Origin of the sequence: Pseudoalteromonas sp. NFXS39, assembly GCF_040148775.1 — a bacterium.
Lineage (GTDB): Bacteria > Pseudomonadota > Gammaproteobacteria > Enterobacterales > Alteromonadaceae > Pseudoalteromonas > Pseudoalteromonas apostichopi.
In genome coordinates this window covers 1-57671 of sequence record NZ_JAGDEC010000010.1, presented here as the reverse complement: position 1 = coordinate 57671, position 57671 = coordinate 1, and the positions used below count along the sequence as shown (strand labels likewise).

The 57671-nt window shown below is 40.7% G+C and carries 52 protein-coding genes (1 of these 52 running past the window's edge); 25 read left to right on the top strand and 27 right to left on the bottom strand.

Annotated elements, in window-relative coordinates; all coding sequences use genetic code 11:
- Positions 1–2479, bottom strand: partial view of a M16 family metallopeptidase gene (locus J3455_RS17070; RefSeq protein ID WP_349562095.1) — the 5' portion only. 407 nt of this gene lie to the left of the window's left edge; 2479 of the gene's 2886 nt are visible here — the first part of the coding sequence; its start codon is at positions 2477–2479; its stop codon lies beyond the left edge, outside the window.
- A 246-nt stretch (positions 2480–2725) separates the two neighbouring features.
- Here J3455_RS17070 and J3455_RS17065 point away from each other — a divergent pair, with 246 nt between their 5' ends.
- Positions 2726–3682 (top strand): methylenetetrahydrofolate reductase, encoded by a 957-nt coding sequence (locus tag J3455_RS17065; RefSeq protein WP_130050764.1) that lies wholly within the window; start codon positions 2726–2728, stop codon positions 3680–3682.
- On the opposite strand, the gene J3455_RS17060 is transcribed toward J3455_RS17065, so the two are convergent.
- The 3 genes from J3455_RS17060 to J3455_RS17050 all read right to left on the bottom strand — a co-directional run bounded on the left by J3455_RS17060 (position 3679) and on the right by J3455_RS17050 (position 6728).
- Positions 3679–4647 (bottom strand): sensor domain-containing diguanylate cyclase, encoded by a 969-nt coding sequence (locus J3455_RS17060; RefSeq protein WP_167658766.1) that lies wholly within the window; start codon positions 4645–4647, stop codon positions 3679–3681. The two genes, J3455_RS17065 and J3455_RS17060, sit on opposite strands and share 4 nt — an antisense overlap.
- A gap of 48 nt (positions 4648–4695) precedes the next feature.
- A complete protein-coding gene (locus tag J3455_RS17055) occupies positions 4696–5931 on the bottom strand; it encodes a DEAD/DEAH box helicase (RefSeq protein WP_167658765.1) in 1236 nt (411 codons plus the stop codon).
- A gap of 95 nt (positions 5932–6026) precedes the next feature.
- On the bottom strand, positions 6027–6728 hold the full coding sequence (locus J3455_RS17050) for a DUF3581 domain-containing protein (protein ID WP_130050761.1): 702 nt from the start codon (positions 6726–6728) through the stop codon (positions 6027–6029).
- Positions 6729–7267: 539 nt separating this feature from the next.
- On the opposite strand from J3455_RS17050, the gene J3455_RS19845 reads away from it, so the two are divergent.
- From J3455_RS19845 to J3455_RS17040, 3 genes are read left to right on the top strand one after another with little or no spacing between them, the layout of a single operon-like run.
- Positions 7268–7669 (top strand): DUF3019 domain-containing protein, encoded by a 402-nt coding sequence (locus J3455_RS19845; protein WP_130050760.1) that lies wholly within the window; start codon positions 7268–7270, stop codon positions 7667–7669.
- Positions 7669–8358 carry a response regulator transcription factor gene (locus tag J3455_RS17045; protein ID WP_349562094.1) on the top strand — a complete coding sequence of 230 codons (690 nt, stop codon included), beginning with the start codon at positions 7669–7671 and terminating at the stop codon, positions 8356–8358. The genes J3455_RS19845 and J3455_RS17045 overlap by 1 nt, the downstream gene beginning before the upstream one ends.
- Positions 8355–9545, top strand: a complete 1191-nt coding sequence (locus J3455_RS17040; protein ID WP_130050758.1) for an ATP-binding protein — start codon at positions 8355–8357, stop codon at positions 9543–9545. Before J3455_RS17045 ends, J3455_RS17040 begins: the two co-directional genes overlap by 4 nt.
- Here J3455_RS17040 and J3455_RS17035 read toward each other — a convergent pair.
- From J3455_RS17035 to proB, 6 genes are all read right to left on the bottom strand, one after another.
- Positions 9529–10371: a MipA/OmpV family protein gene (locus J3455_RS17035; protein WP_349562093.1), complete on the bottom strand. Its 843-nt coding sequence runs from the start codon at positions 10369–10371 to the stop codon at positions 9529–9531. The two genes, J3455_RS17040 and J3455_RS17035, sit on opposite strands and share 17 nt — an antisense overlap.
- Before the next feature lie 332 nt (positions 10372–10703).
- Positions 10704–16025 (bottom strand): S8 family serine peptidase, encoded by a 5322-nt coding sequence (locus J3455_RS17030; RefSeq protein ID WP_349562092.1) that lies wholly within the window; start codon positions 16023–16025, stop codon positions 10704–10706.
- A gap of 394 nt (positions 16026–16419) precedes the next feature.
- The gene (gltX, locus tag J3455_RS17025; RefSeq protein ID WP_349562091.1) at positions 16420–17904 is read right to left on the bottom strand and encodes a glutamate--tRNA ligase; all 1485 of its coding nucleotides are present in this window, start codon (positions 17902–17904) and stop codon (positions 16420–16422) included.
- 80 nt (positions 17905–17984) lie between these two features.
- Positions 17985–18344: a glutathione S-transferase N-terminal domain-containing protein gene (locus tag J3455_RS17020; protein ID WP_054560852.1), complete on the bottom strand. Its 360-nt coding sequence runs from the start codon at positions 18342–18344 to the stop codon at positions 17985–17987.
- A gap of 66 nt (positions 18345–18410) precedes the next feature.
- Complete coding sequence (locus J3455_RS17015) at positions 18411–19385, bottom strand: GGDEF domain-containing protein (RefSeq protein ID WP_178927344.1); 975 nt, start codon at positions 19383–19385, stop codon at positions 18411–18413.
- Between the two features lie 65 nt (positions 19386–19450).
- Complete coding sequence (proB, locus tag J3455_RS17010; RefSeq protein ID WP_349562090.1) at positions 19451–20554, bottom strand: glutamate 5-kinase; 1104 nt, start codon at positions 20552–20554, stop codon at positions 19451–19453.
- Positions 20555–20679: 125 nt separating this feature from the next.
- Here proB and J3455_RS17005 point away from each other — a divergent pair, with 125 nt between their 5' ends.
- The gene (locus J3455_RS17005) at positions 20680–21624 is read left to right on the top strand and encodes a DMT family transporter (RefSeq protein ID WP_130050752.1); all 945 of its coding nucleotides are present in this window, start codon (positions 20680–20682) and stop codon (positions 21622–21624) included.
- Here the strand turns inward: J3455_RS17005 and J3455_RS17000 are convergent.
- The 3 genes from J3455_RS17000 to pdsO are packed head-to-tail and all read right to left on the bottom strand — an operon-like array spanning position 21534 to position 24855.
- Complete coding sequence (locus J3455_RS17000) at positions 21534–22118, bottom strand: class GN sortase (protein WP_130050751.1); 585 nt, start codon at positions 22116–22118, stop codon at positions 21534–21536. The two genes, J3455_RS17005 and J3455_RS17000, sit on opposite strands and share 91 nt — an antisense overlap.
- A complete protein-coding gene (locus J3455_RS16995) occupies positions 22106–24091 on the bottom strand; it encodes a marine proteobacterial sortase target protein (protein ID WP_349562089.1) in 1986 nt (661 codons plus the stop codon). Before J3455_RS16995 ends, J3455_RS17000 begins: the two co-directional genes overlap by 13 nt.
- A 26-nt stretch (positions 24092–24117) precedes the next feature.
- Positions 24118–24855: a sortase-associated OmpA-like protein PdsO gene (pdsO, locus tag J3455_RS16990; protein WP_167658758.1), complete on the bottom strand. Its 738-nt coding sequence runs from the start codon at positions 24853–24855 to the stop codon at positions 24118–24120.
- Positions 24856–25074: 219 nt separating this feature from the next.
- On the opposite strand from pdsO, the gene pdsR reads away from it, so the two are divergent.
- The 4 genes from pdsR (at position 25075) to J3455_RS16970 (ending at position 28432) form a co-directional block, all read left to right on the top strand.
- Positions 25075–25764 carry a proteobacterial dedicated sortase system response regulator gene (gene pdsR, locus J3455_RS16985; protein WP_063527939.1) on the top strand — a complete coding sequence of 230 codons (690 nt, stop codon included), beginning with the start codon at positions 25075–25077 and terminating at the stop codon, positions 25762–25764.
- Entirely contained in the window at positions 25764–27890 is a 2127-nt protein-coding gene (gene pdsS, locus J3455_RS16980; RefSeq protein ID WP_178927347.1) for a proteobacterial dedicated sortase system histidine kinase, read from the top strand. Before pdsR ends, pdsS begins: the two co-directional genes overlap by 1 nt.
- A gap of 111 nt (positions 27891–28001) precedes the next feature.
- Entirely contained in the window at positions 28002–28172 is a 171-nt protein-coding gene (locus tag J3455_RS16975) for a hypothetical protein (RefSeq protein WP_167658756.1), read from the top strand.
- Between the two features lie 50 nt (positions 28173–28222).
- Positions 28223–28432: a hypothetical protein gene (locus J3455_RS16970; RefSeq protein WP_054551195.1), complete on the top strand. Its 210-nt coding sequence runs from the start codon at positions 28223–28225 to the stop codon at positions 28430–28432.
- A 42-nt stretch (positions 28433–28474) separates the two neighbouring features.
- On the opposite strand, the gene J3455_RS16965 is transcribed toward J3455_RS16970, so the two are convergent.
- Genes J3455_RS16965 through J3455_RS16950 form a run of 4 tightly spaced genes read right to left on the bottom strand, consistent with a single transcriptional unit; the run spans position 28475 to position 32307 of the window.
- A complete protein-coding gene (locus J3455_RS16965; RefSeq protein WP_130050746.1) occupies positions 28475–28975 on the bottom strand; it encodes a DUF1543 domain-containing protein in 501 nt (166 codons plus the stop codon).
- Positions 28976–28983: 8 nt separating this feature from the next.
- Complete coding sequence (locus J3455_RS16960) at positions 28984–30318, bottom strand: sigma 54-interacting transcriptional regulator (RefSeq protein ID WP_349562088.1); 1335 nt, start codon at positions 30316–30318, stop codon at positions 28984–28986.
- A 2-nt stretch (positions 30319–30320) separates the two neighbouring features.
- Entirely contained in the window at positions 30321–30848 is a 528-nt protein-coding gene (locus tag J3455_RS16955; RefSeq protein ID WP_349562087.1) for a hypothetical protein, read from the bottom strand.
- Between the two features lies 1 nt (position 30849).
- Positions 30850–32307: a HAMP domain-containing sensor histidine kinase gene (locus J3455_RS16950; RefSeq protein WP_349562086.1), complete on the bottom strand. Its 1458-nt coding sequence runs from the start codon at positions 32305–32307 to the stop codon at positions 30850–30852.
- A gap of 312 nt (positions 32308–32619) precedes the next feature.
- Here J3455_RS16950 and J3455_RS16945 point away from each other — a divergent pair, with 312 nt between their 5' ends.
- The 5 genes from J3455_RS16945 to J3455_RS16925 all read left to right on the top strand — a co-directional run bounded on the left by J3455_RS16945 (position 32620) and on the right by J3455_RS16925 (position 35393).
- A complete protein-coding gene (locus J3455_RS16945; RefSeq protein ID WP_130050742.1) occupies positions 32620–32847 on the top strand; it encodes an EF-hand domain-containing protein in 228 nt (75 codons plus the stop codon).
- A gap of 9 nt (positions 32848–32856) precedes the next feature.
- Positions 32857–33084, top strand: coding sequence for a PLC family EF-hand domain-containing protein (locus J3455_RS16940; protein ID WP_130050741.1), 228 nt, complete (start codon positions 32857–32859; stop codon positions 33082–33084).
- 103 nt (positions 33085–33187) lie between these two features.
- Complete coding sequence (locus tag J3455_RS16935) at positions 33188–33421, top strand: EF-hand domain-containing protein (RefSeq protein WP_130050740.1); 234 nt, start codon at positions 33188–33190, stop codon at positions 33419–33421.
- A gap of 4 nt (positions 33422–33425) precedes the next feature.
- Positions 33426–33659, top strand: coding sequence for an EF-hand domain-containing protein (locus J3455_RS16930; RefSeq protein ID WP_130050739.1), 234 nt, complete (start codon positions 33426–33428; stop codon positions 33657–33659).
- Between the two features lie 93 nt (positions 33660–33752).
- Complete coding sequence (locus J3455_RS16925; protein WP_130050738.1) at positions 33753–35393, top strand: amidohydrolase; 1641 nt, start codon at positions 33753–33755, stop codon at positions 35391–35393.
- A gap of 12 nt (positions 35394–35405) precedes the next feature.
- Here J3455_RS16925 and J3455_RS16920 read toward each other — a convergent pair whose 3' ends face one another.
- Positions 35406–35636, bottom strand: a complete 231-nt coding sequence (locus J3455_RS16920) for a YgjV family protein (protein WP_130050737.1) — start codon at positions 35634–35636, stop codon at positions 35406–35408.
- A gap of 268 nt (positions 35637–35904) precedes the next feature.
- Between J3455_RS16920 and J3455_RS16915 the strand changes: the two genes are divergently transcribed.
- The gene (locus tag J3455_RS16915; protein ID WP_130050736.1) at positions 35905–36561 is read left to right on the top strand and encodes a Crp/Fnr family transcriptional regulator; all 657 of its coding nucleotides are present in this window, start codon (positions 35905–35907) and stop codon (positions 36559–36561) included.
- Between the two features lie 35 nt (positions 36562–36596).
- Here the strand turns inward: J3455_RS16915 and J3455_RS16910 are convergent, their stop codons facing one another.
- On the bottom strand, positions 36597–37163 hold the full coding sequence (locus tag J3455_RS16910) for a phosphoribosyltransferase (protein ID WP_130050735.1): 567 nt from the start codon (positions 37161–37163) through the stop codon (positions 36597–36599).
- Positions 37164–37360: 197 nt separating this feature from the next.
- Complete coding sequence (gene pepB / locus J3455_RS16905) at positions 37361–38656, bottom strand: aminopeptidase PepB (RefSeq protein WP_130050734.1); 1296 nt, start codon at positions 38654–38656, stop codon at positions 37361–37363.
- A gap of 149 nt (positions 38657–38805) precedes the next feature.
- Between pepB and sfsA the strand changes: the two genes are divergently transcribed.
- From sfsA to mdoH, 10 genes are all read left to right on the top strand, one after another.
- Positions 38806–39525 (top strand): DNA/RNA nuclease SfsA, encoded by a 720-nt coding sequence (gene sfsA / locus J3455_RS16900; protein ID WP_349562085.1) that lies wholly within the window; start codon positions 38806–38808, stop codon positions 39523–39525.
- Positions 39526–39779: 254 nt separating this feature from the next.
- On the top strand, positions 39780–40223 hold the full coding sequence (gene dksA, locus J3455_RS16895) for an RNA polymerase-binding protein DksA (RefSeq protein ID WP_130050732.1): 444 nt from the start codon (positions 39780–39782) through the stop codon (positions 40221–40223).
- Positions 40224–40240: 17 nt separating this feature from the next.
- Positions 40241–41185, top strand: a complete 945-nt coding sequence (gene gluQRS / locus J3455_RS16890) for a tRNA glutamyl-Q(34) synthetase GluQRS (protein WP_349562084.1) — start codon at positions 40241–40243, stop codon at positions 41183–41185.
- Positions 41186–41477: 292 nt separating this feature from the next.
- A complete protein-coding gene (gene pcnB / locus J3455_RS16885) occupies positions 41478–42764 on the top strand; it encodes a polynucleotide adenylyltransferase PcnB (protein WP_233786756.1) in 1287 nt (428 codons plus the stop codon).
- Between the two features lie 2 nt (positions 42765–42766).
- A complete protein-coding gene (gene folK, locus J3455_RS16880; protein WP_130050729.1) occupies positions 42767–43255 on the top strand; it encodes a 2-amino-4-hydroxy-6-hydroxymethyldihydropteridine diphosphokinase in 489 nt (162 codons plus the stop codon).
- A 29-nt stretch (positions 43256–43284) separates the two neighbouring features.
- A complete protein-coding gene (gene panB, locus J3455_RS16875; RefSeq protein ID WP_130050728.1) occupies positions 43285–44079 on the top strand; it encodes a 3-methyl-2-oxobutanoate hydroxymethyltransferase in 795 nt (264 codons plus the stop codon).
- Positions 44080–44931, top strand: a complete 852-nt coding sequence (gene panC / locus J3455_RS16870) for a pantoate--beta-alanine ligase (protein WP_167658748.1) — start codon at positions 44080–44082, stop codon at positions 44929–44931.
- A 96-nt stretch (positions 44932–45027) separates the two neighbouring features.
- Positions 45028–45228, top strand: a complete 201-nt coding sequence (locus tag J3455_RS16865) for a hypothetical protein (protein WP_372799652.1) — start codon at positions 45028–45030, stop codon at positions 45226–45228.
- Between the two features lie 359 nt (positions 45229–45587).
- Positions 45588–47306: an OpgD/OpgG family glucan biosynthesis protein gene (locus J3455_RS16860; RefSeq protein ID WP_294091743.1), complete on the top strand. Its 1719-nt coding sequence runs from the start codon at positions 45588–45590 to the stop codon at positions 47304–47306.
- Entirely contained in the window at positions 47278–49260 is a 1983-nt protein-coding gene (gene mdoH / locus J3455_RS16855) for a glucans biosynthesis glucosyltransferase MdoH (protein WP_349562083.1), read from the top strand. The genes J3455_RS16860 and mdoH overlap by 29 nt, the downstream gene beginning before the upstream one ends.
- A 52-nt stretch (positions 49261–49312) precedes the next feature.
- Here mdoH and J3455_RS16850 read toward each other — a convergent pair whose 3' ends face one another.
- From J3455_RS16850 to epd, 7 genes are all read right to left on the bottom strand, one after another.
- Complete coding sequence (locus tag J3455_RS16850; protein WP_349562082.1) at positions 49313–50281, bottom strand: PstS family phosphate ABC transporter substrate-binding protein; 969 nt, start codon at positions 50279–50281, stop codon at positions 49313–49315.
- A gap of 91 nt (positions 50282–50372) precedes the next feature.
- Positions 50373–51713, bottom strand: coding sequence for a phosphate regulon sensor histidine kinase PhoR (phoR, locus tag J3455_RS16845; RefSeq protein ID WP_167658745.1), 1341 nt, complete (start codon positions 51711–51713; stop codon positions 50373–50375).
- 56 nt (positions 51714–51769) lie between these two features.
- Positions 51770–52459: a phosphate regulon transcriptional regulator PhoB gene (gene phoB, locus J3455_RS16840; protein ID WP_036970740.1), complete on the bottom strand. Its 690-nt coding sequence runs from the start codon at positions 52457–52459 to the stop codon at positions 51770–51772.
- 146 nt (positions 52460–52605) lie between these two features.
- Positions 52606–53556 carry a porin gene (locus J3455_RS16835; RefSeq protein ID WP_130050722.1) on the bottom strand — a complete coding sequence of 317 codons (951 nt, stop codon included), beginning with the start codon at positions 53554–53556 and terminating at the stop codon, positions 52606–52608.
- A 401-nt stretch (positions 53557–53957) separates the two neighbouring features.
- Positions 53958–55022 carry a class II fructose-bisphosphate aldolase gene (gene fba, locus J3455_RS16830; protein WP_063703260.1) on the bottom strand — a complete coding sequence of 355 codons (1065 nt, stop codon included), beginning with the start codon at positions 55020–55022 and terminating at the stop codon, positions 53958–53960.
- Between the two features lie 196 nt (positions 55023–55218).
- Positions 55219–56394 carry a phosphoglycerate kinase gene (locus tag J3455_RS16825; RefSeq protein WP_130050721.1) on the bottom strand — a complete coding sequence of 392 codons (1176 nt, stop codon included), beginning with the start codon at positions 56392–56394 and terminating at the stop codon, positions 55219–55221.
- Positions 56395–56436: 42 nt separating this feature from the next.
- Positions 56437–57453, bottom strand: a complete 1017-nt coding sequence (gene epd / locus J3455_RS16820) for an erythrose-4-phosphate dehydrogenase (protein ID WP_130050720.1) — start codon at positions 57451–57453, stop codon at positions 56437–56439.
- Positions 57454–57671: the final 218 nt, after the last annotated feature.

Below are 57671 nucleotides of genomic sequence, written 5' to 3'. Positions count from 1 at the left end.
CATTTTTAATTAGCTTATCAAGCTCAAATAATGCCGTACGTGTTGCAAAGTGAGCATCGTTATTAGAACGCAGCGGGCGTAACCATACTTGGAAAATTTGCTCTGAACGACCTAAGTTAGCATCTGGTTTTGTTTGGAACATACCACGTGGGAAGTATTCGATGTATGCATAGTCGCCGTAGTTCATACCACGGGTTTGACGAATGCGTTGATATAAGAAGCTGTTTGAACTGCGGTGTTCACCAAAATAAGAGCGAACTAACCAAAGGGCTGTCCAATCATCGCTGCTACGAATTGTATCAATTGGGAAACCAAAGGACACTGCGGTAGATTGCGCTGATTTCTCAACAATAGTCGCATGATGACCTTTAAGTACTGGCGCATCAGGGATCATTAAACGGCTTTCTTTACCTTGTGGAAGTTGGGTTAAATCTTTCATCATTGTCGATTTAACATCACTTGGGATAGCACCAATTAGACCCACTGTTAGTTTAGATTGTGTAAACTGGCTATTATAAAACGCTTTGACGTCATCAAGTGTCAATGCTTCAAGATCTGATATGTCACCGTAGTTATAACTTTCGTAAGGATGACCTTTATAAAGCTGATGATAAAGCACTTCTTTACCTAGTTCCTCATCATTTGACGCTTTAAGGCCCGCTTTAATGCTATCTATAAGCTCTTTTTTCAGACGCTTGAAATCATCTTCTCTAAAGCCAGGGTTTAACAATTGATCGCTAACAAGCGCATACCATTTCGCAGCATTATCTTTGTGTACTCGACCACGAAGTGAAATCATCTCTTTATCAAGTTGATAACCAAAGCTTCCCGCCAAAGGATATAAGGCTTTCTTAATATCTTTATAGCTCATTGATTCTGAACCACCTTGCGCTAGCATCGCGGCTGTTAGCGCCGCTAAACCTTTTTTGCCTTGTGGATCAGCTGCCGCACCGGTATTGAATAACCAGTTTACATCAACCAGTGGTGAACTATTTGTTTTATCAAGTACTTTAAAATGACGTTCTGTTGGTGCTTGCTCGATACTTGCCACCGCTGCATTTAAATCAACTTCCTGCTCAAAACCAGTTACTTTATCAAGCGCCGACATTGTCACTGTGGTACGGCTTGAATCAACAAAATACTTGTTTGCTACTGCTTTGATATCTTCTGGAGTGATGCTATCAGCAGTGGCGTAAAGTTGGTTAATAACTTCAGGGTCGCGCTCAAAGTGCATGTAGCTTGCAAGCGTTGAGGCTATTGATTGCGATGAATCAAGACCATTGATAAAGCTGTATTTTAAGTTAGATTTTAAATCAGCTAACTTTTGCGCATCAACTAACTCAGTACGTGCTTGTGCATAAGTACGGTTAATCGCATCACGGGCTTTAGCAAGATCAGCTTCGTTTTCTACTTTTACAAAAACATGTAATAAACCGGGGTCTTTAGTATCTGGGTTATAGGTAAACATTTGACTGGCAATTTGTTTATCAACAACAAGTTCTTGATAAAGTGCCGAGTTATTTGAGAAATAAAGCTGCGAAATCAAATCAAGCGCAGCACGGTCTTTTTGAGTTGGATCCCATGCTGTGCCTTTGTAAGACACTAGTAACCAATGACCCGGTAAACCATCATATTTTTCATGAACGTACTTAGGTGCTTGTTGTTTCGGTTCAGTTGGAATGTCGGCTTGGTAATCACCTTTTTTCCAGTTACCCCAATGCTTTTTCACCATTGCCATAGTTTCTTGTGGATCAACATCACCAACAATGACTAAAGAGACGTACTCAGGCTTATAAAACTTAGCGAAAAACTCTTTACCATATGCCATTTGATCAGGCATGGCTTCGATGTCTTCAAAAAAGCCCATCGTGGTGTGTTTATATGTGTGCTTCTCGAATGCTTCGTTACGAACGGCAGAAAGTAACTTACGAATTGGGCTAGCATTATTCTTTAAATATTCACCTTTTACAGTCAGTGCTTCAGTACGGAACTGCTCTTCGCTGTAAGTCAGGTTTTGGAAAATATCAGCTTCGATTTCGAGTACTTTATCTAAGTGCTCTTTTGAGAAATTTAAGTGATAGTTAGTGTAATCGTTGGTCGTATACGCGCGATTATCAACACCTGAGTTCTTTAAAATATCTGAATAGACATCTTGCGGGAATTTTTCAGAGCCTTTAAACATCATGTGCTCAAAGAAGTGTGCAAAACCGGTTTTACCTGCTTCAACCTCATTACGCGAACCAACCGATACCGGAATTTGCAGTGATACGACGTCTGGGTAGTCGGTTTTCACTACCATTACGCGAAGGCCGTTCTCAAGCTCTTCTAATAGGTAATCTTGGCTAAATACACGGTTATCATCTTGGCTTACTTGCTGCTCAATTTCGACTTCTTTAACCATATTTGACTGTGAGTTACTTGCGCAGCCACTCAGCGCAAGTGTTACAGCAAAACTGGTTGCTAATAATCTAAATTTCATAATGTTCCCTTGTTAGTTATTTTTCTCATAATGATTGCAGCCTGATTATGCATCAAAGCGCCAGAAAATATGAGGGTCAGGGCAATAATTTATGTAAACAGGTGTGTCAATTTCGTAGAACACCTCACATTCAACTTGAGTAAAATTCATAGTCATTGAAAAACTTTCATCAGAAAAATCTATCTAGACGTCTAAATGGCTGCTATATTGTTTACATAGACATTAGCACAAGCTGGAATGAGGATTATGGCTTTATCATTACAAGAGAAAATTGAAGACACCAATCAAGGCGTCTACCTTATCGGTACCACACCACCAAAATCAGGTACTGATAAAGCCATGCTTGAAACTATTGCCCAAAAGCTACTAGGTCGCTTGCACGAAATTGAATACGATGGTGTGATCATTTACGACATTCAAGATGAAAGCAGCCGAATTGCTAAACCGCGCCCTTTTCCGTTTAAAGAAACGGTTGATCCACGTGAATATAGTCAACTACTTCGCAGCCTCTCACAACTGGATGTAATCACTTATAAAAGTGTTGCCCAACGTGGTGAAGCTGAGTTTACCGAGTGGTTAAATGAAACTCGAAATGATTTTGAATTAAAGAACTTAGTGCTAGTAGGTAGTCCATCATCTCATGGTGACATCAAATTAAGCCTTTCTGATGCTTATAAAACGCTAGTAAAACAGAATAGCGATGTATTTTTAGGTGGCGTTACTATTGCAGAGCGTCACGCTAGCAAACGTAATGAACATGAGCGTTTAGTCGAAAAAACAGCGCAAGGCTGTAAGTTTTTCATCTCACAAGCCGTTTACAATGCCCAAGCGACTATTGATTTGATCACCAGCTATGCCCGCAGCTGTAAAGCACAAGGCACAACCCCAAAGCGTATTATTCTAACGTTTACTCCATGTGGCGGTGAAAAAACCTTAGAATTTATGGAGTGGTTAGGAATTTCGGTACCAGAGGCGACTAAGTACCGTATGTTAGATTCGGCAAATACATTGAGTGAATCGGTGCGTATTTGCCGTGAGAATCTTGACTTAATTTTACAAAGCTGCGCGCATTTAGATGTACCGCTCGGTTTAAATATCGAAAGCTTAACTAATCGTAAAGAAGAAATTGATGCGTCAATTAACCTTTATCGTTTACTTAAAGCGACCATGGAGCTGAACCTAGCTGAGAAACAAATAGCTTAACGTGCTGCCTTCGAGGCTTGCTTTTTCTCATACATATCTTCATCTGCTCGTTTTAATAGCTCAGCAAAGTTTTCTTTTGGCTGAGCTATCACCCCAGAACCAATACTTAAACTCGTAACTGGAATGCCCCGCTTTGCTAAATTAGATTGATAGGTGGTGTTGAGCTTATCGGCTATGCTTTCTATGCAATCACCTGGCTGAACTTGCAATAAAGCAATAAACTCATCGCCCCCTAAGCGGCCAATAATATCGGTTTCACGAAGACACTCTTTCATAGTGTCAGCTAAACAAATAAGCGCGAGATCGCCAACTTCATGGCCGTAAGTATCGTTGAGCGGTTTAAAACTGTTTATATCAATAAACAAACAGCTAATGTCAAAGCCAAGACGTTTCGATATATTCAGTTTATGTTGGCAAAGTAGGTCTATTGCGCGGCGATTATAAATATTGGTAAGTGAATCGAGCATGGCAATTTCACGCATCTGCGTAAAATTATCTAACAAAGCAAGGTCGTCCTCAACCATATCGCGAAGTTGCTCTATTAATTCTAAAAAGCTCTGTTGATAGTGAGTCTGCTTAAAATCCATTACACAAAATGTGCCAAACGGTTCACCATTAGGCCAACTAATAGGTACACCAAGGTAAGATTCAAAACCATCTTTCACTAGTGGGCTATCATCCCACTGAGAGTCTTTACTTGCATGATCAACATAAAGTGGTGCCATATCTCGCACAACTTTTTTACAGAAGATATTATCGTCAGCATTTAATTCAGCCCCTGCTTCATAGGGGTTTTCTTGCTGCTCACTGGATACAATAATACGATAAACATTGTCAGTTTTATGGACGATAAAACCCGCAGGAGCAGAAAACAACTCAGTCATGAGATTAATTGTTTTCTGCCACTTTTCTAAGGAAAATTGTTTATCAGCGCGGCGAAAAACCCACTTATTTTCTTCTAACATACTAAACTCTCAACTTTAGCCTGAGGATAGTATAAATATATGCCAAATTTAGGAACGTCTCCTACTTTTTTGCCCTAAGATGCGTTTTTTATCACGCGAGCGCCGTGCTTTATTTGTATTTTTACGAACCTGTTTTGGCTCTTTGGTTAAATCAGGCTCATATCCTGGTAACCACTGTGGAGTAAGTCTCGTGTCGAGTAAGATATCTATTTCATCCAGTAACCATTGCTCATCAATACTAACCAGCGACATCGCCATCCCTTTCTCGCCAGCACGACCTGTACGACCAATACGGTGTACATAATCTTCGGCCACATAAGGCAGTTCGTAATTGATTACATACTTTAACGAAGCAATATCAAGGCCACGAGCAGCAACATCTGTCGCTACCAGTACTCTTGTTGCACCGGATTTAAAGTTATGTAGCGCTTTATCTCGTGCTCCTTGGCTTTTATCACCATGAATAGATTCAGTTTTTAAACCGTCTTTACACATTTCTTTTGCAAGCACATCAGCGGTTTGTTTAGTACGAGTGAATATTAGTACTTGCTGCCAATTCTTCATACCGATCATATGCGATACCAGTTCACGCTTACGATCTTCATCAACCGCATAAACTAGCTGCTCAACTTCAACCGCTGCTGAGTTGCGTTTATTTACTTCAACTAATTTAGGATCATTCAATAACTGCTTACTTAGCTTAAAGATGCTGTCGTCAAATGTTGCTGAAAACAGTAAGGTTTGACGATCTTTTGGCACGTGACGCAAGATACGATTGATCTCGTCAATAAAGCCCATATCAAGCATGCGATCAGCTTCATCGAATACCAAAGCATTAATACTAGAGAGCTTAATACTGCCCTTGATCACATGATCAAGTAAGCGCCCAGGTGTTGCGATGACAACCTGTGCAGCTTTTATGGCTTTAATTTGTGGGCCAATACTGGCGCCGCCATAAGCAAGCGCCGCTTTTATATCTGTGTGCGCAGCATAGCGCTCTACACTTGCAAATACTTGCTGAGCGAGCTCTCGGGTGGGCGTTAAAATAAGTACCTTAACAGCATCAGGGAGTACTTCAGCAGACATCAAGTTGTGCAGTAGTGGTAAAACAAAGGCGGCTGTTTTGCCCGTTCCGGTTTGTGCACTGCCCATTACATCAGCTCCCGCTAAAATGAGTGGGATGGTTTGCGCTTGAATGGCTGTGGGGGTGTGATAATTCTCTTCTTGCAAAGCACTTAGCAATGCAGGTGCAAGATTTAACTCTGAAAAGGTCGCTACTGACATATTCTGAAGTACATTTGGCTATAAAAGCGCTATTGTACGCTGAACATCAGCAACAAAAAAGGCGCAATGAGCGCCCTTTATAGCAAATGTAGAGATTACTCTGGTTTAAGTGATTCTTTACGGTGATTATAAAAACTAATTAAGTCATCAACCGTTGCTTGGCAATAATCACGAATACCAGATACAAGCATGTGCTTTTCACCTGAGCCTACTTTCTTGCCGTTTTCTAAAAGGTTAAAGCGAAGCGTAATTTTTCCGCGCTTGCCAGTAAATTCAAAATCAGGTTCCGCAAATTGTAATTCAGGTGCGCTAATATCAAGACGATCTAGGTTAATCAGCATTGACTCGTAAATCACCATAGGGCGCGCAGGGTTGATCATCACGTCTTGCTTACCCATTAATGGGATGATGACATGCGGAAACGTAGTGCCAGAAAACTCAACATAATTTTTAATTAAGCTATTCGTTAATTCTGGACACTGGCTAACAGCACCTTCTCGTTTAACTTTTAGCATTACTTTTTCGCCATCGGTAATCGCAAACTCATCAGCACCCTCAGGGAAAGTTAGCTTTGAATTTTCATCAACCATACCAGCGAAAGTAAACTCCATTTTTTCACTTATGCCGTAACGGTTTAAAACCAGCGAAAAAAGTAAATCGCCCGGTACACAAAACTTTTTAGCGTCTTTATCGTGTAACGGATTGAAATCATCAGCCACTAATTTGGCGAAACGACAGCCTTGCTCACGTGAGATAGAAACGTAATCAGCATGCTGCTGATAATAAGGACTTAACATAATTGTTCACTGCTTAAACTACTTATAACCTGACTATACTACCAGAAAAATAGAAAATAGAGGTCGAATCTGTTAATTATAAATCACGAACTTAGGAGATGTTTAATGACATCAGCTAAAATATTGGTTTCGATAGGCTAAATCTAAATTGTATCAATTTGTACGAAAGGATTAACAAATAAAGCAGATTAGTAAACACTTAGACTCAGCTAAACATAATGAAAAACTATTAGCTAAAACTAAATATAAATTCAGTTTTCTTTTTAAAACAACAAACTAACTTTTTAAACATTAAGAAATATGCCAACAAGCTGAAAATACAGGCTTTGCATAGCACCTATTTGTAGCTACAACGATAAGTAAGGTATGATAGAACCGCTTTTTTATCGTGTAATCGCCGCTCATAGGCTGCATAAATAACAATTATAATAAGCGGCAAAAAAATGAGTACTCAAAGTGAGTTGAGCAGGTTACATCAATTTTCGATGGTTATTGTTACTTTGAAGAAAAGACTATTAAAAAAACAGAGACTTGGTTAGATGATATACCGATTAAGTTGGCTATTGCTGTTTTTTTGTCTTTGTTTTTCGTCGCTTTGCTTAAGTGATGACAATCCTGAGCAACCTTTTTTTAAAGTCTCTCCCACAGTGTGTGTGACAGATACGAAACAAAAGGTCTGTGAATTTAATATACAAATTCATTTTCGAATTGCTCCCTTTAAAGAGCTTTGTTTAGAAATAACTCAGCGTCCACAGTATACGCAGTGTTATAAACAAGGAGGTTTAATTAGCGAAAAGTTTAAGATTAAAACTGAGCACCCACTTACTGTGAAATTAATAAATCCATTGAGTAATCAGGTTGTTAAACAACAACTACTCTCAATAGCAAGCTATGAAGCTAAAGATTACCGAATAAAGCGGCGCTTTGGCTGGAGTTTATAATGCAGCATATTTTTATAATTGAAGATGATGTGAAATTAGCAAGCTTAATTCAAACATTTTTGTTAAAGCATGGCTATACAATTGATGTGTTTAATACTATGGAGGCTTACCGTAGCAGTGAAATCACCTTCATGCCTTCACTAATTATTTGTGATGTTATGCTACCGGATGGCAATGGCTTTGAGTTAATTTCCCAGTTGAAAGAAAAATACAGTTGTCCTGTCATTTTTTTAACAGCGCTGGACTCAGTACAATCACAAATTAAAGGTTTGAACTTAGGCGCCTATGACTACCTTGTAAAACCCATTAAGCCTGAACTGTTATTAGCTAAGGTTAAAACAATTATCGCCCATACTGTTGGCCAAGATAACTTTTCACATCAAAGTGATATTTTGCGTATCGACACTAAAAAACGTGATATCTACTTTCATAATACTGCATTGAACCTCAATGAAAGTGAGTTTGAGATCATTGCCTATCTAGCTAAAAGCACACCCCAACCGGTTTCTCGAGAAGTATTATTTAAGCATGTTATTGGTCGTGAGTATGATGGACTTGACCGAGCTATTGATTTAAAAATTAGCCGTTTACGTAAAAAGCTTAAAGAGACCATTAGCAAACATAAGGAGTCGTTGGATATTAAGTCTGTTCGGGGTAAAGGATACAGCCTGGATATTTCAAAAATATGAAACAGCAATTTTTTAAGCTGTATTTAATTATCACTGTCAGCTTAATTGCCTTAGTTTTGGCTTTTGGTCAGCTTTATAATCAATTTTTCTCTGAGCAGATACCGAGTGTGCAAATCAGCGTCGCAGAACTTGCGCAAATCGCAGAGCAAAAAGCATCGAGGATCAGTACCTTTAACCAAAACGAACTTGTGTTACCCGATTCATTGCAAGCTAGTTTCAATAAAGATGGCATTATCAGCGTCACCGAGAATAATCAGCAGTATATATACCTGAAAGGAAGTTTCGGCAGCATTCAAAAAATAGGCCCTATTTCCTTGATTTCACAAGCAAAGACTGACTGGTTTGCATTTTTTGCCTTTTACTTTTTACTTGGTGCCATGATCTTGTTGTTCATTCGCCCTGTATTTCGTGATTTGAGTTTATTACAACGCGCAGCCTACCACTTTAGCAAAAAGCCACAGCGGATAGAGCTAGATATAAAACCTAATTCATCTATCGCGCCATTAGCTAGCACGTTTACCCATATGTCTGAGCGCATTAATAAATTTGTGCAATTACATAACGATTTATCACGCATTATTTCTCATGAAATTCGTACGCCTCTTACCCGTATGCGATTTGCTTTATCGATTGCTGAGCTAGAATCACAAGAAAGTAGGCAAATAGAACGCGATATCGATGAAATTGAATTACGTTTAGAGCAATACTTATCGTTTGCTCGCTTAGAGCACCAGCAAAGCGTGTTTAATCAGGAGAAAGTTAACTTAACTAAACTTATCAATACGGAAGTAGCTAAATTCGATTTATACAAAGAGCTCGAATTCATTTCAGCGCTTGAAGTAGATACTGCCTATTGTGAAGCAAGCTTTATGGCTATTGCAGTGCAAAATTTACTGATCAATGCCACTAAATACGCAAAAAACACTATCCATATAAGCAGTAAAGAACAAGCGGGCTATTACCTTATAAGTATTGCAGATGATGGACCTGGCTTACCAATTAATGCAGATGCGCTGATTGAGCCTTTTAAACAAGGTGAAGGAGATAAGTTGGCTAGTGGTTATGGATTAGGGCTTTATATAGTTCATCGTATTGCCAGTTGGCATGGCGGTAAAATAAGCTTAGCCAATTGCCCACAAACGGGCGGTGCACAAATCACAATACACTGGCCTAAAAGTGGTAGGTAATACCTGTAAAGCCTGAGAAGTATCCGTTTTTATTGATCATGTTTGAATTGGCTAAGTTGCTGTCTAGCCATGTATGTTTGAGTTTGAAATCAAGACTGAAACTATCGCTGATCGGATATTCATAGCTCACTTTCAAATAGTAGTTGGTGGCACTTTCTAAATTGTAGCTTAGTAAGCGGGTTTTACTTTCAGTTGGGTTAACTGTGTAGTAATAGTCAATCAACTCTTCATTTTTGTAATTAATGCCCGCCTCAATACCAGCAGTACCAGAAAACAGCTCAAATATTTGGTAGCCGTTAAACAAGATTTCATAACCATTATGAACATTGGTCACATCGTTCACATAAGCTGCACTTAACCAGATGTCATCATAAACGTTTACAGCAGACGATAGCCCAGCCATATAAGAAAGGTCACGCTCTATGGGCGTTAGCTCAATGGGTGAAGCTGTTGGTAAAGTTGGTCTTCCTGAACTCGACCTTACAACACCTACCGCATAAAGTTTATCTACTCCATCAAGCTCAAAGAAAAAGCCATCGTCATTAAAGCGTCCCAGTAAATCGACATAAAACTTTTCTGTTTCATATAAACTGTAGCCAACAGAAAAGTCATCGAAATACCAATTATCACTGTAATAAGCAAAGCTTGGCAGAATTGGCGAAGTGACGTCATCAGCATCAAGTACTGGGTTTTCAATACCCCCATAGCCAACTGTGATGCTGGCATGTATTGTCGACTTTTTAATTAATTGCGGCTGTATAGCTTCAACCTGCGCAAATGCAGTTGATGCAGATAAACAACACACTAAGCCAAACAATTTCTTCATTAACCCAATTCACCTTTATGTCATAACAAATAATTATTATGACAACTTAATACTACTAAAAACTTTTTAGTCTTTACCCAATCGGGAACGATCATATCGTTTGCACGCATCTTTGTATAATTTTTTTACCATACAAAGTGCACAAGGCATCCCTTTTATACCTTATCTTTAAATTAACACACTGAAAAAAATATAAAACTGCCAGTACATTTTGCTACATAGGTTTTCAATTTTAGATATTCTTTTTGGTTATTAATAAATGCCCATTAGGTTTTACTAGACGCAAAAAAGGGCCCTAGGGCCCTTTGTCACATAACATACTTAGGGATTTATTAGTTTCGTTTTACACGGCGACGAACACCTGCAAAACCTGCTAATAACATAGTTAACCAAGCAAGTGAGCCACTTGATGATTTCGCTTTTTCTTCAGGAACCACAGTTGTTTCTTGTGCGGTTACCGTCACAGTTACACCAAGCTCCATCGCTTCAATACCATCACTTACCGTTACAGTAAACTGATGCTCACCAGCCGTTAAACCTGATACTTCAGTGATTGCTGATGCTGGGCTTGCTATTGCACCTGGGCCTTCCCATGAGAAAGTTAACTCATCGTTGTCTAAATCATGTGATGCAGATGCATCTAAGGTAATAACGCTGCCCTCAGTAACTTGCTGAGCACTTGCTTCAACAACTACAACTGGTGCGTCATTAACAGTTTCAACCGTTAACATGAAGGTTGTACTTGCAGCATCTGATGGATATTCGATATCAGACACCATTACAGTTACTTCTGTTTCACCAGAGAAGTTCTCGTTTGGTGTAATCGTTACTGTATCGCCATCAACTTCATAGGTAACATCATCAGAAATTACTGAGATTTCATTCTTCGAGTTCTTCTCATCAATGTGATGAACTTCAAAGCTAATTGGTGTTTCCTCAGTAGTTACCATGTCATCAAGTGCAACAACAGTGATATTACCCGGAATTGCCAGTGTCGCTGTTGAAATCATGTCATTAAGACCTGAGATAGCAGCTTTCGCACCAACTTCAAGTGTTTGACCTGCTGCCGAAGGCATAACTTCAGCCCATGCAGTCACTTCAAACTGTGATGATTCTGGACCTATGTAATCCATACAAACAACATAATCATCGCTAATTACTTCATCTAGGTTGTTATAAGCAATTTGGATACCACGGTAATTTTCAAGTGGACCATACTCATACTGCGCACCACGGAAACCTTGTAAGCCGATACTACCTGCAGGACGAGTGCTGCCAAAATCTAAATTATCGTATGCGTAGTAAATTTCATGTTCACCTTTACCAAAACGAGTATTAGCATTGAATAACACTTGGAAGTCAAATGAGTTATCACGTTTTGTATAAGTGTATTTACCCGTAGAGCGATCATAAACAGGGTTGTCGTAGTCTGATGCGTTATCCCACTCAACGATACCCCAACCTGTTGTTGTGCTTGCAAGTGAAATACCTTCGTCAGACGATAAGCCAACCGACATTACAGAGCGTAATAAACCGTGGTCACTAAATTCCCAACCACGCCATAATGGACCCATGTTCTCATATGGGAATGAGTTATAAGGGAACGGATTATGCACAGGGTAGAAGTAACGGCTGCCATTGGTGTTTACTGTACCCATACCACGAATTTGAATTATCGAGTTTTGGATATTAGTATTTTCAGCATTATTATAAAGGCTGAATGTGTCGTATGCGCCATTATAAAAACTAGCAATTGGGAGTGAATAACCCATGCGAGAGTTGTACAGGTTATCCTCATCAAAACCAGATAGCATAGGCATAATACCGAACTCTGCCAAGTCAACATAGCCACCTGGGTTTGAGTTACCAAAATCAGGCGTACGGCACATTTCATCAGTGATGTTATCGGTTACGATATAGTCAGGCTCAACATCGCGAGTATCCGCTTGTGTGCCAGTTACAATTACTTTGCCGTCAGCAATTTCAACATTGATTTCAGATGCTGTTGAAACCATTACGTTTTCTGCTTTGATATCAAGACCTGCAGGGATATCAAGTTCCAATGAGAACTCACGGTCTACACCTGAGTTATTCGCTAACACTTCAAACGTGTAAGGTACCATATCGCCTACTTTTGCACCTGTATATGGCGCATCAAGATGAGCAACGTCATTACCACGATTAAGTTTAAATGGAATAGAACCTAGGTTGCCATGGTTTACTGCCGACGTGCCTACATCAAGAAGTGAGTAGTACACACTGTCAGCATCAAGGTCCATATCCCAGTCAACAGTCATTTCAACAGTATTTTGACCATCACTTCCTGGAAGGCTCGCAGTCATACCTGAAGCAACTTGGTCTGAGACAACCGCTGTTGCAAGTTCAAAGGTTTCTTCAACTGCACCCACTGACGCTTTATTCGGACTATAAGCAACAACCCAATACTCGCCTTCTTCTGGGTTATTAATATTACAGAAGTTTTTATAAATCTTGTGGTTAGATGCACACAAAATTTCATCTTGTGGCTGAACAATCCCATCACCATTGTAGTCTTTACCTACATAAATAATAGGGTTTAATACGTTCAAGGTGCCTTCTAGTTCAGATTCAACAGCAACAGTTTCTGCAATAAAACGTTTTGAGTTAGCTGGTACTGTCACAAACTTAGTAAATGTTGCTTCATCTAAAATATCAGCTGTATCCACATCACCTGTGCGGTTCATCGTCCAAGGGAAGGTACGTTCATCATCTTTTGGTAAAGTCACCGTTGTGATATTTGCTTTTACTGGCTGATATGCACGTGCTACTGGCGCTTCTACATTTGGCAATACAATGCCCTTAGCAACATATGTTCCCTCATTAGAGTGAGCTGTCGTCTCTAATGATGATGGTAAGTTACCACGGTCATATTTGAACGCCACAGGCCAATGCGCATCTGGGATATCCGCTTCTTCGGCTTGGAAAACAAGGTTTGTATGAAGCTCAACTTCAGAGTTACTGAACCAATCTTGGGTATCCATGATTGATGCTTTAACAATGATTGTTTGTGTTTCACCTTTTTTCAGCGTGAAGGTTTTCGGGAAGATATCAATGTTCACACCGTTTTGAGCTGATTGTGAATTAACATCAAACGCCCAGTTTTCAACATCTTCATGACTTACAGTCCACGTGCCATCTTCAGTTGCCTTAATGGTACGAACCCACTGACACTCTGGCGCACATGAGAAGTTAACAAGGTTTGGTAAGTTTAATTTATGCGGCGTACCACCATTGTATGGATCTGCTGCTAAAAAGTTATCAGCAGTTTCATCCATAACAAAGCCAGCCTTTGCTGCTAATGCTACATTAATTCGACCAGCACCAGAGCGATAAGTTTTCGCATCTGCAACCACATCATTTTGGTCGTTTAAACGGTGATATTTAACAACATTCTCAGCTGTCATTGATAATGCTGATTGTACTTCAGCAGCAGTCCAATCAGGGTGAACCTGACGAAGTAATGCCATTGAACCGGCAACATGTGGTGATGCCATCGACGTGCCGCTGATTGCCGCATAATCTTGACCATGCGGCGTCACGAACGGATGCTCATCAGAGTAAGCTGCGTAAATATCTACACCTGGTGCAGCTAGAGTCGGCGCTAAAACTTCAACGTTTGAGTATGACGGACCACGTGATGAGAAAGTAGCTAGCCAATCCGCATCTTCAGCATCCACACGACGCTCAATTACGGTTGGTTTAATAGTAACCATGTGGCCTTTCTCTGAATTACTATCTACCCAGTCTTCTAAACCATCTTCTGGGTATACTCCATTCCATTGCTCATATGTAAAGTGAACGCCTGGTAATGAATAGCTTTGAGGAACAGTACCTTGATCACGGTCACGGTTAAACAGGATGAAACCATCTGCACCACCTGCTTTAACATGATCTACTTTTGCGGTTCGCGCGTTAGCTTCTGGGTCATTGGCATCATGGCGCTGACAGATAACAATAACATTCGTGCTACCATCGGCCGCACCTGCGATTTCAGTACCATCTTTGTAGAAGTTAAAAGTATTTTCTGGGTAATCTGCAGTACAGTAACCGTTGTAATCTTTAAAGCCATTTACGTCTTCGTAATCTTTAGCCCAAACAACCACACCAGTAATTTCTTCACTGTTGATTGACCCCCCAACAAGCCCCATTTCTGACCAGCTTGGTACTTCTGAACCCAAAGTTTCGTCCGCAAAGCCTGCAAACTCTACCGCAGTTTCAACAGCGACAGTACGACCATGAGTTGTTGCAGCAACTTGTGCAAGCCAAGGTGATGAGTTATCAAGATAACCAAAACATTCTGATGAACCACAAGCTTGACCACTGTTACCAGCCGCAGCTGCAACGTTGATACCCGCTTCTCGTGCTGCTAAGAATGCTAGTTGCACTGGATCTGCCCAAACATTTGAGTCTGCACCGCCGATTGAGAAGTTGATTACATCAACACCATCCGATATTGCATCTTCAATACCTGCAACAAGTGCCTCGCCGGGACAGCCAACGTATTCATCACTTGATGGGTAACATACTTGATAAGCAATAATATTTGCGTGCGGTGCCACACCTGAGATTTCAGGGAAAAGGTCTTCTTTTAAAATATTACCATCGGTATTTTCACCGTAGCTTGGAAGCATAAATGGTACGTTCTTAACCACGTTACCAGCAGCAGTTGATGCAACATGCGAACCGTGACCTTGATAATCTTCACCAATTGCTGGCCAACCAGGGATCATGGCATCAAACGAATCAGTGATCACATCATAAGAACGCACACCGATTAATTTATTATTACATTGAATTTCTTCAGGTTCTTCAACACAGTCACCTACATAAACGCCCGCACCAAATGGGTTTTCATGTTCGTAACCATCACCGCCAACGGCCGCAAATGATGGGTGATCTGAGTTAATAACTGTATCGATGATACCAACGATTTGACCTTCACCTTTGCCCTTGATGCCACTTGGAACGCTTGAACCATCCCAAACTTGATCTGCGCCAATGTGCTTAGGACCTTCATCTGAAAGCAAGTCATAGTTCTTAGAGCGCATCACAGAAACAACCGCACCAAGCTCAGCAACGCGCATTGCTTCTTGCTCTGTCATTTTTACAGAGAAACCATTTAATGCTTTAGTGAATTGACGATGCATCTCTGTACGACCAGTCACAGCTGTGACGCTTTGCATTACAGTGCGTTGTTTTGAAAGCAATTTATTTTGATAATCAGTTACGGCAGAGACTGCCGCTTGACCTTTTTCGAATACTTTTGAAACGCCTTGTGCTTGAAGTGATTGTGATAATGACGAGGTTAAATCGCTTGCTTCTAGGGCAACAGCATTATCACGTAAACGAATGATGTAAATATGTTCGCCATCAATACCTTCTTCTTTAAATTTATTAGCTTTGCTGTTTAGCTGAACATTAAGACCATCGTTTTGCAACATGCTTGAAGAGTTACCTTGACTAAGCTCTTTGCTAAACGCTTTTACTTCTTCAAATGTAATATTAGGTGCTTTTAATTGGTGTTTGACTAGATTGTTATCAACACCTACTGCGTGAGCAGCGCTGGCACTATAGAGAGCTGCGGCAACAGCAATCGAGAGTGTTTTCACTTGCATAAAGTATCCCCAGGATAGTTAATTTGAATAATTATTGAAGCACCATGAATATCCATCTCCGGCTTACAATTACAATATAACCACAGGGTGTTTTAAAACTGTTGCAAATTCGTGTAGCGCTTTGTACGCATTGTTAACATGGAAATTACTTTGAAAAGGGCAAATCTTTTTAAAATCCCCATTCCTATTGAATGTTATAGGAAAGCTGCACGCGAATAGTTTTATAAAAAACGAAGGAGGGTTGAGTAACCAACAACTATTTCCTTGTTACTGACAAGGGGTTCTTGCATTAAAATAGACCTCTTAATTAAGCATGTTGTTAAAAGTGTGAATTAGCTTAATTTCTAAAACAAAAAACCGAGCATAAGCTCGGTTTTTGCAACTAATATCACAATTAAGCTTGTGGATAATCGCGATATGCACGCTCAATTTTTTTCGCCTGCTTTTTAGACACACCAAGGTGTGCTAATGCAACACGTAAACGAGCACGCGAAAGATCTGAGCCTAAAATTTCCATTGCATCAAGTACTGATGTTGATGAAGTCTTACCTGTGATAGCCACAAAGATTGGCTCAAGAAAGTCTTTGATCTTCAATTCATGGAAAGTCGCCACTTCTTTTGCGATTGCAAAAATCGCTGGTTTTTCCCAACTGCGTAAGCCTTCTAATTGCCAGATGAAGAACTGTAATGCTTGACGGATTACATCTTCATCTGCTTTACCTGCCGTTAATAGCGCAGGATCATAGCTTGGAATCCCCCCCACAAAGTGACCGGCAAGATCAACCATGTCAGAAAGCGTATTAATACGCGTTTTTGCTTCTGGCAATACTTTCGCGAATAGCTCTGAATTAAATTTCCAATCAACAAAACGTTGCATTAATTCTGCATCAGATAAGTTTTCACGGATCCACATACCGTTTAACCAGCTTAACTTATCAATATCAAAGATAGGACCACCAAGCGACACTCGTTTCATATCAAAGTGTTCAATCATCTCTGCTAACGTGAACTTTTCACGCTCGTCTGGCATTGACCAACCCATACGGCCTAAATAGTTTAATAGTGCCTCTGGTAGGTAACCCATTTCTTTGTAGTAATTGATTGAAGTTGGGTTTTTACGCTTAGATAACTTTGATTTATCTGGGTTACGAAGTAACGGTAAGTGACCTAATACAGGCGCTTCCCAACCAAAATCTTCATATAATTTTAATAGCTTAGGCGCTGAGTTGATCCATTCTTCACCACGGAAAATATGGCTAATTTGCATGTGGTGATCATCAACAACGTTTGCAAGGAAGTAAGTTGGGAAACCATCAGCTTTAAGTAGCACTTGCATGTCTACATTTTCCCATGGGATCTCAATCTCGCCACGCAGATAATCGTTAAACTTAAACGCACCCTCGCTTGGGATCTTCATACGTATTACGTAAGGTTTACCAGCTTCAAGATTCGCTTTAATTTCATCTTCAGAAAGATTTAAACCACGACCGTCGTATTTTGGGCGTAGGCCTTCTGCCATTTGCTCTTCACGCATTTGGTCAAGTTCTTCGCTCGTTGCAAAACAGTAAAATGCTTTACCTTGCTCAACTAGCTGATGCGCAAATTTCTTATATAAATCGCTACGCTCAGATTGACGGTATGGACCAAACTCACCGCCTACATCTGGACCGTGATCCCAGTTCAAGCCTAACCATTTTAAGCTATCCATAATAGCTTGCTCTGATTCTGGTGTACTACGAACTTGGTCTGTATCTTCAATACGTAGCACAAACTCACCGCCTTGCTGCTTAGCAAAACAGTAATTAAATAATGCGATGTATGCAGTACCTAGGTGCGGGTCGCCAGTTGGTGACGGAGCAACACGGGTGCGAATTGTCATGGTAATATCTCTCAAAAGACAATTAAAAATTTGCCCAAATGCTAGCACAGCACGGACTATAATCGAAGTGAAAAGCCGCCTTATGCAGCGACTTTATCTAAATAAGCAATGATATCGTTTGATTCATACAACCAAGTTACTTGGCCGTTTTCTTCAATACGTAAACATGGTACTTTAACTTTTCCGCCCTGCTCTAAAAGCTCTTGGCGAAACTGCTCGTTACCTTTTGCATCACGGGTTTCAACTGATAGACCTTGGCGTTTAATAGCACGACGTACTTTCACGCAAAATGGGCAGGCCTTAAATTGATATAGCTTAAATTGTGATGTTACTGAATCAAGCGCCGCTTGCTCAGCTGCCGGACGCTTTTTACTACGTGGTGTGAATACAAAATCAAAAAACAAAATGATGCGGCCTAATAACCAACGAACGAACTTCATCTCACCTTCTCATAGGGTTCTAAAAATAGTGGGCAATTTTAACACAGCAAGGCGCTCTGCAACACCTTAAAACAACTCTATTGAATCATCATCTAGAGGTTGGCTTTGTTGGATATCTAATTCGGAATAAGCAGTAACGCAATTTCGTCCACTATTTTTAGAATGGTATAGGGCTTGATCGGCTTTTTGTACAAGGCTTGCAACCATTTCAAACTCGTAAACCGGCATAAAACCACTACTCACAGTTAAATTACCAACCTGAGGAAATGGGTATTCTGCAACACAACCTCGAAAACGGTTAAGAGCATTTCGTGCATCTAACTCGTCACTTGCTTGAAATAACACGGCAAATTCTTCACCGCCATAACGAAAAACGTAATCTTCAATGCGAAAGTTATTTTTTAATAGTTGTGCCACTAACAAGATAACTTCATCACCAATAACGTGGCCATAATTATCATTCACACGTTTAAAGTGATCAATATCGACTATAGCCAGATACCAATGACGATACTTAGAGTCAAGCTCCTTGGTATGCAATGAGGCTTCTGAAGCTATTTCAATTACTTTTTTATCAAAGGTCTGTCTGTTAAGCAGTTCAGTTAAAGGATCTAATTGAGATTTATAAAGCAAAGATACCTGATTGGCATATATATTAAGCATGTAAATAGCTAACATACTTACACGCTCTGAAAGCTCTTTCTCTGACTCAATTACTAACACACCAATAACGTTACCCATGAAATAAATAGGCACATAGGTAGAAACATACCCATAGTTACGGCTAATACGAATTTTATTACGGCTGACTTTTTCGATGAGCTCATTGACTTCATGTTCGCTGAGCTCTTCGATAACAGAATCTCTATTTAAAAGTCGTGCTGGAAGGCCTGGTTTAAAGAACTTATTAATATAGATAGCAAAGCGAGAGAATCCTTCTAACTCAGTCACGGCATTAATTAGTGCCCGATCCAACCCTAATTCATCTTCTTGCTGCGTAATATCTACAACCCAGTCATGTCCGCAAGGGTTAGCTGCCATCTATTAAAGCCTCAAAAGCTGTTTCTCACTTTAGTTTAGTTAACTTTATCAGATTTACTAAAAAACTATAACAAAATCATATCATCTCGGTGAATTACTTCACTGCTTGATGCAAATGTAAGCAGCTCAGTAATTTGCGATGAATGACAACCTTTAATTTGATCAATTTCTTGATGGTCAAAGTTTACAAGTCCTTTAGCAATGTATTGCCCCTGACTCGACACGACGTCAATAAAATCACCGCGCTCAAAACAGCCACGTACAGTTTTGACTCCTTTCGCTAACAAACTTGCGCCACGCTCTTTAAGCGCAACGATCGCTCCATCGTCTATTACCAACTGGCCCGTACTTTTTGGCCCTGCAAGTAGCCATTTTTTACGGCCATCTTTTGGTGCCTTTAGTTTTAAAAAGCGTGTGCCTGGGAGCTCATCGGCCATGCAATTTAGAATCACATTTTTACCCGCGCCTTTGGCGATAATTACTTCTACACCAGCGCGACGTGCAATATCGGCAGCTTGAAGTTTAGTTGCCATACCACCGGTACCTAGGGTGGTGCCACTTCCACCAGCAAGCTCTCTTAGCTCATCATTAATATGCTCAACTTCGTTGATAAGTGTTGCATTAGCATCAGAGCGAGGATCGCCTGTAAATAAGCCTTCTTGGTCAGTTAACAGTAACAGCTTTTCTGCATTCGCTAATATCGCGACTAAAGCAGATAAGTTATCGTTATCGCCCACTTTAATTTCAGCGGTTGCAACGGCATCATTTTCATTAATGATTGGCACCACATTATGTGCAAGTAGCGCATTTAAGGTATCGCGGGCATTTAAGTAACGTTCACGGTCTTCGACATCTGCACGTGTAAGTAACATTTGCCCAACATTCACCCCATACAAAGCAAACAGACTTTGCCATATATGAATAAGCTGGCCTTGGCCAATAGCGGCAAGCATTTGTTTCTCAATCAAAGAACGACCACAGGGGGTAATTAGTTGCTCACGACCTGCAGCGACCGCGCCGCTTGATACTAGAACAACCTGATAACCCTGTTTTTTTAATTCACAACATTGGCGAACAAGTTCAACCATATGTGCTTTTTCTAATTTGTCGGTACCGCCTGTCAGCACACTTGTGCCTAGCTTTACAACAACGACGTGTGGTCTTTGCATTTGATTCTTATATTCTGCATATTGAGGTAGTTTGGGTATATATATACCAGCTAACAGTTTTTGAACAAGTTAAATAAATTCATGCTAGGATCGCGTTCTCGTTTTTTTACTCAATAGCGACACCTATGCCAGCCAGTTTATGCTTAATTATCGCGACCTTTTTATGGGGCAGCTCCTACATTGCTTTAAAGCACGCAATCAATATTTATGATCCTGTGTTAGTCATTTTTTTAAGAATGCTGACCACGTTATTGATTAGCTTATGTTTATGGCGCTACATAATCCGTTTTGAGTTTAAAAAAGGTGACTGGAAGTACTTAATTGGTATGTCACTAGCTGAGCCTTGCTTTTATTATTTATTTGAGGGCCATGCACTAGAATACACTTCTGCATCGCAAGCAGGGGTAATTGTCTCTTGCTTGCCAATTATTGTCGCTATTTTGGCGTTCTTAATATTAAAAGAGTACATCAGTAAAGCCATCGTCGTTGGTTTTACCTTGTGTATTGGTGGCAGTATTTTATTAACGCTATTATCACCAAGTACTGAACAAGCCCCTAATCCACTGCTTGGTAACTTTTTAGAGCTGATGGCGATGGTATGCGCCGCATTTTATACCGTGAGTGTAAAACACTTAGTAGCGCGTTACTCACCGCTGACCTTAATAGCAATTCAAGGGTTTAGTGGTAGCTTGTTCTTTGCGCCTTTTTTATTTTTTATCGAATTACCAAGCGAAAATCAGCACGATTTAAGTGCCCTACTGAGCATTTTATATTTAGGTTCTTGTGTCACTTTAGGTGGCTATGGCATGTACAATTACGCCATCAGTAAGGTGTCGGTGTTAACCGCTGCCGCTTACTCAAACCTGATTCCAATTTTTGCGTTAATTTTGTCAGCCATTCTACTAGGCGAAGTACTAACCGTATGGCAATGGGTGAGTATTGCGGTGGTATTCGCCGGTGTTATTGTTAGTCAGCGCCATCAAGAACTCAAAGTTGACGTAGACGATAATTTATCAGCCGACACCAGTAGCCTAAACTCAGTTCCAGAAGCTAACGAGTCAAAAGGGTAACAGGTTAATAAATAAAGGCCTGATTGAGCTAAAAAGTCCTGTTCGCTTTGATGAATAATATCTATGCTGCGAACTTGATAGTGTTCAATCTGGCCATTTTGCAATTGCACACTGAACTGCTCACCCACTACAACATGTTTTAGAAATGCAAAGTGGGTGTCGTTATGGCCAGCTATTAACACCCCTTTTGAGCTGCCAAGTTCACCGCTTGGCAAAAAGTGGCCGGGGGCAAACGCGAGGTTTCGCCCCGATGCACCAGCAAGTACTGTCAATTCTTGCTGCTGACTTGGCCAATTTATGTGTGCGGTGACATAACCATCGGCGTAAAACCATGGCCTTACTTGCTCATAAGGACTCAGCAAAGCTTGCTGCCAAGCCGACTCAATTAACACCTGAGCAAGCCAAGCCTTCGCCTGCATATATCCCCCATTAGCAAACAATGCGATACCTAGTAATGCGCAGCAAACTGGCAGCGCTTTTTTTAGCGTCGCCATTGCCATAACCACGAGGATGCAATCAACATCAACCCCAGTAGCATAAACATCCGGCTTTGTCCGTCGGTTTGCGGAAGTGTCATGCCGTTCGGTAGTTTGTTTCGTACTTGCATTGAACGCTCTGCAATCTCATTACCCGCATAGTTATCAACCGCAATAAAGGCTGTAAAAGGGCTGAGTAAATGATGCTGAAGTGCCAATGTTTCGACTTCTGCGCGTACCGCCTGTTTTTCGTTATATAGCAGCAGAGACTTAATTTTTTGTCTTGCCCAAAGCCTTGCTATACCTTCACCGCTTGCGGCATTATTCGTTGCTAAATTAATAGTCATTGGCCCTGAATTTGTTTGCCCCTTTAACGTTAAGTGCTGACTGCCATCAAGCTTTACTGCAACCAAAACAGGCTCAGAAAAATACAGGTCCGGTAACGGCGATGGCCAATATTCAAGTGCACCTTTATCGCCTTCAAGAGCAAGCTTTGTAACAGCGGGGTGTGCCAGCTTATTAAAAAGCAGTTGCATTTTTGGCTTTACTTGACTGGTACTACTAATAAAAGTGAAAGTACCACGGCCAATATCGGCAGCCCTAGTCATAAAAAAGCTATTAGGTGCGCTGCCGATACCGACAGTAAAGAGCCTACTGTCACCTAAACCCGTTTGAATTTGCTTAAATAGCTGCGTTTCATTACCAACACTGCCATCTGTTAAAAACACCACTTGGCGTACAAAACCATCATGCTGTTTACCATCAAGTACCTGAGTCAGTGCTTTTGCTATTTCGGTGCCACCATCTGCTTGTAAACCATAAATAAAGCGCTCTGCGCGGCGGATGTTAAAATCATTGGCAATCATAGGTGTATCACTTAATACCGACACTTCGTCATCAAAACCTATAATGTTAAAACTGTCATTTTCATCTAATAACGATAAGGCATAGAACAGGGCTTGTTTGGCCTGTTCCATAGATTGACCATGCATTGAGCCTGAGGTATCAATAACAAACACCATTTCACGCGAAAGGCGTACCTGCGAGGTAAAGTGATCGCTTGGCGGTACTAACATCAGTAAGCCATATTCTTGCCCTGCTACTGTTTCGGTAAAAAATGCAGCTTGTGAATGGGCTTTATCAAGGGGTTTAAATTCGAGCTCAAAGTCTCTATCCATTGGAACATCACGATTAAGTGATAATTGGTACTGACCAAAGCTTGGATTATCGATTTGCATGCCCGCTAAATTAGCACTGATATCACTCAGTTCAAGGCCAATATCCATCGCAATAACAAGGTTTAAGCTCGCATCAGACTCTTGGCTTTTCGCACGGTAAAAAACAGGTTTTAACCAAGCTGATGCCACTTGCTCTGTGTCAGTTGTTGGCTCAAACTTTTTCTCTGTATTAACTGTTTGCTGAAGCGCTGCCGTCAAAGGTTCGTAACGCGGTGTAATCGTTGTAGGAAAACGCAATGAAAATACACCATCACGAAACCCGATGATCTCTTGATATTGCAAGGTGATTTCAATTTCTTCACCAGCTCCAAGGTTTACCACATCGGTAGAGAAAATATTCGCACGTTGCTGACGCACTAACGCGGCATGTTTACCCTGCTTTTGAGCTTGCTCAAATTGCTGTTCAGCCTGCAGCTTAAGAGCAATATTGCCTGTGATAATACGCTCACCAATTTGCATTTGCATAGCATGAACAGCACTTTCATCAGGCAACGGAAACACATACCGGGCATTTACCGCAAATGGGTGCGGGTTTTGATAACGCTGTTTAACAACAACATGATTAATAAGCCCGGTGAGCTTCATAGTGACATCGTTTTTCACTAATAAACCCGACGACACTTGGCTATTTGAGTCATCATAAAAACGCAGTTCGGCACTGGCATTTTCAGCAAATGCTGGATTAACGGCATAGCCTAATAAGAGGATAAAAAGGCTCCCAAAAAGAAGCCTTTTGGTACGGTTACTCAACATATTATGTCACTCCATCGACAGATGAATTAGTGGTTACTTTGCGCTGTGCGTAAGCGACTTTGTGCCACAGGGCGTGTCGTTAAGGTTACGCGGCGATCAAACACGTTGTCTTCGTAGTTATTTGAATCAGCGACACTTTGCTGCTCACCAAAGGCGGTTGCGGTTAAACGGGTATGAGGCACGCCTTGCTTAATCAAATAACTTTGCACTGCATTTACACGCTGTTTCGAGAGCATTAAATTAGCTAGCTCATCACCGCGCTGATCAGCAAAACCACTTAAATCGATAGCAAGATTTGGCTGGGCTATGAGTAACTGCGCGACTTTGTCGAGTTGATTAGCAAAGTGCGGAGCTATTTCGCTAGAGCCGGTTTTAAACTGTACCGTCATAGCCAGTAAGGTGTTTAATTGGGCTTGTAGTAACTGCTCTTTTTCATCAGCTAATAATTCAAGTTGCTCACTAAGGGCTTCATTATCAGCAATCACTTGTTGGTAATCTGCGGTTTGCTCTTTCATTAAAACTAATGCGTGGGCTTGCTCATCAATGGTGTTTTCTGCCGCTTCTTTTTCGCCAATTAAGCCACCAGCAAACGCGCCAATAAATGCGCCAACTGGGCCTCCTACTATGCCACCTACAACTGCACCAGCACCTAGGCCAATGGCCGTTTCTTTCGGTGTCTCTTGTTTTGTTTTACTCGCAGCTTCTGCAAAAGGGGTTGCAGTTAGAGCTGATGTGATGACAGCGGCAATAATTAATTTTTTCATGGTTTAATCCTTTTTCTACTTAATTGCTTGGCAACATTGGTTGGTGTTGCGAACTTGGTATGGAGCTATTGAAACAAGTCGAAATGGCAATAAAAGGGATCAAAAAAGGCAAACTGCTGAGCAATTGTGGCAGAAAAATGGCAATCGCGTTTTTGCCAGTACGCAAGGCAAAAAATTAGGTATAGTTCGCTATAGAAAGAATTTAAGTAAGTATTAACAATGAAGAAAATAGCAATCGTTGAAGATGAAACAGCAATCCGCGAAAACTACACAGAAATGCTCAGTGCTCAGGGCTATCAAGTTGTAGGCTTTGCTGACAGAGCCAGTGCTGAACTGGCATTTAGTCAATCTTTACCAGATTTAGCCATTGTTGATATTGGCCTTGGCCATGAAGTGGATGGTGGTTTTTTACTTTGCCAAACATTACGCAGTCTATCTAAAACCTTACCGATTATATTTTTAACCGCCCGTGATAGCGAAATTGATACCGTATGCGGCCTGCGTATGGGAGCTGACGATTACTTAACCAAAGACATCAGTATGGCACATCTTGCTGCTCGCATTGGCGCATTGTTTAGGCGCCTTGATGCCTTCGACCAACCAGCTGATCAAACCGCTCTTTTGCATCGCGGTCCATTAAAGTTAGATACCCAGCGCATGCAGGTTTTTTGGCAAGAGCAACTGGTTGATTTAACTGTGACAGAATTTTGGATGGTGCATTCACTTGCACAGCGCCCAGGCCATGTAAAAAGCCGTAACGAATTAATGAGTGATGCGAAAATTTATGTTGATGACAGCACCATTACCTCGCACGTAAAACGCATTCGTAAAAAGTTTATTGCCTTAGATGATGCGTTTGACTGCATTGATACAGTGTACGGTATGGGTTACCGCTGGGAGCAAGCTTAATGCTGCGTTTTGGGCTTAGAACAAAGTTTATTTTCTTATCCTGCTTTTTGTTTTTATTGCCTTGGCTTGGCTATGAATATGTTTGGGAAATGGAAAAGTTCTTAAGACAAGGCCAAGAAAAAACCTTAGTTGGTACAACCCGCGCGCTAGCAACAGCATTACATGAGCGGCCCGCTTTATTTGACTCGCAAACCAATTTTTTAGATCAAGTTGTAAAAGGTCGAGATTTATATGCCTATAACCTAAATAACCCGATTCAACTTGATGGTAAATTGTCGGAGTGGCAACCTTATCAAAGTTTATTTTGGCATTATGACAAGCGCTACTTACAGGGGTTAAGTAACGATCATCAAGATAGTGATCTAAGTTTTGATCACATGGTAGGCAAATACGAAAACTTCCTTTATGCGGCTTTTAAAGTCACAGATAGTTCACTGGTGTATCGTGCTAAAAATGTGCTTAGTTTTACCCGTAATGATCACTTACAGATCATGTTAAAAACACCTGAAGGTAAATTTAATAGTTATGTGGTGGCCGCCCGCCAAGATGGTTGGGTTAATGCCTTTGATGCTACAACACAAGAGCCTGTCACGAAAATCCAAGGCTATTTCAAAAGCACCGACACGGGTTACAATATAGAGCTGCGTTTTCCGCTTGCGATGCTAGGTAATAAGCTTGGTTTTGCGATTGAAGATTGGGATGAAGACAAGGTTGAGCCTCAGCTTATGTCGACCTCAAACCTACAAAACCCCAATGATATCGGCTCTGTTTTAGTGCCTTCGCCAGAAATTAACCGTATTTTGAAAGGCATGGGCCACAGTGGCAGTCGAATTTGGGTGGTCGATAACCATCATCGTGTACTTGCACAATCAGGCTCAATTCACCATGCCGATGGTGTTTGGGCAGACGGCCTAAAAGAGGAGCCCGCAACAACCTGGTGGCAACGATTTGAGCAAGATTACTTACACCCTCTGTACTATAAGATTCTGACGCGCCCAGAGAATGAATTCATTGATACCTTACATGACGTAGCAGCGATGCAAGGCACACATATTGCGAGTGCCTTAAAAGGAAAACCAGCATCATCATGGCGCTTAACTCCAGATAACAAAGCCGTTATTTTATCGGCGGCCTACCCTATTTGGATCCAAGATAAAGTCATTGGTGCAGTAATCGCAGAAGAGACTACCAATGGCGTGCGTACATTACGTAACAAGTCACTAGAAAAGCTATTTAATGTCATTTTAGCGGTGATGCTTGTTGGCACTGTGACCCTGTTCTTTTTTGCTTCAAGAATTTCCAGCCGTATCCGCCGCTTACGTGATAATGCTGAACAAGCCATTGATGCCCAAGGGCGGATCACTGGCAACATAACCTATGCCGACTCTAATGATGAAATTGGCGACCTTTCTCGCAGCTTTGCCAATATTGTTAGTCGCTTAAGTGGTTATACTGATTATTTAGAAAATATGTCATCACGGCTATCCCATGAGCTGCGTACACCTGTGGCTGTTGTTCGTTCATCACTTGAAAATTTACAAATGCAGCCACAATCTGAGCTCAGCCAAAAATACTTAGACCGTGCCAGTGAAGGGGTTGAGCGATTAGGTAAAATTATTACCACCATGAGTGAAGCGACGCGTCTAGAACAAAGCATTCAAAACGCCGAAACAGAAGAGTTTGATCTCACCAAGGTGATCACTGGATGTATGCAAGGCTATCAAATAACCTATGGTGAAAGCCTATTTACTCTATCGCTTGATAAAGAACCATTGAATGTCAGTGGAGCACCAGAGTTTATTGCCCAATTACTCGATAAACTTATCAACAATGCACTTGAATTTAAAACCCCACAAAGCACAATTTCAGTTAGCTTAACCAAGCAAGATCAACATGCGCTATTAACGATTAGCAACCAAGGGCCTTTGTTACCCGATGGTTTAGTTGAACACATTTTTGACTCAATGGTATCTGTGAGGAGCCAACAACATCAGCAGCAGCCTCATTTAGGCTTAGGTCTTTACATTGTAAGGCTTATTTGCGATTACCATCACGGTAAGGTATTGGCAGAAAATTTAGATGATGGCACAGGTGTTGTGTTTACTGTGAAGCTGCCTATTAAATAAGCACATTTGCGTTACATATGATTACAGTTTAGAGACGTTATATTCACCAATAATTCAGATTACAGAACGTAATATTTGTATTACAAAAGGAAAATATTTTTGGAGAGCATCATGCGATCTGGATTACAACGTGAAGAGATTGAATTCATTATGGGGCTATTTAACCATAATGAAGTAACAGATAAACAAGCGGCTCCAAAAAAGCAGCCAGTAAAAACTGACACAAAAAAAGTTGATACAGCGCAATATAAAGCGAACTACAAAGCAACTTATTTGACCTGAGTAAGCCGAGATCATTACAATGGCGCACTTTCTAAAGATGGCATTCTGTAATGAAAAAACACTCACCTAAAAAAGAACTGATTTTACTGCCTGTTTTATTCGTGGCTATTCTGCTTTGTGTTGCAGGGCACTTCCTACTTCAGCCTAACTATCAAGACAGTCATACCGTTGAGTATTTACTTGCTGCACTTCCATTTGCCTTGTTTGGATTAGTAATTATCGCCTTTAAAGTTGCCAGCAAAAACGATAACCAAGAATAGTTAATACCAACTCACTTAATTAAGTATTATTGAGCATAGATATCACAATACATGATAACCAAACCAGTCGGGCTTCATGGCTTGTGCCTGCCCACTTGGCGTTAATTTGATTGATAAGTTGCTATCAAGCAAATCAATCGCAAAACAATCGTCCACATCGTGTAAATCATCTTTATGAAGATGAGTCATTCCAGCCAATAAAGACTCTTTAGCGCGTTGCTTTGCTTCTTCACTGCTACGCGCAACGTACAAGGCAAAATCATGTTGCTCAGCAAGGCTATCTGCTCGATAGGCACCTAAATTCACAAAATACAGTTTTTCAGCTTGGCTATGTTGAGTATCAACTACTTCAACCTGATAGCCATCGATATGCTGAATTTGCATGTAGCTATCCATATGTACTTTGCTTTTATCACCCACCCACTGTGCTTTAAGCTTTGAATAGGTTTGTTCAATGTTATCGCCTACGACAAATCTAACATCGTGCATTTCAATGTGGCATCCTTGAATACGACCGCCCAAATAGACTAAAAAAAGTGCCATGTTTTTCCTTATATTAAGCTTTCAACATTAATATTGTGCTTTTTAATTAATTTATAAAAATCTGAGCGATTACGTTTCGCAAGCTTAGCGGCTTCGGCAACATTACCCGCTGACATTTTCAGCGTATTAATTAAATAATCTCGCTCAAATTCTTTTTTTGCATCATTTAAAGAAAGCGGCTCAGCATTGCTGTTTAATGCACTTTCTACGAGCTGAGCTGCAATCACTTTACCGGGTGTTAGGGCTACTACCTGCTCTATCACATTCTGTAATTGACGAATATTACCCGGCCAGTCATAGCGAACCAAGGCATGCATCGCGTCATTAGCAAATTGCTTTTGCTCTTGTCCCATACGTTTAGCAATTAAACCTGCAAAATGCTGTGCTAGCAAACTAATATCTTCTCTGCGCTCACAAAGCGGGGGGAGTTTTAAGTTCACCACATTTAATCGGTAATATAAATCTTCACGGAATTGCTGGTTGCTGATTGCCTCAGGGAGGTTCTTGTGAGTCGCTGACACCACCCTCACATCAATTGGGATTTCTTCTTGAAAGCCCACAGGGCGAATGGTTTTCTCTTGTAAAACCCTTAGCAGCTTTACTTGTAAATTTAGCGGCATATCACCTATTTCGTCTAGAAAAAGGGTACCACCTTGGGCTTGTTGAAACAAACCTTGGTGGTCTTTTACCGCGCCTGTAAACGCGCCTTTTTTATGACCAAACAATTCAGATTCTAAAAGCTCCCCCGGCACAGCGCCGCAGTTAATAGCAACAAATGGCCCTTCACTAACATGGCTATGTTGATGTATCGCTTGTGCTAGCAGCTCTTTACCTGTTCCGCTGGCACCGGAAATCAACACATTCACTTGCGTTGGGCCAAGCAATTTAACTTGCTCAAGTAAATGCAACATCGCGCCGCTGCGGGTGACAATATTTGTTTGTGTTGGTGTTTCATCACCATGTACACCATGGATCTCGATAGCTTTAGCAAGGCTGTCGAACAGCTCATCTTTATCAACCGGCTTGGTAATAAACGCAAATATACCTTGTTTAGTTGCTTCAACTGCATCAGGAATCGAACCATGCGCTGTCATCATAATCACCGGCATCGAAGGATAACGACTTTGCAGCTGGCGATGCAGGGCCATGCCGTCCATTTCATCCATTCTTAAGTCAGTGATCACCGCATCATAGGTTTGGCTTTTTAGCGCTTGTAATGCCTCAATGCCACTTTCAACAGTACTTACCAAGTAGCCTTTAGACTCAATTCTAATCGCCAATAACTTTAATAAACTAGCATCGTCATCAACTAATAAAACTCGTGGTTTTGTTACTTCATTCATGGTTACTGCTCCTTGGTTTCTTCACGTAGCAGAAGTTGTTGTTCGATAGTCGCAAGCGACGATAAGGTTTTTTCCATTTCATCACTCAGCGCTTGCTTTGCTTGTTTTGCCGCTAAACTTTGCTGTAAATATTGCTTTTGTAACCAAAGATACTGCTTAATATCATCTGGCCAATAATAAGCACGGTCGCTTTTATCAAGCAGGTTAAGGGCCTTTTCAGGTTCTGAAGCAGCGAATAAACATATCGACTCAAAAAGACGTTTTAGTTCATTCTCACCAACATAATTTACTTTGTCAGATTTTGCTTTAAAGCCACCACACTTGGCAGCATGCCATGCAATAACGGTACTTGCGGACGGATACAAAGGCTCACTTTTTGGTCGAGGTTTAGGGTTAGGTTGCTCATCAGGTTTAACCTCTGCTTTCGGCTCTACTTGTTCTGGCTCAACATTCTTTTGCGTGAGCGTGCACCCAGTTATAAAAAACGTGCCTATAACAAGCATAAAACTGGCTTTATTAGCTAAGCCCATATCAGTTAACTCCTTGGGTTAATTGAATTGGTAAAATGGCTGTAAATACACACCCTTGAGGGTCATTATCAGTAATAGAGAGCTTACCGTTTAATTGCTCAACGGTTTCTTTGACTATGGTTAAACCCAGTCCGCTGCTCATTTCAGTATGTTGTTTTGCATTCTTGCCTTGGTAAAAAGCCCCGAACACAGCGGCTTTTTCAGTATCATCAATGCCTTCGCCTAAGTCGCTTACACTCAAAATTAATTGCCCCTGCTTTAAGCTTGCCTTGATTATCACTGACTCATGTTCTGGCGAAAACTTTAACGCATTTGAGGTCAGCTGAATAAGCACCATTTCAAGTAGTTCTATTGATATAAACAAGGCTTTATTTGGTAACTCGTTAACCCAAACAATGGATAAATCACGCACAGATAATCGGTGCTCAAAATGACGCTCAATTTTATTCATCATCACGTTAAAATTAAGCTCGCTCAGGCTTTGCTTACTAGTGCGGATAGCGTTGTAACTCAATAAGCTTTCAATCATGACTCTAAGTCGCACCATACTTTGTGTTATTAGCTCAAGGACTGCTTGTTGCTCGCTATTGATTGGGCCAACAATTTCATCTGCAAGTAAATCTGTGCCTTCAACCATAGAAGCTAGGGGGGTTTTCAACTCATGTGTCACATGACGCAAAAAAGTATCTTTTTGCTGCTCAAGCATATGTAACTGTACTTGTACCCATTTAAGTTTATTGCCTAATTCAACTAACTCTGAAGAACCACGAACATGAATTTTTTGCTGCCAGTGCCCTTGCCCTAATTTATCAATAACATTGGTAAGCTCTCGTAGGCGTCCGCTGATCCGCCATAGAAATCCACCACCTACCAATAGCGTGAGTGGAATTAATGCTATTAACCAATTAATAAATGAAGCTTGTAGTGCTTTTAATTGCTGTTGGTTTTTTGTGATCCGTAATTCATTTTGCTCTTTAAGCCAGTTTGTTTGTTCACTGATAAGCTTGCTAGCAGGAGCAAACAGCTCACCATCTTGCTTTTGTTCAACTAGCAAATGCTGCTCTGCAAATTGTAATACCTCAGCAAGCTGATGCCACTGCGACACATAATCAGCTGTAGGGCTCAAAAAAATAAGCTCATCAACACTTTGCAAAGAAGATTGCCACTTGTTAGCAATCAGGCTATCGAGAGATTCACTCTTAAGCACCCAATTTTGTCGAGTCGCCCTTTCTAAACTATTTAAGTCTTGTTTAAGGTTATTGAATGCTTTGGTAAGTTCGTAATTGTCACCGACGATTTCTTGGGTCAGCGCAAGCTGCTTATTAAGGGCATTTAAAAACAAAATCACCACTAAAGATAACGGCAGTAAAGACAGCAAAATACTACAAACGAACTGACCAATGAGACTAGGCCGCCAGTTGACTAACTGTTTCATTTTTATCGCTACTTTATTTTGCATATTCACTCTCAACATAATTGCTGATGCTGATTATTAGTGAATAAACTTAGACACTCGCTGAATCCGACCTTAAAAAGTACGGACTTTTACCCAAAAACTGATACATAGTTGCTATTTAGCAACACGCTAACTCATTGAAACAAGGTGAATAAAGCTTAGTCGCCTAAAAAGCGTTGCAAAAAAGACACAATACTCTGTAACTATTTCGCATTAAAAACCACACAAAAGATATAACCCACTGATAATTAACACATTTAAAAACTGGCACCAATTTTGATAACTACAAAGTAAATTAGTCATTTAGGACACAAAATGAAGATTACGGCCATTTCAGCCGCAGTGTTGATAAACCTAGTTACGGTAGACTGTTATGCATTCGATCTGCAAACGACTTTTAACGAGCTAGATAAAGACAGTAACGGCTTTTTGAGTGAAGCAGAGGCATCTGAAGATGCATTATTACATAGCAACTTTACTCAAATAGATAGTAACCAAGATGGTCAAATTTCATTTTCTGAGTTTCAGTCGTTTATTCAATAGGAGATTGTAATGAAACAACTTTTAGCAGCGTTTTCACTCATGTTTTTGGTTATCAGCGCTACCGTTTTAGCATCACAAATGGATGTTCGATTTGCTAAATTTGATACAAACGCCGACGGTGAGATTTCTTTAGCTGAAGCGACTAAGCACGATAACTTACTTAAGCAATTTGCCGACCTAGATGAAAACGGCGATCAAGTTTTGTCTGAACAAGAGTTTGAAAAATTCAAACCTTAACGGCTTAAAGTGCTTGCCATAATCCCAGAGGGAATGTGTAAACGGATTTAAATTATGGGAGTTAAATTATGGCAAGCACTTTTATTTATAAAGGAGTGTAATTATGAGAATTTTCTGGCTTGCTTCATGTACCTTAATTACAATAAGCTTCAATAGCTTAGCATTGGATGTAAAACAAAGATTTGATCACCTAGATAAAGACAAAAATGGCTTTTTGTCTTTGCAAGAACTGTCATCCCAACCACACTTGCAAAAACGCATGGCAGAGTGGGATACAGATAAAGATCAACAAATTTCGCTTCTAGAATTTAAACACTATTTAACAAACAAGAGTTAAAGTAATGTCAAAATTAACCTTTGCCAGCCTAATTTTATGTTGTGGATTTAGCACATTGGGTTTTGCTGCAGATAGTATTGGTGAAAAATTTAAACAACTTGACCGTAATGACGATGGCTACCTTACTCGCTCAGAGTCTGCAAGAGATCCTGCTCTATGGTCACGTTTTAAAAATTACGACAGCGATAAAGATAATAAATTATCGCTGAGTGAATTTAAGGTCTACGCAAGTAAATAAAAATGTCTATTTGTTTATTTAATTGCTGCTGAGTTGCAGTTTACTGCAACTCTGATAATGTTTTCATAATTCAATAAAAACTATTAGAAGATTATGAAACTCATCATCAGCTTACTGGCAACAGCTTCGATAAGTTGTTTTGCCAATACCACAGTAATTTACAATGTAAATGGTTACACACCAACCTACAAAGGTGAAACTCAACACTTTTCAACACTGGTTTTTAAAGACGGTAAAGTTGTAAAAACCGGTAATGATTCAATCAAAAAAAGCTTTCCTGATGCCACCACGATTGATGGCCAACAAGCCACGTTATTGCCTGGTTTGATTGATGCCCATGGCCATGTGATTGGTTTAGGTAATAACCTTTCACAACTTGATGTTAGAAGTACTCGCTCGGCAGATGAAGTTGGCAAAATGCTAGCTGAGTTTGCTAAAGATAAACAAGGCTGGATCATTGGTCGAGGTTGGAACCAAGAGCAGTGGCCTGGTGGACAGTTCCCAAATGCTGCTGATTTAGACAAGTATTTAAAAGACAAACCCGTAGTGCTTTCTCGAGTTGATGGCCATGCTGTGTGGGTAAATTCAAAAGCAATGGAGCTTGCAGGTATCACCAAAGAAACTCGCTCTCCTGCCGGTGGTGAAATTATAAAACTGGATTCTGGTTTACCTTCAGGGGTATTCATTGATAAAGCCGAAACGCTTATTACTCAGCATGTACCAAAAGCAAGCCATGCCAGCATTAATACTGCATTAGATAATGCAGGTAAACATCTACTTAGTTTAGGGATTACATCAACCCATGATGCCGGTATCGATTATGATACCTGGCAAGTGTATAAGCAGCGCTCTGAACAAAGCACCCTTCCCGTCAGAATAGTAGCTATGCTAAGTGCTGCTGATCCTCAGCTAGAAACAATGCTTAAAGCGGGCCGATATAAAGATATGAATGACATGCTGTCGATTCGTAGTGTCAAAGTGTATGCAGATGGTGCGCTAGGAAGTCGTGGTGCAGCCCTAATCGAGGAATACGCAGATCGAAAAAATCACCATGGCTTAATGCTTGAAACCCAAGAAAAGCTTGAGCAACTATTCAACTTAAGCTTTACCCATGGCTTTAGTGCTAACACCCATGCAATTGGTGATAAAGCCAATCACGTAGTGCTAGATGCCTATGAAAATGTGTTTAAAAAAACCGGTGGAATTTTACTTCGTAACCGAATTGAACATGCACAAATTGTTACTCCTGAAGACATTCCTCGTTTTAAAACGTTAAAAATCATTCCATCAATGCAGCCTGTTCATGCAACATCTGATATGCATATGGCAGAGCAACGTCTAACTGAAAAACAACTTGAAGGGGCTTACGCTTGGAAAACCTTTTTAGCGCAAGGCTCAGTGATTGCGGCGGGTTCTGATTTTCCAGTAGAGCTTGCTGATCCGTTTGACGGCTTATATTCAGCCATTACTCGCATGGATCATAATCAGCTGCCAGAAGGCGGCTGGCGACCACAAGAGCTACTATCGCGTGATGAAGCTTTACGTGCTTTTACTTTAGGTGGTGCATATGCTGCACATCAAGAGTTTAAACTTGGCAGTTTAGAGCAAGGAAAGTGGGCTGACTTTATCTTGATTGATAAAGACTATTACAAAGCGCCAGTCTCAGAGATCCACGATATAAACGTGACACAAACTTGGATTGCGGGCCAGCTTAAGTATAAAAAAGAAGATTAGTATTACTAAGTGTTACTTAGCGTCAGCTTTTTGCTGACGCTTTAATTTTATGATGTGGTAAATATTCACAAATGCTAGTAAACCATTGGTAAAGGCCACAGGAACAGCACCAATTGCCAGCCCGTAGAAGGTAAATGCAATACATCCTGCTAGGTTAAGCCAACGTAGCTTAACAACATCGCTCATTGTCAAAGAAGCAACCAAAAGTGCTGACGCTAAATAGCCTAAATATTCCCAACTCAATTGTTCTCTCCTAGGCTTTAGGTTAGCATTGGAGCTTGTCATTTTTTTTGACGCACTCAGTGCTACTTTGACAATAAAATAAAAAAGCTAACTTACTAAAAACCTTGTAAAGCTGCAGAAAAATCTTGGCTTTAAAATCATTACACGGGAAATGAAGGTATCAGTAACGTGAAACACCTTACTAGCAAGTTAGCGTAAATTCTTAGAATCTTAATGCTAACGTCATTAAGATGTAATAAATAGGACAATTGTCCGAAGAGCGGCGTTAATGTTTCAATATCATTTTTCAAGCTATCTTGTTGACCAATTACTGACATTTGCTGGCAGCAGTTTTCAACAAGCTAAAAAAGAAGTGCTGATCCATCAGGATCAACCTTTATCAAAACTCGTATTAGTTAGAAGCGGCACGGTGTCATTCAGCTATGACGTGGGTAACGGCCGACGCCTTCTTTTAGGTCAACTTGACTGTAATAACACCCTGATTGGTGAGATTGAAGCACTGAATAATTATCCCTGTATTTACACAGTAACGTGCTTTAGTGATGTAAGTTATAACCTAATTGAGCTTAAACATTGGCGTGCACTACTATTAGAAAAACCAGAGCTAAGCTTATACACAGCGCAAACAATCGCTGCTAAATTCCAAGAAAACCAAAAAATAAATTTAGATAAGCTGCTATTACCACTTAGCTACAACATAGCTAAAGATTGCTTATTAAGAGCTGAGAATAATAACCCAACATTACTGCGTGCCTACCCTACCGTAAATGCAGAAGCTGAGCGCTTTGCCACCACCGAAAGAGCTTATAGACGCGTTGTAACAGAATTAGTTGAAAAAGGCTTAGTAAAGAGAAGTACTCAAGGCTTACAAGTGGTAGATATCGACAAGCTTAGTGACTACGTCGAAAGTTTTGCGCAGTTATGAGTGTAAGAACACTCATAACTTTGTAAAAATGATGCTTATTTTTCTAAAAGTATGTCGTGAATATTAGCTAAATCAGACTTTCCTTCGATGATTTCGTCTGGCGTTAAGCCTGAAAGTTCATGAGGGAATACTAACCACTCTTCAGACTCATGAATATAATAATCTGGCACCATGTCTACTTTTGAGTTCTTTGGCTTGTAGTATGGACATGCAACACGAATATCACGTGGTAAGTTCAAACGCATTAATTCAGAAAGCTTTTCTTTCAATGCAAAAATACTGCGGCCAGAATCGAACACGTCATCAACGATTAATAATGAGTTATCTGCATTCGCATTTTCAATGATGTAATGCAAACCGTGAACTTTGATCTCTTTTGACTGCTGGTTAATACCGTAATACGATGAAGTACGCACTGCAATATGGTCAGTTTCGATACCTTTATAATCGTAATATTCTTGAACTGCGATACCAATTGGAGCACCACCACGCCAAATACCAATGATGAAATCAGGACGGAAACCATCTTCATAAACTTGTGCCGCAACACGAAATGAATCTTCAAGAAGCTGCTGCGCAGTGATATAGCACTTATCTGACATAAATAGAGACCCCAGTGTGAATGATCATTCAAGTGTAGCTAATTTAATAATAACTAACCACAGGATGAGAAAATGTGGGGCGGGATTTTATACTAATTTACTCAAAAAAGCTTGTATCAGTTTGTGAATTTACAAAAAAAGCGCCTTAACTTCATCTAAGTTAGGCGCTTTTTATTAATCACAGAAAAGTAAATTACTTATGCTTTTTCTAGTAAGGTTCTTGCAACTGTACGCATACCTTGTGTTGTCGCACCAGCAGCCCACTCACTTGTACTACCCATGTTAAATGCTGCTGCCAGGTCAATGTGTACCCAGCCTTTGCCTTCATTTGGCACAAAGCGAGATAAGAAACCAGCCGCATTAGATGCACCACCATAGCCACCACCCTTTTGAGGACGGCTATTTGCGGTATCTGCATATGGTGATGGACAGTTTTGTTGATGCCATTTTTCAAGTGGTAATGGCCAAGCAGCTTCCATTTCCTGCTCTGCAAAGTCTTGTACGTCACGTACAAGCTCTTTATCAAGACCAAATAATGCGTTGTACTCTTGACCAACAGCTACCAGTGCAGCGCCTGTTAGTGTTGCCGCATCAATAATTAATGGCGCACCCGACTCACCTGCAGCCATTAAACCGTCAGCAAGTACTAAACGGCCTTCAGCATCAGTATTAACGATTTCAACCGTTGTACCATTCTTATAGGTTAGGATATCGCCAAGTTTATATGCATGGCCTGAAATAAGGTTTTCCGCACAGCATAAGAATAATTTAATGCGTTTGTTGATACCACGGTTAATAGCAAGTGCTAAGCCTGCAGTTACTGTAGCAGCACCACCCATATCGCACTTCATGCCTAGCATGCCTTCACTTGCTTTGATTGAGTAACCACCTGAATCAAAGGTAATGCCTTTACCAACCAAAGCGGCAGCAACAGGGGCATTTTCGTCACCAGTTGGGTTGTAATCTAATGCTAATAATACCGGTGGGCGTTCACTACCACGACCTACCGCATGGATACCAATCCATTGTTGCTCTAATAAAGCATCACCTTTAATGATTTGATAGCTTACGTGTTCAGGCGCTAATGACTGAATGAATTCTGCCGCTTTACCAGCTAGGCTCTCAGGGAAAATATCATCAGCTGTGCCATTGATCATTTGACGAGCCCAAGTCGCAGCTTGCTTTAAAGAAGCCAGTTCTTTGCCGTCTGTTTTTGCATTTTCAACAAACTCAATTGCATCTAAATTTTTTGGTGAAACAAAGCCTTGATAAAAAGCCCATTGTGTTTCTGTACACCAAACATCGCCCACTAAAGCAATATTTTTTAAGCCTTGATTAGCTAACGTACGTGCTGCTTTTTGTACGTTTTTAAGTGTATCTTGCTCAGTTAAATGAACAGTTGCGCCTTGTTCAGTAAAAGAAAGAGCGGCTTTTTCGCCCCAGTGTGCGGCAGCGCCCTGCTCGCTAAGTTGAACTAAAAATTTTTCTGACATGTTAGAATACTCTTTGCGCTAAAAATGTTGCCTGAGTTTACTACAGCCAACGTAAGTTCCCAACAGCTTGCGATAAATAGCATTATGTTGAGTGGTTCAATCCTCGTAATGAATGACATACAATAAAGAAAAACGAAATTATTAGAGCCATGAAGTTCACTCCCGCATTACAATCAGCCACCTTAATAAAACGCTACAAACGCTTTTTAGCCGACTTAAAAACGGCTGAAGGCGAGCAGTTTACAGCGCATTGCGCCAATACAGGAAAGATGACGGGCTGTGCTGAGCCAGGGTTTAACGCTTTTTATTCAACCAGTGATAACACCAAACGCAAATACCCCCATTCACTGCAACTAACAAAGAATCAATTTAATCATTTAATTTGTGTCAATACCGCTATTGCAAACAGAATTGTGCAAGAGGCTCTCAATGCTGGCACTATTGCTGAACTAGCTGATTACCAAACAATTACAGCAGAAGTAAAATACGGCCAAGAAAATAGCCGTATCGATTTTTTATTAACAGATGAAAACAAGCCCCATTGTTATATTGAAGTAAAATCAGTGACTTTACTCTCGCAATTAGAGCCGCAGTCTGGGCAAGGTTATTTTCCAGATGCAAAAACTGAACGAGGTCAAAAGCACCTAAGGGAACTAGTAGAAATGGTGCAACAAGGGCATCGAGCAGTCTTACTGTTTGCAGTTTTACATGAAGGTATTAATCAAGTAAGTGCTGCAGCTCATATCGATCCCAAATATGCGCAACTTTTAGCTCATGCAATAGAGCAAGGAGTTGAAGTGATTGCTTATAAAGCAAAAATTTCAGCCAACGAGATTCAATTGCAGGAAAAGTGTAGTTTTCAGCCTTAAACAACTCTTTTCTTAAAACAGCAGTAAATAACACGATTTAAGTTGTATTATTTTTTTTTGCCCATATAACTATGCAAATTTTAAAAAATTAACGGATAGTTAAGGGCTTACAAAACCGCCCATAATTATTTGAGCAATCATCAGCTCGAGGCCTATAGGATTAATTAAAAATAAATTTGCCTCAACCTAATGATTCTGCTATTTATAGCCGCCGGCTAATGCTGGGCAAAATATTAAGGATTTAGGAGAAAGTTATGCCAGACCAAAAAAGACTAGGGTTATTGGCTCAAGCCGGGTTGGATCCATATCAAGAAAAACCAGGTGAAGAGTATATGAATGAAGCACAACGTGCTCATTTCAAAACAATTTTAGAAGCTTGGCGTAACGATTTACGTAACGAAGTAGACCGTACTAAATCGCATATGCAAGACGAAGCAGCTAACTTTCCAGATCCAGTAGACCGTGCAGCACAAGAAGAAGAATTCTCATTAGAACTTCGTACTCGTGACCGCGAGCGTAAACTGATCAAGAAAATAGAAAAAACGATTCAATTAATCAAAGAAGACGATTTTGGTTTCTGTGAATCATGTGGTATTGAAATTGGTATCCGCCGTTTAGAAGCGCGTCCTACAGCTGATTTATGTGTAGACTGCAAAACGCTTGCGGAAATTAAAGAAAAGCAATCTGGACGCGGTTAATATCCTTTAATTAGCCCATGTCTACCACAGCCGTTAACACGCCAATGCGTGAATATCGTGGCCGCTTTGCGCCATCCCCTTCAGGGCCATTACATTTTGGCTCACTTATAGCGGCTGTGGGTAGCTTCCTTGATGCAAAAGCCAATCAAGGAAAATGGTTAGTACGCATTGAAGATATCGACACAACGCGTGTTGTAAGCGGTGCTAGCGACGATATATTACATACCCTAGAGGCTTACGGCCTATACTGGGACGAGCCCGTCATTTACCAAACCCAGCGTCATGAGCAATACCAAGCAATTGTTGATGAGCTAATTTCACAAAACCTTGTTTATGCATGTCATTGCACCCGTAAAGAAATTAAAGCTATCGGGGGAATTTACCAAGGCCATTGCCGAGATAAAAACCACTCTTTAGCTGATGCAGCACTGCGTTTAACCCAGCAATATGCAACAAGTCACTATCATGATTTAATTCAAGGTGAGGTTAGTGTAAATAGCCAACTTGCCAAAGAAGACTACTTAATAAAGCGAAGTGATGGTTTATTTGCTTACCAACTGGTCGTGGTCGTTGATGATATTGCACAAGATATAACACGAGTAGTTCGCGGCGCTGATTTAATTGAGCCAACTGCACGACAACTCAGTTTGTTTAAGCAACTCAATAAACCTGCTCCACAATATGCACATCTACCGCTAGCGGTTGCTAAACCTGGTTTTAAGCTATCGAAACAGAATTACGCGCCAGCAATAGCGAAATCAAATCCAAAACCGGCCTTGTTCGATGCCTTTCGCTTTTTAGGTTTAAAGCCAGAAGTCTCTCTACTGTCATTAGATATAGAACAAATGCTAGCCTGGGCAGTCGAAACTTACCGTCTTGAGTACATTCCAAAGGTACAAGAAATACAAGTTAACGAGGATTCGAACTCTACTTTTTGTGACTTTGTTACTATTGAAAAATAAATTGCCAATTTTAAAGGCCGAGTAACTTAATTTTTCAGCCCTGCTGGTATATGATAGCGACCCAAAGTGTGCGAATCATCAACACCTTAATTTAGCGTCATTTAAAACACATTGATTACACGTCAATCTCACATCGGCGAAGTAACAAACAAGCGCTATACTTGATGAGTCGCAAAGTCCGCGTCGTAGGAGACAGATTATTATTTCCAAGCTTTTTCAATTTTGTCGGCAAATTATTGGCCCAAATGCCACGACATCAAGTGATGCTTTATCAACGAGCGAATTACCTTTGGTGATCGAGCGCAGTGAACATGGTATTTCACGCAAACAATTTAGCCCAAATGCAATCAAAGTATTATACCGCCTTAAAGAAGGTGGTTTTGATGCCTACCTTGTTGGTGGTTGTATTCGAGATATATTGTTAGGTCAACAACCTAAAGACTTCGATGTTGTAACAAACGCAACGCCTGAACAGATCAAAAAGCTATTTCGCAACTGTCGCCTAATCGGTCGTCGTTTTCGTTTAGCCCATATCGTATTTGGCCGAGAAGTGATTGAAGTGGCGACCATGCGAGGTCATCATGAAGCTGACGAAAGTAAAAATCAAATTAGCCAATCAAGCGAACACGGACAACTACTTCGCGATAATGTCTATGGCAGCATCGAAGAAGATGCCGAGCGACGCGATTTTTCTATTAATGCACTTTATTACTCAATTAACGATTTTTGTATCTATGACTATGCCAACGGTATTAGTGCTATAAAAGCAAAACAAATTGAGCTTATTGGCGACCCTGAAACACGCTACAGGGAAGACCCTGTGCGCATGCTGCGTGCTGTTCGTTTTGCAACAAAACTGGGCATGAGCATTGCACCAGGCACCGAAAAGCCAATTAAAGGCCTTGCTAATTTACTTGACCATATTCCGCCTGCTCGTTTATTTGAAGAATCACTTAAGTTGTTCTTAAACGGCAAAGCTGAAGAAAACTACTTAATGCTGCGCCAGTATGGGTTATTCAAAGCATTATTCCCAGCGCTTGATAAAATCTTAGATGCAAACCCTGATGGCCTAGAACATGCGTTTATCCTACAAATGTTTAAAAACACCGATAAACGTATTAACGCAGATAAAAAAGTCACCCCAGCATTTATTTTTGCAGCCTTGTTGTGGTTCCCATTACTGAGTATTGCTAAGAAGTTACAACTACGTGATCAACTTTCAGAGTACGATGCATTTGCACAAGCGATGAATAAAGTACTGAGTGAAAACGCACAACATGTCGCAGTACCCAAACGCTTCACACTTGGTGCACGCGATATTTGGCATATTCAACAACGCCTTGATAAACGAGGTGGTCAGCGCGCTTACAGACTCACTCAACAGCCTCGCTTCAAAGCCGCCTATGACTTCTTACTACTTCGTGTGCAGGCAGGTGAAGAACAGCTGAAAGAGCTAGCAGATTGGTGGACAGCCTACCTAAGCCAAGACATCAATGGCCAAAAAGAGATGGTTAAAAATTTAGGGCACCAAGGCGGTCCTAAACGCCGCCGTCGTCCGCGCAAGAAAAAAGTAGACTAAGCATGCATACCGTTTATTTAGGTTTAGGCGCTAATTTAAACGCGCCACGTAAACAAATTCATGCTGCTGTCGCTGCCCTAAAAGCATTAAAAGATGTTGAGTTTGTTTGTGTATCGCATGACTACGCAAGCAAACCTATGGGGCCTCAAGATCAACCCGATTATGTAAATGCGGTCGCTTGTGTTAAAACTGCACTTGAGCCAGAACAATTGCTTGATTTAACTCAAGCTATCGAACTTGAACATGGCCGTGTTAGAAAAGAAGAACGCTGGGGTCCTCGCACCCTTGATATAGATATTCTATTGTTTGGTAATGACGTGATAGACACCCCTCGCTTGACCGTGCCTCATTATGGCCTAACACAGCGAGAATTTGTTGTTTATCCATTGTTGGAAATTGCGCCAACTCTTGTCCTACCGAGTAATCAATCACTTGCTGATATAACAAAAACGTTACCTTTAAACGGTTTACAACAACTCCCTCAGCAGTAATCAACCAAGGCTAAGCCTTAGAGGAAATTATGTCTAAAATCACCGTTTCAACACTTAATAAAATGAAACATGAACAACAAAAAATCACCGCATTAACGGCCTACGATGCCAGTTTTGCTAAATTGTTTCATGATAATGGCGTCGAAGTGATTTTAGTGGGTGACTCGTTAGGTATGGTTTTGCAAGGTGCTGATGATACATTAGCGGTAACCAACACAGATATTGCTTATCATACGCGATGCGTACGAGCAGGTAGCCGTGAGTTATTTGTTATTGCAGACTTACCATTTATGACTTATGCCAACCCAACTGATGCTTGTAAAAATGCTGCTGAGCTTATGCGTGCAGGGGCAAACATGGTCAAGCTTGAAGGTGGTGAATGGCTTCACGACAGCATCCGTGCGATGACCCAGCAAGGTATTCCTGTTTGTGGTCACTTAGGCCTAACACCACAATCAGTACACGTATTTGGCGGTTTTAAAATTCAAGGCCGAGAGCAATCTCAAGCAGACAAAATGGTTAGCGATGCTAAAGCACTTGAGGCTGCTGGTGCACAATTACTTGTTTTAGAGTGTATTCCTAGTGAGCTTGCTAAGCGTATTACAGATGAGCTGAGCATTCCTACGATCGGTATTGGGGCAGGTAATCAGACCGATGGTCAAATCTTAGTAATGCACGACCTAGTAGGTATTTCTGCAGGCTATATTCCAAAGTTTTCAAAGAACTTTTTGTTAGAAACCGGCAATATGCCAGCTGCAGTGCAAAAGTATTGTGAAGATGTAAAAAGTGGTGCTTTCCCAAGTGCCGAACACGAGTTTAAATAAATGCAATCAATCACTGAAATAAAATCCTTACGCAGTCAAATCAAGGCTTGGCGTCAAGCAGGCTTAAGCATTGCGCTAGTGCCTACTATGGGCAATTTACATCAAGGCCACTTTTCACTTGTTGAAAAAGCCAAGACACTCGCTGATAAAGTAGTCGTGAGTATATTTGTTAACCCGATGCAGTTTGGGAAAAATGAAGATCTTGATAGCTATCCGCGTACATTAAACGAAGATAAACAAGGTTTAGCTGATCTTGGTACTGATATTGTATTTACACCATCCGTTGAGACCATTTATCCAAATGGTTTAGGCGAGCAAAGTTTTGTCGATGTACCAGGTGTCTCTATGGGTTACTGTGGTGGCTCACGTCCTGGTCACTTCAAAGGTGTCGCAACGGTTGTCACTAAGTTATTCAACCTAGTTCAACCTGATTTTGCCTGTTTTGGTGAAAAAGATTTTCAGCAGCTGCAAGTCATTAAAACCATGACGCGCGACTTATCTATCCCTGTTGAAATTGTTGGCGTTCCAACTTGCCGTGAAATATCAGGCCTAGCGATGAGCTCTCGTAATGGTTACTTATCTGACGAGCAAAAAGACACAGCAAAAGTTCTGTTTGCCACTCTAAACAATACTGCAGCGGCACTTAAAAAAGGTAACGATGACATTGCTGCACTCGAAGCTGCTGCAAAAGCACAGCTTGAAGCTGCAGGGCTAAAGCCTGACTACTACGCTATAGCAGATCGTTCAACACTAAAAGCTGCCACTGCGGCTGACAAACAACTTGTTATTTTAGCTGCCGCCTATTTAGGCTCAGTGCGTTTAATTGACAATTTACAAGTTGAGCTGGATTAAATAGCTGTAATCTGGGTAAGATGGATTGCAAAGAAAAGACATAAACTAGGGATAAGCATGAAAAAACTACCAGCAATTGCAGCTACATTGTTTGCAATGACATTACTGTCTGCCTGCTCAAACAAAATTGACAATCCAGAAATGCAGCAATGTGCTCAACAAAACTATCAATGTGAAGCAAGTTGTGAACAACAAAGTACCGCTGATGGCTTAGTTCATAAAGTCTGTAGCAATAAGTGCATTGAAGCTTACAATCAATGTAAAGCAAATGCAGAAAAATTAGGCGAAGTTAAATAATACCATTGATTCGTTTAGATTAATTTTGAGGCACTGAAACCCTGTTCAGTGCCTATACTCCCCCCTTCCTCGATTACAATTTCGCTTTCATAATTAAGCCTCTGGTAATTTTGTTCATATTTTTATTTACCCATTAAGCTATTCATATTAGGGCAAGCTTTCGTTCATTAAACTTCTCCATATTGGTGACGAATAAACAACTGCAACCATGTAATTGTTTCTCACTAATTTCAAAATTTTACTCTTCGCATTTAGCTGTACCAACTCAAAGTCATTGAGAATATTATTTTTTATTTGGGTTCAGGAATTGCTAAGGGGTATGAATGAATTAACGTGATTTACGGCTAAAGGAAAATTGAATGAGACCAGAAACCCGAACTAAGCTCTTCAGCGCTGTCAAAAAGAAGACCTTCTTGGGCGTATTATTAGCCATGAGTGCAGGTCATAGTTACGCTGTTGAAGAACCAGACCAGCCAAAAGCGACTAAAACAGAACAAACAGCCGCAGAGGTTCAAGCTACCGAAAATGAAAAACAGCAAGTAAAGGATAATGCCGCTGTTGAGCTTAAGCCTGCAATGATCACTATACCTCAAGAAAAGTTATTTGAAGTTATCACCGCGCGTGCGAAAAAATTAGCATCTGAGCCGTATGTTGCGCCTAAAGAATTAGAACTTGAAGCATTAACTAGCATTGGTTATCAGGACTATCGTGCAATCCGTTTTCGTACTGAGCAAGCAATTTGGAAAGATCAAAGCCTTTATGAAGTGCAGTTATTCCACCCAGGTTTTTTATATCGCTCACCAGTTGCAATAAATACCCTTGAGCAAAATGCTGAAGTAAAAAGTTTACCGTTTAAAACCGATTACTATCGTTACGATGCAACCGCAGCCCCGTTAGAGCAAGAGATCAATACTGCCATTGCTAATACGCAACTGGGCCACGCGGGTTTTCGTTTGCATTTTCCACTGAATAACAACGAATATAAAGATGAAGTAGCTGTATTCCAAGGTGCTTCGTATTTTCGCTTAGTTGGCCCGCATCAAGTATATGGTCTGTCAGCTCGTGGTCTTGCAGTTGATACAGCACTCAGCTCAGGTGAAGAGTTTCCCGTTTTCAAAGAGTTCTGGTTAGTAAAACCGGCACCAGAAGACACAACTATCGTGCTCTATGCACTACTCGATAGCCCATCAGTTTCAGGCGCATATCGTTTTGAGTTAACACCTTCAACGAATACTGAAGTGAAAACACAGATGCAAATTTTTGCACGCAAAGACATCAAAAAGCTCGGTATTGCCCCGTTAACAAGCATGTTCTATCACGGCGAAAACAGTACCAAGTTCTTTGATGATTACCGTCCTGAAGTACATGACTCTGATGGCCTTTTAATGCAATCAGAACAAGGCCAATGGGTTTGGCGTGCATTGAATAATCCGAAGAAATTGAGCGTGACTTCGTTTAGCTACGACAACCCGAAAGGGTTTGGTCTAGCACAGCGAGATCGTGACTTTAATAACTACCTTGATACCGAAGCGCATTATCACAACCGTCCAAGCATGTGGATTGAGCCAGTGGGTAATTGGGGTAAAGGTCGTGTTGAGCTAGTAGAAATCCCTACAGATACAGAAACCAACGACAATATTGTTAGCTACTGGGTGCCAGATCAGCCAATGAAAGCTGGTGACAGCTTAAGTTTTAGTTACAAGCTTTCGACTTTCAATGCCACGCTTGCAGCTCAAGATAAAGCGAGTGTTTTAAGAACCCGAATTGGCAGTGCAGCACTTCCGGGTGAGAAGAACCCACCACCTAAAAGCCATCGCCAATTTACCGTCGACTTTAGTGGGGAAACTATTAACAAATTATCTGCTAATTTCGCCATGCAAGCGGATCTTACACTCTCTGCAGGGCAAATAAGTGATAAAACGGTACAACAGTTACCAAACAATCAAGGATGGCGCGTAGCCTTTAAAGTGGCGCCAGAGGGAGATAAGCCTGTTGATATGCGCTTATCGTTAAAACTACGTGATAAAGAAATCAGCGAGGTATGGAGCTATGTCTGGTATCCAAACGACGTCCAATAGTAAAGAATTAAAGGCAACAGCAATGCCATTTAAGAAAACCCGCGCTTGGCTTTTTTCGAGCCTAGCGCTCACCATTACCGCTTACGGCGTGTGGATCATGTTCGATATTTTAAATTCTAACGGCATGACACCGCTTGAGTACGCTTTACTAGCATTATTTACAGTTACCTTCGCGTGGATCGTTACAGCTTTTTGTAGTGGCTGCATGGGCTTCATCCTGCAATTATTTCGTATTGACCCTTTAACCTTAAAACGTCAAAAGCCAATCGAAATTAATCAGCATGCCTTGAGCCAAACTAAAACAGCCATTGTTATGCCTATCTACAACGAGGATACAGAGCGTGTAATCGCAGGTTTTGAGGTAAGTTTACGCTCGCTGGCTAAAACAGGGCAAATGCCACATTATGATTTTTACTTGCTCAGTGACACCCAAAACCCTGAAATTGCACGTAATGAACTTAAAGCGTGGAATGCACTCACTGAGCGCTTAGGTGATTTAGCTAAGCACACTTTTTATCGTCGCCGTGAAGACAATAAACACCGTAAAGTAGGTAATTTAACTGACTTTTGCGAACGTTGGGGCAGCCAATACGATCACATGATTGTACTTGATGCCGATAGCATTATGACGGGTCAATGTATGCTTGAGCTGACTTCTAGCATGATCAGTAATCCAAAATCAGGTTTGATCCAAACTATTCCCATCCCAGTTCGCCAAGACACTTTTTTTGGTCGCTTTTTACAGTTTGCATCAATTTTATATAGCCCAATGTTGGCAACAGGGTCTGCTTTTTGGCAAACAAACCAAGCAAATTACTGGGGTCACAATGCGATTATTCGCGTTGAAGCATTCACTAAATGCTGCGGTTTGCCTGTTCTAAAAGGCAATGCCCCATTTGGTGGTGAAATCTTAAGCCATGACTTCGTAGAAGCTTCACTTCTACATCGTAGTGGTTGGGATGTGTTACTGCTTAGTGATATTGAAGGTAGCTACGAAGAAGTACCAAGTAACATTCTCGATTACGCAATCCGTGATAGACGTTGGGTGCAAGGTAATATCCAGCATTTAGGTTTATTGCCTAAAACGGGTCTTAAGCTAATGAGTAAAATGCATTTTTTATTTGGTGCCACAGCATATATCTCATCGTTAATTTGGTTATCTATGCTGGCATTAAGCACATTAGATGCGGTGACTCGTGCACTTAATAGCGACGTGTACTTTAACCATGCTTATCAGCTTTTCCCAACTTGGCAAATTGCCAAAACTGACTTAATTGATTCGTTGTTATTTATTACTGCAGTGCTGTTATTACTACCTAAATTAATGGGTGTTATTGTGACTTTAGTTCACCGTAATAAGGCCTTTGGTGGCACTATGAAGCTAATTGCAGGTTCACTAATCGAAACGATTTTTGCGATAGTGATTGCACCGCTAATGATGGTATTTCATAGCTATTTTGTAGTGTGCGTATTTTTAGGTAAAAAAGTAAGTTGGGATGCACAGCCTCGGGAAGGCAGAATGGTGCCGTGGAAAGAAGCGATTGGTTATACATTATTTTCGACTATTACGGCGATTATTTGGGGCTCGGTTGCTTACTATTACACACCGACTTTCTTTTGGTGGTTATCACCGATTTTAGTGGGCCTTATTTTGGCAGCACCAATTGTGCGCTACTCAAGCAGCATCGGCTTAGGTGTTAAAATGCGTAAAATGGGTTTATTTTTATGCCCAAGTGAAGTTGAAAACGATGATACCTTAGCGGCACTTCGTGTACACCAACAAGAAATTGCTTTGCCTAAAGATGAACACGCTAACTTTAGTGTGCCTAAATTACCCAATGAATACCCAACGGTAATGCCAATTCAAAGCTTTAAGGCACCATCAGGTAAAAAGCGTAAACAAGTACGCCTCGCTCAAAAGCGAATAAAAGCCAAGCTATTTGCCAAAAGCTAAACGAAAAAAAACCGCTCAATGAGCGGTTTTTTCATCTATGTCTGTATGGTTGTTACAGAAGGCCTAGCTTTTTAAGTTCAGTCATTGCCATTTTGCCTGAAAGTGGCACATAACCATCTTTCTCAACAATTTTTTGACCATCTACAGAAAGAACCATTTTTAAGAACTCTGCATCGATTGGTGAAAGCGGTTTGTTAGGGTGCTTGTTCACATAAACGTATAAGAAACGAGATAGTGGGTATTTACCTTTTGCAACGTTTTCTAATGTTGCATCAACAAAGTTATCGCCTTTCTTAGCAAGAGGTACTGTACGTACACCTGACGTTTTATAACCGATACCTGAGTAACCAATCGCATTCACAGAAGAAGAGATTGACTGTACTACAGATGCAGAACCTGGTTGTTCGTTTACGTTGTTACGGAAGTCACCTTTACACAGTGCTTTCTTCTTGAAGTAACCGTAAGTGCCAGATACTGAGTTACGACCATAAAGCTGGATATCTTTTGCAGCCCAATCACCCTCAAGACCTACTTCGCTCCAACGATTAACCTGTGCATCTGCACCACATTTACGTGTAGAAGAGAAAATCGCATCAACTTGGTCAATACGTAAACCTTTGATTGGGTTATCTTTGTGTACGAATACAGCTAGAGCATCGATTGCAACGCGTACTTCAGTTGGCTTGTAGCCGTAACGCTTTTCGAATGCTTCGATTTCTTTTGACTTCATACGACGGCTCATTGGGCCGAAGTTTGCTGTACCTTCAGTTAATGCTGGAGGAGCAGTTGAAGAACCCGCTGCTTGGATTTGAATGTTTACGTTTGGATAGAAGCGCTTGTACTCTTCTGCCCAGAACGTCATCATGTTAGCAAGAGTGTCAGAACCTACAGATGAGAAGTTACCAGAGATACCACTTGTTTTAGTGTACTCAGGCATATCTTTATCAACTGCAGCTGCTTGTGCTGATACAAATGTTGTTACAGCCACACCCATTGCGGCAACGAGATTTTTGAATTTCATAGGGGTTACTCCGATTTGTTCGTCCCATTTCCTAACTGCGGTCTACTCTAATGACACTAGATGACAGTTAGATTACCCTTAAATGACATTTTTATGACTTTGCTGTTTTTTCGGTTTTTTCCGTTTTATTAGCAATACGCACGACTTTATCGCTACCGAATGCGAACGCAAAGGTCGAGCCTTGTCCTAACTTACTGCTGATATCTAAGCGACTGTCATGTCTTGTAAGTACATGTTTTGTAATAGCTAAACCTAAACCAGAACCACCTGTAGTGCGGCTACGAGCCTTATCAACACGATAAAAGCGCTCGGTTAAACGATTAATATGTTCAGCGGCAATACCATCACCATTATCGGTCACACTAAACGCGGCTTGGTTATTTTTAAACTGCCAATCAACCACAATCTTGCCACCTGGCTTTGTGTAATGAATGGCATTAAATACTAAGTTAGAAAAGGCACTCCTTAATTCGTCTTCGGCCCCTTTAATATCTAAACTTGCATCAACATTAAAAATAAGCTCATGGCCTTTCTCTTGGTTTAATGACTTTGCTTCGGTTTGAATATAAGTAAGTAGCTGAGGCACATTTACTGGCTTGTCGTTATCTTGCCGACGCGCTCCTTCAATTCGCGATAACGACAGTAATTGATTAACCAAGCTATCCATACGCTGACATTGCTCAAGCATGGTTGTTTGTGCTTTTTGCCACATAGCAGGGGGAGGTAAGCTGTCTGAATCAAGCATTTCTAAGTAGCCTGTCACCACAGTAAGCGGTGTTCTCAGCTCATGAGAAACATTGGCCACAAAGTCTTTTCGCATCTGCTCAAGTTGCTTTAAACGTGTAACATCACGTACCACCATCATCAATTGTGAACTTGCATAGGGCATAACACGAAACTCTAACGTTTGATCGTAGCTATGGCCGCCATCAAGCTCAAGTGGTTCATCAAAACATGCTTTATGCATATACTTTGCAAATTTAGGATCGCGAATGAGATTATCTAAGCGTTGTCCATGATCAGTTGGCCACTGTAAACCTAAAACTTTTAAAGCCAGTTGGTTACACCAAATGATGCTTAGATCTTTTTGTAGTACTACAACCGCATCAGGTACGGCTTCTGCACCATCTCGAAAGCGGCGAATTAAATCTGCCAGCTCATTGCGCTTTTTACGGTTACGATGTTGTAAATGATAAATTCCTTCAAAGACCTGCTCCCAAGCCCCCTCCCCTTCAGGTGGGTTAAAGCTACGTTGATTTAGAAGCCAATCACTAAGGCGATATAATTGATGATAATGCCAAATTAAAAGTGCAAAAGAACCTAAAAATAAAAGCAAAAAAGGCGCACCTACAAGTACGCCAACTAATAACAAAGGTAAGAAATACATAAACAGACGTTTTGCTAACGCCTGTTTATTCACTACTCGATACATACACTCACTTTACCTTAAGTATGTAAATTAGCTTGTTAAGGTCATTCCTATGACACTTATAATTTACTTGAAAAACGATAGCCTGCACCGCGAACGGTTTGCACTAAACGGTCATGCCCCAATGGTGCAATAGCTTTACGTAGACGACGAATATGCACATCAACAGTACGGTCTTCTACGTATACATTTGTACCCCATACATGATCAAGTAATTGTTCACGGCTGTAAACACGTTCAGGATGAGTCATGAAAAAATGCAGTAGTCTAAATTCAGTAGGCCCCATATCTAATTCACTACCTTCTGATGTTACACGGTGTGAAATAGGGTCAAGACGTAAACCATGTACTTCAATGGCTTCTTCTAATGAGGTTGGTGAAACGCGTCGAATAACCGCTTTAATACGCGCCATTAATTCTTTTGGCGAAAATGGTTTTGTTACGTAGTCATCAGCGCCAACTTCAAGACCGCGTACTTTGTCTTCTTCTTCGCCGCGTGCTGTCAGCATAATGATAGGAATTTGACGAGTATATTCGCTTTGCTTAAATTTTTTCGCAATTTGAATACCGCTACCACCTGGTAACATCCAATCTAATAAAACCATATCTGGGTATGGCTCTACCATTGCTTCAATTGCAGAGTCATAATCTTCTGCTTCAATTGCTTGAAAACCATTTTGCTCTAAAACAAAAACCAGCATCTCTCTGATAGGTGCTTCGTCATCGACGACTAGTACTTTACGTGACATTCCAATTTATCTCTTTCGTTAGCGAACTGGTTTCATTATTATGACTAAGTATGACATTTTTATGAAAGTCTAACGAGTAATTGAAAAAGCGCAAAAGAATCAATGCAAAAATAGCCATTTTTTACGCTTAAAAGATGAATTCGAGATTAAAAGTCATACCTTAAAGTGACCGCCACATGATCTTCATCAGCATTATTATCTAGTGAGAATTGCGTATACCACATATACATACGTGCTTGTTTTGACAGGCTTCGTTCAACACCAACAGAGGTACCGCTACCCGAGTCTTTCAACTTTCCAAAGCTGCCATCAGTATCTTGATACTGCGCTAGTAACTTATATTTATCGATTTTGTAAGATGCGCTCACTAAAAAACCATCTTCTTTGTCAGAACCTGTTACTTTTTCACTTTGTTGATACATACCGCCTAAGGTTAAATCGCCTAATTTACCTTGCGCCGTAAAACGTGTTGTATCGTAGCCGGCTACTTTACTATCGTGGGCAACACTTACGAAGTAAGGCGCTTTTTTAAATTTACTATCGCCATACATAAATGCCGCAGAAACGCCGGTTTCTTCATCTTGTTTGGAATTATCTTCAGCAATATAAGTGACCACAAATTGCATATTGCCGACAACGGGCGAACTATAATGAACCACGTCGCCAAGACGATTTTCACCATTAAACAAGGCTTTAACATCTCCATTAAAGTCGTTCATTAAATCAATTTTACCCTGCGATACCTTTAACGCGGTATCGTGACGACCAAGCACTACCTGCCCATAACTGCCTTGAAGGCCAACATATTGATTACGAGCGGTAATATTCTCTTCAGTTTTACCATCACTATCTTGATCAGCCGCATTTACTGCAAATTCAAACTTATATACAGCTTTTAAACCATCACTTATTTCACCGCTACCCTTGATCCCCATACGTGAGTTATAGCTCTCAATGGAAGTTTCACTGCCATCGCCAGTATCGCTATTAGCAACCCCTAAATGGGCCCGACCATACACATCTACGGCTTCAGCAGCACTATGAAATGAAATAAAGCACATTGCAAAGCTCGACAACATCATGGCAGGTTTATTCATGGTAGCGATCCTTAATTTAAGCAGTAACTTAAAAATCGAACATAAAGGGCTTTTGGTCAAGGCAAGGGGGAAATATTTCGCCTAAAAATTACGGATCACTGATCTACTAACTTAACCAGATCAGGATCAGGTTTTTACTAAGTTGATCAATCTCAGATCAGTTTTTTACTTAGAGAATAAGATAACTTGTTGATTTAATGTTAAGGTGATCTGTAATTCGTTTAAAAGGTGAACAATAAAAAGTCATTGATCAGTATCCAACTAGTAAAATAATGATCTGTGAAAGCCAAGGTTAGTAAAACATTGATCCTGAAATGTACGAGTAAGTATATCGTTGATCCGGCTTGAGCAAGGCATAAAAAAACCGGCATCAGAAGCCGGTTTTTTCAATTTACTATCAATTATTTGATTTGTGGATCAAGTTCACCCGATAAGTATTTAAGGTGCATATCATCTAAAGAGATAGGCTTGATCTTAGCTGCTTGACCCGCAGTACCAAAGGCTTCGTAACGAGCAACACAGATCTCTGTCATTGCTTTCGTTGCTTCAGCTAGGTATTTACGTGGATCGAAGTTAGCTGGATTTAAAGCCAAGTGACGACGAATAGCACCTGTTGACGCTAAACGAAGATCAGTATCGATATTTACTTTACGAACACCGTATTTAATACCTTCAATGATCTGCTCTACTGGCACACCATAGGTCTCAGGGATTTCACCACCGTATTGGTTGATCACTTCTAACCACTCTTGTGGTACTGAAGACGACCCATGCATTACTAGGTGAGTGTTAGGGATACGTGCGTGGATCTCTTTGATGCGATCAATTGCTAAGATATCGTCTGTTGGTGGACGAGTGAATTTATACGCACCATGTGAAGTACCACAAGCGATAGCAAGTGCATCAACTTTAGTTTTACGAACAAAATCAGCTGCTTCTTCAGGATCTGTTAGCATTTGATCAGTAGAAAGTTTACCTTCTGCACCAACACCGTCTTCTTCACCTGCTTCTCCTGTTTCAAGTGAACCTAGAACACCTAGCTCGCCTTCAACAGATACACCACACGCATGGGCCATTTCAACGGTTTGACGAGTCACATCAACATTGTATTCGTAGCTTGAAGGGGTTTTACCATCAGACATTAATGAGCCATCCATCATAACTGATGAAAAGCCTAACTGGATTGAGCGCTGACATACACCTGGTGAAGTACCGTGGTCTTGGTGCATTACAACTGGAATATGAGGCCATTCTTCAACGGCTGCTAAAATCATATGACGAATAAAAGGGGCACCAGCATAGGCACGTGCGCCTGCTGAGCCTTGTACAATTACAGGGCTGTTTGTTTTATCAGCCGCTTCCATAATTGCACGCATTTGCTCTTGGTTATTAACGTTAAAAGCAGGTACGCCGTAACCATTTTCAGCTGCATGATCAAGAAGTTGTCGCATACTGATTAAAGCCATTTGGTATTCTCCAAATTGTATCGACAGTAGTTCCCTACTATCTAGTTTGAACGGATAAGTTATTTTTTGATGCATCACTGCATCACGAAAAGCTTGCGCTAACCGTAACAGCTGTAAATAAAACGAGGGTGAGAGGTATTTTATAAACAGCTAAACCAGCGTAATTACTTAATAATTACGCTGGTATACGCACTAATTACTTAGCGCGTTCTTCAAGCATAGCAACTGCTGGTAATTTTTTCCCTTCTAAAAATTCAAGGAAAGCACCACCACCGGTTGAAATGTAAGAAACTTTATCGGCAATGCCGTATTTATCAATCGCTGCAAGCGTATCACCGCCACCAGCAATCGAGAATGCATTTGAGTTAGCAATGGCATCAGCAATAGCACGAGTGCCGTTACCAAATTGATCAAATTCAAATACACCTACTGGACCATTCCATACAACGGTACCTGCATTAGCAATGATTTTTGCTAATTGGTTTGCTGTATCTGGACCAATATCGAAGATCATATCTTCGTCTGTTACTTCATTCACATCTTTTAATGTTGCCACTGCAGATTCAGAGAACTCATTACCTACAACAACATCAGTTGGTACCGGGATTTCACCGTTATTGGCTTTTGCCGCCGCACTTAATTTGTTTGCTTCATCAATTAAATCAGCTTCAAATAAAGACTTACCTACCGGGTGACCTGCCGCTGCAATGAAGGTATTAGCAATACCACCACCAGTTACAAGTTGATCAACCACTTTAGAAAGTGAATCAAGTACAGTTAACTTAGTCGATACTTTAGAGCCACCAACGATAGCGACTAAAGGACGAGCTGGTTTATCAAGTGCTTTACCTAGTGCGTCTAGCTCTGCTGCAAGTAGTGGGCCTGCACACGCAACGTCAGCAAATAAACCCACACCGTGAGTAGATGCTTGTGCACGGTGAGCCGTACCAAATGCGTCCATTACGTAAACATCACATAATGCAGCTAGTTTTTTAGACAGAGCTTCGTCGTTTTTCTTTTCGCCAGCGTTAAAACGCACGTTTTCGAAAACAACTACTTCGTTATCAGCAACGTCTACGCCCTCTAGGTAGTCTTTTTCAAGACGAACAGTTTGCTCAAGTGCGTCATTTAAATAATTAACTACAGGGGCAAGTGAAAAGGCTTCATCATATTCCCCTTCCGTAGGGCGGCCAAGGTGTGACATTACCATTACTTTAGCGCCTTTTTCTAACGCTAATTTGATTGTAGGTAATGCTGCACGAATACGTGCGTCAGAGGTCACTTTACCTTCTTTTACAGGCACATTTAAATCTTCACGAATTAACACGCGTTTGCCGTTTAAATCTAAATCTGCCATTTTAATGACCGACATGGACTTCTCCTTTGTTAACGATACTAATATTATATTTATAAATTATTGACTTACAGCCATCATCGCACGCGCGGTATCGAGCATACGATTCGCAAAGCCCCACTCATTATCACACCATACTAACAACTTTATCAGTCGTTTATGACTAACACGTGTCTGAGTGCCATCTATGATACAAGAATGTGGGTCATGATTAAAATCTACTGATACCAATGGCTCTTCTGTGTAGCTTAATATACCCTCAAGACGATCTTTGGCTGCTAACTTAAGTGCTTGATTGACAGTCGCTAAATTGACATCTGTATTCACTGTTACACTTAAATCCATCGCCGTAACATTGATAGTTGGTACACGAACAGCGATAGCTTCAAAGCGGCTATGAAACTTAGGTAAAATACGCTCAATACCTCGAGCAAGCTTAGTATCTACCGGAATGATAGACTGGCTTGCAGCACGAGTACGACGTAAATCATGATGATAGGCATCAATCACTTGCTGATCATGCATCGAGGCATGAATCGTCGTAATTGCTCCAGATTCAATCGAAAATGCGTCATCTAACACTTTAATCACTGGCACAATACAATTCGTGGTGCATGAGCCATTAGAAACAATGGTATGTTCTGCTTTTAATTCATCATCGTTAATACCATACACAATCGTGGCATCAACATCAGCATCTGCAGGCTGTGAAAACAATACTTTTTTTGCACCAGCAGTTATGTGTAGCTCTGCATGTTCACGAGAGTGATACACCCCAGTGCATTCAAGAACCACGTCAACATCAAGTGTTTCCCAAGGCAGTTCTACAGGGTTTTCTTCTGCAAACAAAGCAATAGAATCATTAGCAACCGTTAAAGTATCTTCACCAAGATTAACAGGGAAAGAAAAGCGGCCGTGAGATGTATCGTATTTAAGGAGATGGGCAATGCCCTTAGGGTCGGCTAATTCGTTAATAGCGACAATTTTGATTTGATCTTCAAGCCCAGATTCATACAGAGCACGGACGATATTGCGCCCGATTCGACCAAAACCATTAATTGCAAGTTTGATTGCCATGAAGAAGAAAATCCACTCTATTTGCTTGCAGATAAAGGCAGCTGCCTTTTAGATGGCGGTATTGTAATCGACCTTTGAAGTTTTTATAAGTGGTCAGGTGAAATAAAAGTTGCTTAGCATGTTTTAGATGGCGCAGTTTTGGTAATCGACCTTAGACATTTTTATAAGAGGTCAGGTGAAATAAAAGTTGCTTAGCATGTTTTAGATGGCGCAGTTTT

Coding starts and splice junctions, on each gene's coding strand:
- J3455_RS17065 (WP_130050764.1), top strand. CDS start 2,726: ATGGCTTTATCATTACAAGAGAAAATTGAAGACACCAATCAAGGCGTC.
- J3455_RS17060 (WP_167658766.1), bottom strand. CDS start 4,647: ATGTTAGAAGAAAATAAGTGGGTTTTTCGCCGCGCTGATAAACAATTT.
- J3455_RS17055 (WP_167658765.1), bottom strand. CDS start 5,931: ATGTCAGTAGCGACCTTTTCAGAGTTAAATCTTGCACCTGCATTGCTA.
- J3455_RS17050 (WP_130050761.1), bottom strand. CDS start 6,728: ATGTTAAGTCCTTATTATCAGCAGCATGCTGATTACGTTTCTATCTCA.
- J3455_RS19845 (WP_130050760.1), top strand. CDS start 7,268: ATGATATACCGATTAAGTTGGCTATTGCTGTTTTTTTGTCTTTGTTTT.
- J3455_RS17045 (WP_349562094.1), top strand. CDS start 7,669: ATGCAGCATATTTTTATAATTGAAGATGATGTGAAATTAGCAAGCTTA.
- J3455_RS17040 (WP_130050758.1), top strand. CDS start 8,355: ATGAAACAGCAATTTTTTAAGCTGTATTTAATTATCACTGTCAGCTTA.
- J3455_RS17035 (WP_349562093.1), bottom strand. CDS start 10,371: ATGAAGAAATTGTTTGGCTTAGTGTGTTGTTTATCTGCATCAACTGCA.
- J3455_RS17030 (WP_349562092.1), bottom strand. CDS start 16,025: ATGCAAGTGAAAACACTCTCGATTGCTGTTGCCGCAGCTCTCTATAGT.
- gltX (WP_349562091.1), bottom strand. CDS start 17,904: ATGACAATTCGCACCCGTGTTGCTCCGTCACCAACTGGCGACCCGCAC.
- J3455_RS17020 (WP_054560852.1), bottom strand. CDS start 18,344: ATGAAGTTCGTTCGTTGGTTATTAGGCCGCATCATTTTGTTTTTTGAT.
- J3455_RS17015 (WP_178927344.1), bottom strand. CDS start 19,385: ATGGCAGCTAACCCTTGCGGACATGACTGGGTTGTAGATATTACGCAG.
- proB (WP_349562090.1), bottom strand. CDS start 20,554: ATGCAAAGACCACACGTCGTTGTTGTAAAGCTAGGCACAAGTGTGCTG.
- J3455_RS17005 (WP_130050752.1), top strand. CDS start 20,680: ATGCCAGCCAGTTTATGCTTAATTATCGCGACCTTTTTATGGGGCAGC.
- J3455_RS17000 (WP_130050751.1), bottom strand. CDS start 22,118: ATGGCGACGCTAAAAAAAGCGCTGCCAGTTTGCTGCGCATTACTAGGT.
- J3455_RS16995 (WP_349562089.1), bottom strand. CDS start 24,091: ATGTTGAGTAACCGTACCAAAAGGCTTCTTTTTGGGAGCCTTTTTATC.
- pdsO (WP_167658758.1), bottom strand. CDS start 24,855: ATGAAAAAATTAATTATTGCCGCTGTCATCACATCAGCTCTAACTGCA.
- pdsR (WP_063527939.1), top strand. CDS start 25,075: ATGAAGAAAATAGCAATCGTTGAAGATGAAACAGCAATCCGCGAAAAC.
- pdsS (WP_178927347.1), top strand. CDS start 25,764: ATGCTGCGTTTTGGGCTTAGAACAAAGTTTATTTTCTTATCCTGCTTT.
- J3455_RS16975 (WP_167658756.1), top strand. CDS start 28,002: ATGCGATCTGGATTACAACGTGAAGAGATTGAATTCATTATGGGGCTA.
- J3455_RS16970 (WP_054551195.1), top strand. CDS start 28,223: ATGAAAAAACACTCACCTAAAAAAGAACTGATTTTACTGCCTGTTTTA.
- J3455_RS16965 (WP_130050746.1), bottom strand. CDS start 28,975: ATGGCACTTTTTTTAGTCTATTTGGGCGGTCGTATTCAAGGATGCCAC.
- J3455_RS16960 (WP_349562088.1), bottom strand. CDS start 30,318: ATGAATGAAGTAACAAAACCACGAGTTTTATTAGTTGATGACGATGCT.
- J3455_RS16955 (WP_349562087.1), bottom strand. CDS start 30,848: ATGGGCTTAGCTAATAAAGCCAGTTTTATGCTTGTTATAGGCACGTTT.
- J3455_RS16950 (WP_349562086.1), bottom strand. CDS start 32,307: ATGCAAAATAAAGTAGCGATAAAAATGAAACAGTTAGTCAACTGGCGG.
- J3455_RS16945 (WP_130050742.1), top strand. CDS start 32,620: ATGAAGATTACGGCCATTTCAGCCGCAGTGTTGATAAACCTAGTTACG.
- J3455_RS16940 (WP_130050741.1), top strand. CDS start 32,857: ATGAAACAACTTTTAGCAGCGTTTTCACTCATGTTTTTGGTTATCAGC.
- J3455_RS16935 (WP_130050740.1), top strand. CDS start 33,188: ATGAGAATTTTCTGGCTTGCTTCATGTACCTTAATTACAATAAGCTTC.
- J3455_RS16930 (WP_130050739.1), top strand. CDS start 33,426: ATGTCAAAATTAACCTTTGCCAGCCTAATTTTATGTTGTGGATTTAGC.
- J3455_RS16925 (WP_130050738.1), top strand. CDS start 33,753: ATGAAACTCATCATCAGCTTACTGGCAACAGCTTCGATAAGTTGTTTT.
- J3455_RS16915 (WP_130050736.1), top strand. CDS start 35,905: ATGTTTCAATATCATTTTTCAAGCTATCTTGTTGACCAATTACTGACA.
- J3455_RS16910 (WP_130050735.1), bottom strand. CDS start 37,163: ATGTCAGATAAGTGCTATATCACTGCGCAGCAGCTTCTTGAAGATTCA.
- pepB (WP_130050734.1), bottom strand. CDS start 38,656: ATGTCAGAAAAATTTTTAGTTCAACTTAGCGAGCAGGGCGCTGCCGCA.
- sfsA (WP_349562085.1), top strand. CDS start 38,806: ATGAAGTTCACTCCCGCATTACAATCAGCCACCTTAATAAAACGCTAC.
- dksA (WP_130050732.1), top strand. CDS start 39,780: ATGCCAGACCAAAAAAGACTAGGGTTATTGGCTCAAGCCGGGTTGGAT.
- gluQRS (WP_349562084.1), top strand. CDS start 40,241: ATGTCTACCACAGCCGTTAACACGCCAATGCGTGAATATCGTGGCCGC.
- folK (WP_130050729.1), top strand. CDS start 42,767: ATGCATACCGTTTATTTAGGTTTAGGCGCTAATTTAAACGCGCCACGT.
- panB (WP_130050728.1), top strand. CDS start 43,285: ATGTCTAAAATCACCGTTTCAACACTTAATAAAATGAAACATGAACAA.
- panC (WP_167658748.1), top strand. CDS start 44,080: ATGCAATCAATCACTGAAATAAAATCCTTACGCAGTCAAATCAAGGCT.
- J3455_RS16865 (WP_372799652.1), top strand. CDS start 45,028: ATGACATTACTGTCTGCCTGCTCAAACAAAATTGACAATCCAGAAATG.
- J3455_RS16860 (WP_294091743.1), top strand. CDS start 45,588: ATGAGACCAGAAACCCGAACTAAGCTCTTCAGCGCTGTCAAAAAGAAG.
- mdoH (WP_349562083.1), top strand. CDS start 47,278: ATGTCTGGTATCCAAACGACGTCCAATAGTAAAGAATTAAAGGCAACA.
- J3455_RS16850 (WP_349562082.1), bottom strand. CDS start 50,281: ATGAAATTCAAAAATCTCGTTGCCGCAATGGGTGTGGCTGTAACAACA.
- phoR (WP_167658745.1), bottom strand. CDS start 51,713: ATGTATCGAGTAGTGAATAAACAGGCGTTAGCAAAACGTCTGTTTATG.
- phoB (WP_036970740.1), bottom strand. CDS start 52,459: ATGTCACGTAAAGTACTAGTCGTCGATGACGAAGCACCTATCAGAGAG.
- J3455_RS16835 (WP_130050722.1), bottom strand. CDS start 53,556: ATGAATAAACCTGCCATGATGTTGTCGAGCTTTGCAATGTGCTTTATT.
- fba (WP_063703260.1), bottom strand. CDS start 55,022: ATGGCTTTAATCAGTATGCGACAACTTCTTGATCATGCAGCTGAAAAT.
- J3455_RS16825 (WP_130050721.1), bottom strand. CDS start 56,394: ATGTCGGTCATTAAAATGGCAGATTTAGATTTAAACGGCAAACGCGTG.
- epd (WP_130050720.1), bottom strand. CDS start 57,453: ATGGCAATCAAACTTGCAATTAATGGTTTTGGTCGAATCGGGCGCAAT.